The sequence below is a fragment of the Rhodococcus sp. NKCM2511 genome, from assembly GCF_014905595.1.
Lineage (GTDB): Bacteria > Actinomycetota > Actinomycetes > Mycobacteriales > Mycobacteriaceae > Rhodococcoides > Rhodococcoides fascians.
This window is the reverse complement of record NZ_BNHJ02000001.1, coordinates 3,320,260-3,376,709: the sequence shown is the minus strand read 5'-3', so window position 1 is coordinate 3,376,709 and position 56,450 is coordinate 3,320,260. Positions and strand designations below refer to the sequence as shown.

The 56,450-nt window shown below is 64.5% G+C and carries 53 protein-coding genes (2 of these 53 only partly in view); 30 read left to right on the top strand and 23 right to left on the bottom strand.

All coding sequences use genetic code 11. The features are described from left to right. The 6 genes from JLZ96_RS15765 to JLZ96_RS15740 form a co-directional block, all read left to right on the top strand. A protein-coding gene (locus tag JLZ96_RS15765; protein WP_201010538.1) for a dihydrolipoamide acetyltransferase family protein crosses the window boundary here: on the top strand, positions 1-580 show its end. 677 nt of this gene lie to the left of the window's left edge; only the last 580 of its 1,257 coding nucleotides appear in the window; its start codon lies beyond the left edge, outside the window; its stop codon occupies positions 578-580. Beyond that, on the top strand, positions 577-1,944 hold the full coding sequence (gene lpdA, locus JLZ96_RS15760) for a dihydrolipoyl dehydrogenase (protein ID WP_201010537.1): 1,368 nt from the start codon (positions 577-579) through the stop codon (positions 1,942-1,944). Before JLZ96_RS15765 ends, lpdA begins: the two co-directional genes overlap by 4 nt. 103 nt (positions 1,945-2,047) lie before the next feature. Then, a complete protein-coding gene (locus tag JLZ96_RS15755) occupies positions 2,048-2,926 on the top strand; it encodes a LysR family transcriptional regulator (RefSeq protein WP_032385920.1) in 879 nt (292 codons plus the stop codon). Positions 2,927-3,192: 266 nt separating this feature from the next. After that, positions 3,193-3,984 carry a zinc-binding dehydrogenase gene (locus JLZ96_RS15750; protein WP_162247510.1) on the top strand — a complete coding sequence of 264 codons (792 nt, stop codon included), beginning with the start codon at positions 3,193-3,195 and terminating at the stop codon, positions 3,982-3,984. 101 nt (positions 3,985-4,085) lie between these two features. Further along, positions 4,086-4,490 carry a VOC family protein gene (locus JLZ96_RS15745; RefSeq protein ID WP_032384163.1) on the top strand — a complete coding sequence of 135 codons (405 nt, stop codon included), beginning with the start codon at positions 4,086-4,088 and terminating at the stop codon, positions 4,488-4,490. Then, entirely contained in the window at positions 4,487-4,780 is a 294-nt protein-coding gene (locus tag JLZ96_RS15740) for a helix-turn-helix domain-containing protein (protein WP_032384164.1), read from the top strand. Before JLZ96_RS15745 ends, JLZ96_RS15740 begins: the two co-directional genes overlap by 4 nt. Before the next feature lie 63 nt (positions 4,781-4,843). Here the strand turns inward: JLZ96_RS15740 and JLZ96_RS15735 are convergent, their stop codons facing one another. Next, the gene (locus JLZ96_RS15735) at positions 4,844-5,089 is read right to left on the bottom strand and encodes a DUF1059 domain-containing protein (protein ID WP_032384165.1); all 246 of its coding nucleotides are present in this window, start codon (positions 5,087-5,089) and stop codon (positions 4,844-4,846) included. Between the two features lie 84 nt (positions 5,090-5,173). Here JLZ96_RS15735 and JLZ96_RS15730 point away from each other — a divergent pair, with 84 nt between their 5' ends. After that, on the top strand, positions 5,174-6,022 hold the full coding sequence (locus tag JLZ96_RS15730) for a sigma-70 family RNA polymerase sigma factor (RefSeq protein WP_032384253.1): 849 nt from the start codon (positions 5,174-5,176) through the stop codon (positions 6,020-6,022). Between the two features lie 99 nt (positions 6,023-6,121). On the opposite strand, the gene JLZ96_RS15725 is transcribed toward JLZ96_RS15730, so the two are convergent. Next, entirely contained in the window at positions 6,122-7,423 is a 1,302-nt protein-coding gene (locus JLZ96_RS15725; RefSeq protein WP_027494645.1) for an MFS transporter, read from the bottom strand. A 283-nt stretch (positions 7,424-7,706) separates the two neighbouring features. Here JLZ96_RS15725 and JLZ96_RS15720 point away from each other — a divergent pair, with 283 nt between their 5' ends. Further along, positions 7,707-9,113, top strand: a complete 1,407-nt coding sequence (locus JLZ96_RS15720) for an FAD-binding oxidoreductase (protein ID WP_201010536.1) — start codon at positions 7,707-7,709, stop codon at positions 9,111-9,113. Here JLZ96_RS15720 and JLZ96_RS15715 read toward each other — a convergent pair. The 3 genes from JLZ96_RS15715 to JLZ96_RS15705 all read right to left on the bottom strand — a co-directional run bounded on the left by JLZ96_RS15715 (position 9,097) and on the right by JLZ96_RS15705 (position 11,926). Further along, positions 9,097-10,203: a CdaR family transcriptional regulator gene (locus tag JLZ96_RS15715; protein ID WP_201010535.1), complete on the bottom strand. Its 1,107-nt coding sequence runs from the start codon at positions 10,201-10,203 to the stop codon at positions 9,097-9,099. The genes JLZ96_RS15720 and JLZ96_RS15715 overlap by 17 nt on opposite strands. Positions 10,204-10,281: 78 nt before the next feature. Then, on the bottom strand, positions 10,282-10,590 hold the full coding sequence (locus JLZ96_RS15710) for a hypothetical protein (RefSeq protein ID WP_201010534.1): 309 nt from the start codon (positions 10,588-10,590) through the stop codon (positions 10,282-10,284). A gap of 34 nt (positions 10,591-10,624) precedes the next feature. After that, the gene (locus tag JLZ96_RS15705; protein ID WP_201010533.1) at positions 10,625-11,926 is read right to left on the bottom strand and encodes an NAD(P)/FAD-dependent oxidoreductase; all 1,302 of its coding nucleotides are present in this window, start codon (positions 11,924-11,926) and stop codon (positions 10,625-10,627) included. Positions 11,927-12,183: 257 nt separating this feature from the next. Here JLZ96_RS15705 and JLZ96_RS15700 point away from each other — a divergent pair, with 257 nt between their 5' ends. Beyond that, positions 12,184-12,774 (top strand): TetR/AcrR family transcriptional regulator, encoded by a 591-nt coding sequence (locus JLZ96_RS15700; protein WP_201010532.1) that lies wholly within the window; start codon positions 12,184-12,186, stop codon positions 12,772-12,774. A gap of 96 nt (positions 12,775-12,870) precedes the next feature. On the opposite strand, the gene JLZ96_RS15695 is transcribed toward JLZ96_RS15700, so the two are convergent. The 4 genes from JLZ96_RS15695 to JLZ96_RS15680 all read right to left on the bottom strand — a co-directional run bounded on the left by JLZ96_RS15695 (position 12,871) and on the right by JLZ96_RS15680 (position 17,392). Beyond that, complete coding sequence (locus tag JLZ96_RS15695; protein WP_201010531.1) at positions 12,871-14,331, bottom strand: APC family permease; 1,461 nt, start codon at positions 14,329-14,331, stop codon at positions 12,871-12,873. A 191-nt stretch (positions 14,332-14,522) separates the two neighbouring features. Then, entirely contained in the window at positions 14,523-15,254 is a 732-nt protein-coding gene (locus JLZ96_RS15690; protein ID WP_201010530.1) for a histidine phosphatase family protein, read from the bottom strand. Continuing rightward, positions 15,251-16,261 (bottom strand): phosphotransferase enzyme family protein, encoded by a 1,011-nt coding sequence (locus tag JLZ96_RS15685; RefSeq protein WP_201010529.1) that lies wholly within the window; start codon positions 16,259-16,261, stop codon positions 15,251-15,253. The genes JLZ96_RS15690 and JLZ96_RS15685 overlap by 4 nt, the downstream gene beginning before the upstream one ends. A 327-nt stretch (positions 16,262-16,588) precedes the next feature. Continuing rightward, a complete protein-coding gene (locus JLZ96_RS15680; RefSeq protein ID WP_201010528.1) occupies positions 16,589-17,392 on the bottom strand; it encodes an SDR family NAD(P)-dependent oxidoreductase in 804 nt (267 codons plus the stop codon). A gap of 293 nt (positions 17,393-17,685) precedes the next feature. Between JLZ96_RS15680 and JLZ96_RS15675 the strand changes: the two genes are divergently transcribed. From JLZ96_RS15675 to JLZ96_RS15655, 5 genes are all read left to right on the top strand, one after another. Further along, positions 17,686-18,309: a TetR/AcrR family transcriptional regulator gene (locus JLZ96_RS15675; protein ID WP_094695304.1), complete on the top strand. Its 624-nt coding sequence runs from the start codon at positions 17,686-17,688 to the stop codon at positions 18,307-18,309. 242 nt (positions 18,310-18,551) lie between these two features. Next, complete coding sequence (solA, locus tag JLZ96_RS15670) at positions 18,552-19,685, top strand: N-methyl-L-tryptophan oxidase (RefSeq protein WP_201010527.1); 1,134 nt, start codon at positions 18,552-18,554, stop codon at positions 19,683-19,685. A gap of 10 nt (positions 19,686-19,695) precedes the next feature. Next, positions 19,696-20,667 carry a phosphotransferase gene (locus JLZ96_RS15665; protein WP_201010526.1) on the top strand — a complete coding sequence of 324 codons (972 nt, stop codon included), beginning with the start codon at positions 19,696-19,698 and terminating at the stop codon, positions 20,665-20,667. A gap of 65 nt (positions 20,668-20,732) precedes the next feature. Next, positions 20,733-21,818: an S-(hydroxymethyl)mycothiol dehydrogenase gene (locus tag JLZ96_RS15660; RefSeq protein WP_201010525.1), complete on the top strand. Its 1,086-nt coding sequence runs from the start codon at positions 20,733-20,735 to the stop codon at positions 21,816-21,818. A 2-nt stretch (positions 21,819-21,820) separates the two neighbouring features. Continuing rightward, complete coding sequence (locus tag JLZ96_RS15655; RefSeq protein ID WP_201010768.1) at positions 21,821-22,468, top strand: MBL fold metallo-hydrolase; 648 nt, start codon at positions 21,821-21,823, stop codon at positions 22,466-22,468. A 180-nt stretch (positions 22,469-22,648) separates the two neighbouring features. Here the strand turns inward: JLZ96_RS15655 and JLZ96_RS15650 are convergent, their stop codons facing one another. The 7 genes from JLZ96_RS15650 to JLZ96_RS15620 form a co-directional block, all read right to left on the bottom strand. Beyond that, positions 22,649-24,079 (bottom strand): aldehyde dehydrogenase family protein, encoded by a 1,431-nt coding sequence (locus JLZ96_RS15650; RefSeq protein ID WP_201010524.1) that lies wholly within the window; start codon positions 24,077-24,079, stop codon positions 22,649-22,651. Between the two features lie 149 nt (positions 24,080-24,228). Then, positions 24,229-25,536, bottom strand: a complete 1,308-nt coding sequence (locus JLZ96_RS15645; protein WP_201010523.1) for an aspartate aminotransferase family protein — start codon at positions 25,534-25,536, stop codon at positions 24,229-24,231. A gap of 233 nt (positions 25,537-25,769) precedes the next feature. Beyond that, positions 25,770-26,402 (bottom strand): TetR/AcrR family transcriptional regulator, encoded by a 633-nt coding sequence (locus JLZ96_RS15640; RefSeq protein ID WP_201010522.1) that lies wholly within the window; start codon positions 26,400-26,402, stop codon positions 25,770-25,772. A 99-nt stretch (positions 26,403-26,501) separates the two neighbouring features. Then, positions 26,502-26,876: a hydroxyphenylacetyl-CoA thioesterase PaaI gene (gene paaI / locus JLZ96_RS15635; RefSeq protein ID WP_201010767.1), complete on the bottom strand. Its 375-nt coding sequence runs from the start codon at positions 26,874-26,876 to the stop codon at positions 26,502-26,504. A gap of 23 nt (positions 26,877-26,899) precedes the next feature. Further along, the gene (locus JLZ96_RS15630) at positions 26,900-27,217 is read right to left on the bottom strand and encodes an EthD family reductase (protein WP_201010521.1); all 318 of its coding nucleotides are present in this window, start codon (positions 27,215-27,217) and stop codon (positions 26,900-26,902) included. Beyond that, positions 27,214-29,241 carry a phenylacetic acid degradation bifunctional protein PaaZ gene (gene paaZ, locus JLZ96_RS15625; RefSeq protein WP_201010520.1) on the bottom strand — a complete coding sequence of 676 codons (2,028 nt, stop codon included), beginning with the start codon at positions 29,239-29,241 and terminating at the stop codon, positions 27,214-27,216. The genes JLZ96_RS15630 and paaZ overlap by 4 nt, the downstream gene beginning before the upstream one ends. 111 nt (positions 29,242-29,352) lie before the next feature. Further along, positions 29,353-29,964, bottom strand: a complete 612-nt coding sequence (locus JLZ96_RS15620) for a TetR/AcrR family transcriptional regulator (protein ID WP_027494651.1) — start codon at positions 29,962-29,964, stop codon at positions 29,353-29,355. A gap of 110 nt (positions 29,965-30,074) precedes the next feature. Here JLZ96_RS15620 and JLZ96_RS15615 point away from each other — a divergent pair, with 110 nt between their 5' ends. The 11 genes from JLZ96_RS15615 (at position 30,075) to JLZ96_RS15565 (ending at position 39,844) form a co-directional block, all read left to right on the top strand. After that, positions 30,075-31,274 carry a thiolase family protein gene (locus JLZ96_RS15615; RefSeq protein WP_094693832.1) on the top strand — a complete coding sequence of 400 codons (1,200 nt, stop codon included), beginning with the start codon at positions 30,075-30,077 and terminating at the stop codon, positions 31,272-31,274. Beyond that, complete coding sequence (locus tag JLZ96_RS15610; protein ID WP_201010519.1) at positions 31,271-31,993, top strand: enoyl-CoA hydratase/isomerase family protein; 723 nt, start codon at positions 31,271-31,273, stop codon at positions 31,991-31,993. The genes JLZ96_RS15615 and JLZ96_RS15610 overlap by 4 nt, the downstream gene beginning before the upstream one ends. Then, entirely contained in the window at positions 31,990-32,841 is an 852-nt protein-coding gene (locus JLZ96_RS15605; protein WP_201010518.1) for a 3-hydroxyacyl-CoA dehydrogenase family protein, read from the top strand. Before JLZ96_RS15610 ends, JLZ96_RS15605 begins: the two co-directional genes overlap by 4 nt. Beyond that, positions 32,838-33,608 carry an enoyl-CoA hydratase/isomerase family protein gene (locus JLZ96_RS15600; protein WP_094693838.1) on the top strand — a complete coding sequence of 257 codons (771 nt, stop codon included), beginning with the start codon at positions 32,838-32,840 and terminating at the stop codon, positions 33,606-33,608. The genes JLZ96_RS15605 and JLZ96_RS15600 overlap by 4 nt, the downstream gene beginning before the upstream one ends. Before the next feature lie 153 nt (positions 33,609-33,761). Beyond that, positions 33,762-34,709 carry a 1,2-phenylacetyl-CoA epoxidase subunit PaaA gene (paaA, locus tag JLZ96_RS15595; protein ID WP_027494656.1) on the top strand — a complete coding sequence of 316 codons (948 nt, stop codon included), beginning with the start codon at positions 33,762-33,764 and terminating at the stop codon, positions 34,707-34,709. After that, on the top strand, positions 34,706-35,068 hold the full coding sequence (paaB, locus tag JLZ96_RS15590; protein ID WP_027494657.1) for a 1,2-phenylacetyl-CoA epoxidase subunit PaaB: 363 nt from the start codon (positions 34,706-34,708) through the stop codon (positions 35,066-35,068). Before paaA ends, paaB begins: the two co-directional genes overlap by 4 nt. Before the next feature lie 28 nt (positions 35,069-35,096). Next, positions 35,097-36,014 carry a 1,2-phenylacetyl-CoA epoxidase subunit PaaC gene (gene paaC, locus JLZ96_RS15585; protein WP_027494658.1) on the top strand — a complete coding sequence of 306 codons (918 nt, stop codon included), beginning with the start codon at positions 35,097-35,099 and terminating at the stop codon, positions 36,012-36,014. 41 nt (positions 36,015-36,055) lie between these two features. After that, positions 36,056-36,517 carry a 1,2-phenylacetyl-CoA epoxidase subunit PaaD gene (gene paaD, locus JLZ96_RS15580; RefSeq protein WP_052055184.1) on the top strand — a complete coding sequence of 154 codons (462 nt, stop codon included), beginning with the start codon at positions 36,056-36,058 and terminating at the stop codon, positions 36,515-36,517. Next, positions 36,517-37,611 carry a 1,2-phenylacetyl-CoA epoxidase subunit PaaE gene (paaE, locus tag JLZ96_RS15575; RefSeq protein ID WP_094693844.1) on the top strand — a complete coding sequence of 365 codons (1,095 nt, stop codon included), beginning with the start codon at positions 36,517-36,519 and terminating at the stop codon, positions 37,609-37,611. Before paaD ends, paaE begins: the two co-directional genes overlap by 1 nt. Before the next feature lie 18 nt (positions 37,612-37,629). Then, on the top strand, positions 37,630-38,937 hold the full coding sequence (gene paaK, locus JLZ96_RS15570; protein WP_027494661.1) for a phenylacetate--CoA ligase PaaK: 1,308 nt from the start codon (positions 37,630-37,632) through the stop codon (positions 38,935-38,937). 1 nt (position 38,938) lies between these two features. Beyond that, complete coding sequence (locus JLZ96_RS15565; RefSeq protein ID WP_201010517.1) at positions 38,939-39,844, top strand: helix-turn-helix domain-containing protein; 906 nt, start codon at positions 38,939-38,941, stop codon at positions 39,842-39,844. 33 nt (positions 39,845-39,877) lie between these two features. Here the strand turns inward: JLZ96_RS15565 and JLZ96_RS15560 are convergent, their stop codons facing one another. Both JLZ96_RS15560 and styD read right to left on the bottom strand, forming a co-directional pair. Further along, positions 39,878-41,404 (bottom strand): GMC family oxidoreductase, encoded by a 1,527-nt coding sequence (locus JLZ96_RS15560; protein ID WP_201010516.1) that lies wholly within the window; start codon positions 41,402-41,404, stop codon positions 39,878-39,880. Positions 41,405-41,444: 40 nt separating this feature from the next. Further along, complete coding sequence (gene styD / locus JLZ96_RS15555; protein ID WP_201010515.1) at positions 41,445-42,929, bottom strand: phenylacetaldehyde dehydrogenase StyD; 1,485 nt, start codon at positions 42,927-42,929, stop codon at positions 41,445-41,447. A 184-nt stretch (positions 42,930-43,113) separates the two neighbouring features. Here styD and JLZ96_RS15550 point away from each other — a divergent pair, with 184 nt between their 5' ends. Further along, positions 43,114-44,499, top strand: coding sequence for a VOC family protein (locus JLZ96_RS15550; RefSeq protein ID WP_236254012.1), 1,386 nt, complete (start codon positions 43,114-43,116; stop codon positions 44,497-44,499). A 24-nt stretch (positions 44,500-44,523) separates the two neighbouring features. Here the strand turns inward: JLZ96_RS15550 and JLZ96_RS15545 are convergent, their stop codons facing one another. Next, entirely contained in the window at positions 44,524-45,510 is a 987-nt protein-coding gene (locus JLZ96_RS15545) for an alpha/beta hydrolase family protein (protein ID WP_201010513.1), read from the bottom strand. 210 nt (positions 45,511-45,720) lie between these two features. Between JLZ96_RS15545 and JLZ96_RS15540 the strand changes: the two genes are divergently transcribed. Both JLZ96_RS15540 and JLZ96_RS15535 read left to right on the top strand, forming a co-directional pair. Next, positions 45,721-46,173, top strand: coding sequence for a MarR family winged helix-turn-helix transcriptional regulator (locus tag JLZ96_RS15540; protein WP_201010512.1), 453 nt, complete (start codon positions 45,721-45,723; stop codon positions 46,171-46,173). Beyond that, on the top strand, positions 46,170-46,556 hold the full coding sequence (locus tag JLZ96_RS15535; protein WP_032367853.1) for a DUF5313 family protein: 387 nt from the start codon (positions 46,170-46,172) through the stop codon (positions 46,554-46,556). The genes JLZ96_RS15540 and JLZ96_RS15535 overlap by 4 nt, the downstream gene beginning before the upstream one ends. A gap of 8 nt (positions 46,557-46,564) precedes the next feature. On the opposite strand, the gene JLZ96_RS15530 is transcribed toward JLZ96_RS15535, so the two are convergent. Then, on the bottom strand, positions 46,565-48,940 hold the full coding sequence (locus tag JLZ96_RS15530) for an ATP-binding protein (RefSeq protein WP_094623115.1): 2,376 nt from the start codon (positions 48,938-48,940) through the stop codon (positions 46,565-46,567). Positions 48,941-49,062: 122 nt separating this feature from the next. Between JLZ96_RS15530 and glgX the strand changes: the two genes are divergently transcribed. Next, positions 49,063-51,105, top strand: coding sequence for a glycogen debranching protein GlgX (gene glgX / locus JLZ96_RS15525; protein WP_201010511.1), 2,043 nt, complete (start codon positions 49,063-49,065; stop codon positions 51,103-51,105). On the opposite strand, the gene JLZ96_RS15520 is transcribed toward glgX, so the two are convergent. Then, complete coding sequence (locus tag JLZ96_RS15520) at positions 51,036-52,502, bottom strand: FAD-dependent oxidoreductase (protein ID WP_201010510.1); 1,467 nt, start codon at positions 52,500-52,502, stop codon at positions 51,036-51,038. The two genes, glgX and JLZ96_RS15520, sit on opposite strands and share 70 nt — an antisense overlap. Before the next feature lie 103 nt (positions 52,503-52,605). On the opposite strand from JLZ96_RS15520, the gene JLZ96_RS15515 reads away from it, so the two are divergent. Further along, the gene (locus tag JLZ96_RS15515; RefSeq protein WP_201010509.1) at positions 52,606-53,163 is read left to right on the top strand and encodes a TetR family transcriptional regulator; all 558 of its coding nucleotides are present in this window, start codon (positions 52,606-52,608) and stop codon (positions 53,161-53,163) included. A 17-nt stretch (positions 53,164-53,180) separates the two neighbouring features. Here the strand turns inward: JLZ96_RS15515 and JLZ96_RS15510 are convergent, their stop codons facing one another. Both JLZ96_RS15510 and JLZ96_RS15505 read right to left on the bottom strand, forming a co-directional pair. Next, entirely contained in the window at positions 53,181-54,695 is a 1,515-nt protein-coding gene (locus JLZ96_RS15510; RefSeq protein WP_201010508.1) for an alkaline phosphatase, read from the bottom strand. 168 nt (positions 54,696-54,863) lie between these two features. After that, a protein-coding gene (locus JLZ96_RS15505) for a glycerol-3-phosphate dehydrogenase/oxidase (RefSeq protein WP_027494672.1) crosses the window boundary here: on the bottom strand, positions 54,864-56,450 show its 3' portion. Its footprint extends 120 nt past the window's final position; 1,587 of the gene's 1,707 nt are visible here — the last part of the coding sequence; its start codon lies off the right edge, out of view — the gene reads right to left on this strand; the stop codon is at positions 54,864-54,866.

Sequence of the window (56,450 nt, the reverse complement as noted above, 5' to 3'; positions counted from 1 at the left end):
GCTGCAAGCCCGACGTGACCTCGACGCCTCCATCGACGGCGTGAAGGTGACGCTGCTAGCGGTGCTGGCAAAGCTGACGATGATCGCGCTGTCCAAGTTCCCCGAGCTCAACAGCACGGTCGATACTGCGGCGGGCGAGATTCTGCGCTACGAGAACGTCGGACTCGGCATTGCCGCGCAGACCGATCGCGGACTCATGGTTCCTGTTGTGCCGCAGGCCGACAAAGCCGATCTGAAGGAGCTCTCCGAGCGGTTGGCCGAGCTGACCGAGCTCGCGCGAACCGGCTCCCTGCCCGCAGCTCGACTGAGCGGCGGAACGTTCACCCTCAACAACTACGGAGTGTTCGGGGTCGACGGCTCGGCCGCGATCATCAACCATCCCGAAGCCGCGATCCTGGGCATCGGACGCATCATCGACCGCCCGTGGGTGGTCGACGGCCAATTGGCCGTCCGCAAGGTTGCGCAGCTGTCATTGGCGTTCGATCACCGCGTGTGCGACGGCGGAGTGGCCGGCGGTTTCTTGCGCACCGTGGCCGATTTCGTCGAAAACCCCGTCGTGGCATTGGGATCCGTCCGATGAGTGACGTCGATGTTCTCATCCTCGGTGGCGGATCCGGCGGGTACTCCTGCGCCCTGAGGGCTGAGCAACTCGGCCTGACGGTCGCACTGATCGAGGAGGACAAGCTCGGCGGCACTTGCCTCCATCGCGGGTGCATCCCCACCAAGGCTCTGCTGCACACGGCGGAGGTTGCCGATGCGGTCCGCGGTGCGGCGCATGTCGGCGTCACGGCATCGTTGACGGGTGTAGATATGCCTGCGGCACTGGAGTACCAGCGCAGCGTGGTCGCCGGCCTGTACTCCGGACTCAAGGGCTTGTTGAAGCGTCCGAACATCGAGATCGTCTCGGGCCGTGGTCAGGTGGTCGGTCCTCGCACCGTTGAGGTGGAGGGTCGACGCATCACCGGGGCTTCACTGGTTCTCGCCACCGGGTCGTATTCGCGCACCATCCCCGGTATCGAAGTGGGACCTCGCGTGCTCACCAGCGACGGTGCCTTGGCGCTCGACCGAGTACCGGAGTCCGTCGTCGTACTGGGCGGCGGAGTCATCGGTATCGAATTCGCCAGCATCTGGGCCTCTTTCGGTGCCAAGGTCACCGTCGTCGAGGCCCTCGATCGCATCGTTCCGGGTGAGGACGAATGGTCCTCGAAGCATCTCGCCAAGGCTCTGCGCAAGCGCGGCATCGACATTCGTACCGGCACCAAAGTCGAGACAGTCACCGAGTCGTCCGACGACGTCGCGGTGGCGCTGTCCTCCGGCGACACCCTCTCGGCGGATCTCGTGCTCGTCTCCGTCGGACGCGGCCCCCGCACCGATGGCCTCGGGCTGGCCGAGCAAGGCATCGCCACCGAACGCGGCTTCGTCTCTGTCGACGACAATCTGCTCACCACCGCGGACGGCGTCTATGCCGTCGGCGACATCGTGGCGGGCTATCAGTTGGCTCACCGCGGATTCCAGCACGGCATGTTCGTCGCCGAACACATTGCCGGACTCGCGCCGGCACGTATCGACGGCGATCTCGTTCCGCGCGTGACCTATTCGCATCCGGAGGTCGCGTCGGTCGGTCTCACAGAGAAGGCCGCGGAGCAGAAGTACGGCACCGTGACCTCGGTGGTCTACGACCTCGGCGGCAACGGCAAGAGCCGCATCCTCGCCACCGCGGGCGGAGTCAAGGTGATTCGCGCACGCGAGGACGGCCCTGTTGTGGGTGTCCATCTCGTCGGTGACCGCGTGGGCGAATTGATAGGTGAGGCGCAACTCGCGGTGGCATGGGAAGCGTTGCCGTCCGAGGTCGGCAGCTTCGTGCACGCCCACCCCACGCAGAACGAAGCACTCGGTGAGGCAATGATGGCGCTGTCGGGTAGGCCGTTGCATGCGCACAGCTGAGCATTGGTAGTGATGTCTCTCCATCCGGCGGACGAGCGGTTCACACTGGATACTGATCGGTAGGTTCTATGAACGCGGGGTCCGAGCAGGGGGCGCTTTCGACATGGAGATCAAGCAGCTCAGGTACTTTCTAGTGGTCGCCGAAGAACTGCATTTCGCCCGTTCGGCGGAGCGACTGCACGTGGTCCAGGCCGTGGTCAGTCAACAGATACGAAGGCTCGAACACGAGCTGGGTCAGCCGCTGTTCGACAGGTCCAAACGTCAGGTGACACTCACCCCCGCCGGGTGCAGGCTGGTCCCAGAGGCTCATGCAGTGCTCGACGCGGTGGCACACGCCGCGGCGACTGTGCAATCTCGCTCCGATGAGCCGGACGGGCCACCACACCTGCGACTGGGAATAGCTGGAGGCTCGGGCACTCGCGTCGATTTGGTGCTGGACCACCTTGGAACTCAGTTTCCCGATCTGCTCGTCACACTGGAAATCGGGCAGGTGTGGGAGCAACTCGACGCTGTTCGTTCGGGAGCACTCGACGCCGCACTTGTTCGCCTGCCCAGGAACGATCACGATCTGGAGATGATTCCGGCGTGGTTCGACCGGATCGTCGTTGCGATTCCCACCCGCCACCCACTGGCTTCCAAACCCGATCTCACGCTATCTGATCTGGCGGACCTTCCGCTGCGTCTGATTCCGTCCGAGCAGAACCCCGCCTTCGCCGCCACCGTGCTCCGTGCTTGTGCGGACGCCGGGTTCGAGCCGGCCACGGGAATTCCATTCCGAGATCTACAAGCGACAGTGCTCGAACTCGGCTCGGGACCACCATCGTGGACAGCTATGTACGAGGGCTCAGCACAAGCGCTGTCGACCGAACGCGTCACCTTCCGGCCCGTGACCGATCCTGGCATGGCCGTGCAGATGTGGCTGGCGGTACGAGAACGGACCACACTCGTCGACGCCCTGGCCGAAGCGTGCGCCCGCATCTGACCTCCGATTGTTTTTCGTGAACGCTGAGTGCACGAATTGCTTCTGGTTCACACCGACGGATCGGCGTTGACTCGTCGTCGTACAGATTCACACCCTTTCGGTGTGACCACACGACGAGATCGGATACGCCGATGTACACGACGATCAATACCCCTGACTCTGATACCCCCGTCCAACGCGTCGAAGCCGAAGATCCGAAGCCGGCCGCCGATGAGGCTCTGGTGCAGATCCATTCGTTCTCAGTCAACCGCGGGGAACTGTCCCTCATGGCCGCGAGGGACCACGGCTGGCGACCCGGCCAGGACATCAGTGGCGTCGTGATCGAGGCGGCCGCAAACGGGAGCGGACCCCAAGCAGGCACACCGATCGTCGGAATGGTCGACGGAGCCGGATGGTCCGAACTCGCGGCCGTGCGCACCGACCGAATGGCAGTCCTCCCGGATACGTTGGGCACCAACATCGCTGCCGCTCTACCGATGGCGGGGCTGACCGCGCTACGCACTGTGCGTATGGGTGGCGACCTCCTGGGACGCAAGGTCCTGATGACCGGCGCCAACGGCGGCGTGGGTCGATTTCAGATCCAATTGGCAAGTGCCGCAGGTGCGTCGGTCACAGCGACCACGACAGCCGGCGAGAACGAAGCCAGCGAACTGATCGAACTCGGAGCAACCGAGGTCACTACTACCCCGTCGGATGCATCAGGTCCCTTCGATCTGATCATCGAATCCGTTGGCGGCACAGTACTCGAAGCGGCACTGTCCGTGCTGGCACCCCGTGGCACGCTGGTCATGATCGGCAACAGTTCTTGCACCAAGGCCGAGCTCGATGTCTTCTCGTTCATGGGTCACGAGGGCGCGACGATCACCAACTACATGTCGTATGCAGTCGAGTACCCCGAACACGAGGACCTCGAATTGCTCGTGAGATTGGCCGCCGACGGCCGTCTCGATCCGACACCCGGGTACTGCGTCGATTGGTCGGAACTCACTCATGTCATCGAACTGATGACACGACGCGAATTGCCCGGCGGAAAAGCTGTATTGACGATTCGCCACTGACACTGCATCACTGATCACCCAGGGGACAGCTCGGTGAAGTGCTGGAACGGTCGGCGAGTTCAGCCCTTGACGCCGCACTTGCATTTTGCAAGCATGAGGGCATGAGCCTGTTCATCACCTGTCCCGTCGAGAACGTCGAGCGCGCAACCGCCTTTTACACAGCCCTCGGCTGGACGCTCAACCCCGAGATGTCCGACCACAACGTGTCGTGCTTCGCCATCACACCGGGGCAGTACGTCATGCTCGGAAGCCGCGAGATGTATGCGAGCGTGGGCGGCACCGAGGAGCTGATCGGCGGACCCGACACCCCATCGAAGGTCACGGTCTCGTTCGACCTCGGTAGCCGCGAGGCGGTCGACGAGCTCACCGAGCGGGCCGGCGCTGCCGGTGGACGCATCGGAGACATCGATGACTACGCCTTCATGTATCAACGTCAGTTCGACGACCTCGACGGCTACCACTACTCACCGTTCTGGATGAAGGCGGACACCGATACGGCCGAATGAGCGACCTCGCCGCTGCCCTCGACATCGTCGGCGCACGGTGGGCACTTCTCATCGTCGAGCGACTGCTCGAGGAACCGCAACGGTACGGCGATCTGCAGCGCGACCTGGGAGTACCGACGAACATGCTCGCTACCCGACTACGCGAACTCGAAGCTGCCGGAGTGTTGACCCGTCTCCCCCTCCGGCACAACACTCGGGCCTACGCCCTGACCGAGAGAGGCCGCGCCTTGCGCGAAGCAATCGCCGCACTCGAGCAATGGGGAAAAGAAGCTGCGCCACAGGTTCGTTGACCTCCTGGAGAGTGCTCACCGCCATGGAGCTGAGACGGTCGAACGGCGCGCCAGCGCTAGGCCCTACCGAACGTCGTCTGCCTGCCGGTCAGCGAACCCCTTCTTCACGTTGTTGTACCAGTCCAAGGACTTCTTCGGGTGGCGCCAGCGGCCCTTCATGTCGTCGCGGGCCGGCACGTGGGAGGCGTCGCCGGCGTGCACCTGGTCCTTCAGATGTCGGTCCTGCGCCTTGATGATCTCGTCGGCACTCTCAGCGCGGTGTGCGAGGTCGCAAGGACCTCCGAGATCCTGGCAAGTCATGGTCTTCATGAAGTGTTCCTCTTCCTCTGGTCACACCGGCCGGTCCGGATGCGTCACAGTGATGACGCACCCGACGAGGAAAGTGTGACCACCATGGTGAGCGACCATCAACTTCGTGACGGCTTCGAGGCCGAACGCCCGCGACTGCAGCGCATCGCCGCACGAATCCTGGGCGACCCGGACGCGGCCCAGGACGTCGTACAGCAGGCGTGGCTGCGGCTGCACGCCACCGAGGAATCCATCGACAACTTGGCGGGATGGCTCACCACGGTGACTTCACGGCTGTGCCTGGACCGGCTGCGGGCGCACACGCCGGTGCCCGCGGACAGCATCGAGGTCGAGGGGACGGCACCCGATCCGGCCGACGACGTCGTCCTCGCCGATGCCGTCGGCATAGCGCTGCAGGTGGTGCTCGAGCGGTTGACACCTGCGGAGCGGGTGGCCTTTGTGCTGCACGACAGTTTCGGTGTCGAGTTCGACCTCATTGCCTCCATGCTGGACACGACCCCGGTCGCAGCGCGCAAGCTGGCCTCTCGCGCCCGCAACAAGGTGCGCCCCGCCACACCAAGAGACGTGCTCGCAGACTGGGAGATCGTGGATGCGTTCATGGCCGCAGCACGCGAGGGTGACTTCGCACGGTTGCTGGAACTGCTCTCTCCCGACGTGGTGGTCTCCGCCGACGCGGCCGCGACCGCGCTCGGCACGCCCAACCGACTGCAAGGCCGCGATGAAGTGGCCGCCTTCTTCAACGGTGCTGCCGCGGCCGCGTTCCCCGTTTTTATCGAGGATCGCCCGGGCGCTGCATGGATTCACCTCGGCGAGATGAAGGTTGCCTTCGACTTCACCGTCGAGGCCGGGCAGGTACGGAGGTTGCAGTTCCGCGCCGCCGGCGACCTGCTGGCCGGGGTACGACGGCGCCAGGGTGGGAACGAGCGAGCATGACTGATTCGCATGGGTCGATCGAGAGAGTGGTGAGTCGGTCTCGTGTCCATACGAAAGCCCCGAAACCACTATCGTTTCGGGGCTGTCGTCGTCGTTGGGTCAGACGTTCAGATCCTCGTCCCTACGGTTCTTGATGCGCGAGGTCGCGATGAACGAGATCGCCGCCAGGATCATCAGGTAGATCGAGATCGACATCGAGGTACCGGTTCCCTTGAACAGTGCCTCGGAGATCGTGGGGACGAAGGCTCCACCGAGCACGGTGCCGATGGCGTAGCCGATGGATGCTCCACTGAATCGGACTGCAGCCGGAAACATCTCGGCGTACAGCGCCGGCTGTGGTCCGTAGGCGAGGCCGAGTCCGACGGCGAAGAGACCGAGGGCCACGTAGATCCACTGCAGCTCACCGGTATCGACGAGCAGGAAGAACGGGATGGCGCACAACACCATCGATGCGTTGCCCAGGTTCATGATGGCGGTCCGGGAGTAGCGGTCGGACAGATACGCACCGAGCAGGGTGAACACACCCCACACGAGAGCCGCGAACAGACTGGCCACCAACACGTCCACACGGGCGAGCCCGTGCTCCCTCGTCGAGTACGCGACGATGAAGCCACCGACGATGATGTAACCGTTGCCGTTGTTGCCGACGAACGACAGCGCGGCCAGCATGACCTGCTTCTTGTTGGTACGCCACAGTGCACGAACGGGAGTGTGGTTGCGCTCCTTGCGTTCTGCGAGCTCCTTGAACACCGGAGTCTCTTCGACGCGGCGTCGGATGTAGAAGCCGACGAGGATCAGCACGAAGCTGATGAGGAACGGGATACGCCAGCCCCAGGCCTCGAACTGCTCTTCGCTGAGCAAACCGGTGCACAGTGCCAACGTTCCCACCGCAATGAGCATGCCGAGAGGAACGCCCATCTGGGTTGCCGCACCGTAGATTCCACGCTTGCCCTTCGGCGCGTGCTCGACGGCCATCAATGCCGCGCCGCCCCATTCGCCGCCGGTCGAGAATCCCTGCAGGATGCGCAACACGATCAGGATGATCGGAGCCCAGATGCCGATGGTCGCGTAGGTGGGCAGCAGTCCCATTCCGACGGTGGCCGCGCCCATGAGGGTGAGGGTCGCGATGAGGACCTTCTTGCGACCGATCTTGTCGCCGAAGTACCCCGCGACGATGGCCCCGAGAGGACGGAACACGAAGCTGATACCGATGGTCACGTAGGCGACCAGCTGTCCGGACGAGCCCATGGGCGCGAAGAACAGCTGAGCGAAGATCAACGACGCGGCCTGCGCGTAGATGAAGAAGTCGTACCACTCGACGGTGGTTCCGACCATGCTGGCCATCGCAGCGCGGCGATGCTCACGCGACACCCCGGTGGGCGTCTCGACCTGTGTTGTCATCGACGATCTCGTTTCGTTCGGGCTCCGGCGCTCGTGAGAGCGAGCGACAGTTCGGAGTGACGTGGGGTATGAACAGCGGCGGATTCAGGTAACCGACGAACCGGATAAAACTCACCGTCCATTCGGTCGGTAATTACTGTGACCGGCGCCACCGTAGTTTGTCAAGGTGGTCGCGTGCATAACAAGGCCCTGCCCACACTTCGTCGGAAACTACCGATCGAGACCTCGTGCTTCGTCCGAAACGACGCAGACATCGACAGCGCCGCCCGACATACTCGAATCCATGACTGCTCCGACCACCCTCGTTCTCCATTCGCCGGTCATCGACGAACTGATGCGCGCCCTCGGTGCCGACGCGGTGGTGACCGACCCGGACATCCTGCAGAGCTTCCGGCACGACGCCGCCGCTCTGTGCGAATCCGCCCTACCCCTGGCGGCAGTGCTACCGAGCACCGAATCGGACGTACAGGCGATCATGAAAATCGCATCGGCACATCGCATTCCCGTGGTGCCGCAGGGTGCATTGACCGGCCTGGCGGGAGCCGCGAACGCCAGCGTCGGAGCCATTGCCCTCAACACCCGGCGGATGAACAAGATCGTCGAGTTGGACGTCGTCAACCGCACCGCCGTCGTGCAACCCGGTGTCACGAACAAAGAGCTGAAAGATGCTGCCCTGCAGCAGGGATTGACGTACCTCCCCGACCCGTCCAGCTGGGAGGCGTCGACCATCGGCGGCAACATCGCCACCAACGCCGGCGGTCTGTGCTGCGTGAAATACGGCGTCACAGCACGGTTCGTCCGTGGTCTGCGCGTCGTACTCGCCGACGGGCGCGCCACGTTCGTCGGTCGACGCACTGTCAAAGGCGTGGCCGGGCTTTCCCTGGCCGAACTGTTCGTCGGATCCGAAGGCACACTCGGAATCATCACCGAGGCAACCGTAGGTCTCGACTTTCCGGCTGCCACTCCGCTGACCATGGCCGCGACCTTCCCGTCGACTGTCGCGGCCGGTGAAGCGGTGACGCAGATCCGGGCCGCCGGTATCACTCCGAGCCTGTTCGAGTTGCTGGACCGCACCACCATCGCCGCGATCGACGCGTACGCCCGGATGGACTTCGGCACCGACGCCGCGGCCGTGCTGATCGCTCAGTCCGATATCGGCGCGGGCTCTGTGCAGGAGCTCGAAGCCATCGCCGCACTGTGCACCGCAGCCGGGGCAACCGATGTGGCCGTTGCCGAGGATGAGGTCGAATCGGAACAGCTCGTACAGGCCCGTCGTCTGGCGTACCCGGCACTCGAGCGTCTCGGCTCACCGTTGGTCGACGATGTGTCCGTTCCTATTTCGCAGCTCGCCGCAATGATCGACGAGGTTGGACGCATCGCCGAGCGCATCGGCATCGTCATCGGCGTCGTCGGCCATGCAGGGGACGGCAACATCCATCCGACGGTCATCGTCGACCCGATGGACCCGTCATCGTTGGTCAAGGCACACCGCGCGTTCGACGAGACTGCGGCATTCGCCCTCTCGCTGGGCGGGACCATTACCGGTGAGCACGGCGTCGGCCTGCTCAAACGCGATCTTCTCGAGACCGAACTCGATTCTGTTGCAGCGGAACTGCAGCGCGGCATCAAGGAGCTGCTCGACCCGCATTACCTGCTCAACCCAGGGAAGGTCCTCACCGCCCGGTCGTGAGCCGCAGCGACATCCACACCAGTAAACGGGTGTCCACGTCGTCGAGATCGAGACCGAACAACTCCTTGGTACGCCGAAGTCGGTAGCGAAAGGTATTGGGGTGCAGGTACAGCGATGCTGCTGCGGCGGCGACATTGGACTCGTGTGCCAACAACGCCAGCACCGTCGCGGCGTACTCGGTACCTTCCGAGGCATCGCAAGAAAGCATCCGCTCGACGGCAGGCAACGCCAACGGTAGCCCCGACAGAGCTGCCCCTGCCCTACGCAGTGTGGCGTCGACTCTGATGTCATCGAATACGACTGTCGGAGAACTATCTTGGCAGGCGTCAAGCGCCCACTGCGCATGCACTCGGGCAGTCACCGGGCGCTCCTCCGGTCCACCGATCGCGAACGTCACCGGAATACCGAGGGCCGACATGGCCCGACGTCGAACAGGCTCGAATTCGCCCACCGCAAAAAGTTCGGACTGCACTACCAGGAACACAGCGCCGTCGAGCACTACAGCGCCCGAGTCTTGCTGCTGCCCGAACGTCAGCTCGAGCATCCCCCGCAGTCGCGACGCGGCGGCTTCCGGCCGGTCGGACTGCAACCGGGTCGCCAGCACCGTGTAGAGCTGACCCTCTGGTGTGACAGCGACCGGATCGGTCAGTAATTCACGTGCCCTGGGCTTTTCGACGACGTCAGCCTGCGGCCGCCGACTGAGCAACGGCACTGCTTCCGCTGCTGCCCGTTGCAATGCCGCCCGCGTTGCCGACTCTGGCGGCGACACCGCCACGGAGGGAACTATGCACCAGATCGAACCGAGATACTCGTCGCCACTAGTGACCGGCACTGCCAGGCGAGGCAACACCCCCGCTACGGCGACGACCCGCACTGTGGAACTGCGTCGGAAGTCCTCGTCGGTGTGGTGTGCCATGTACTCGGCCGGAACCTGCTTGCCGAGAATCCCGTCACGCCGCACGTCGTCGATCGGTTGTCCGGGCAGCGACGAGTAGGCCACGACATAGCCGGCCGGGTCCATCACCGATACCGCGCCGCCCACAGCAGCAGCCGTGGCGTCGGCCAAGGCAGACAGATCGGCAGTGGTCATCCTGTCACCGTACTTCCGAGCTGACGCACCCCCACCATTGTCGGCAAACTACGAGCAGGTCCAGACAATGAGGTTCGGTCAGGCGAGTGGACTGACAGCATCCTTCGGGAACTCGGTGACCTCGATGCCGACGCCGGACAAGACGGAGAAGAAGTCGGTGAAGGCCGGAAGATTTTCGGCATCGGCGTTCGCGGCGTTCGCAGCGTCGAGGGTTTCGTAGATCCAAACGTCGAGATACGTTCCGTCGGAGCGCTTTCCGACAAGCGGCACAGACATCAGCGCAGCGTGGGCGGCTTTGACCTCGGTGATGGCGGCGGTACGGCGTGCGATGAAATCTGCTTCGTCGGTGGTGATGGTGTAAGTGACCAGTTCGGCGCAGTACGTCATGGTGAGTCTCTTTCTCGAAAAGGGATGGGTGGGGTTATGAAAGTGCGTGCAATACGCGGTTACTGACCTTCATGGCGCTTTCGATGGCACCGTCGATGAAGCCTGCCCAGCCTTCGGCGTAATCGCTGCCGGCCAGGTGAACGTGTCCGAGCGCAGTGGCTGCTGCAGCTTGGACACCGTCGAGCTGGTTGGGCCGCAGCATCGGCCAGGTTTGACCCGACAGTGGGTCTGCAACCCAGTCGTGTCCGTCGACGGCGAGGACCTCGATCTCGGGGATCCACTGTCGCAGTGCATCCTGGACCTCCGCGCGATCGGTGACGTCGATTCGCGTGTTGTCGGCACCGAAGGCCACGATCAGACTGTCACCGTCGACGGTGTACTCGTACTGGAAGAAGTTCAGCGCGCAGCTCGTGGGCCCCAGTGCAGCCACTCGTCCGATGTCGCCTTCGATTCGTGCCCATACCTTCACGCCGGTGGAGGCTTGCCCCTCTGTGGCGATGGAGGCAATGGCGTGTGGCAGTTCCGGCCCGAAATCGATGGTGCCGAGGACATTGAGGGGAAGGGTGACGATGGCTTCTCTGGCGGTGATGGTGGAACCGTCGGTCAGTGTGGCCACCACCCCGTCGCCGGCGTGGTCGATGCGGGTGACGCATGAGTTCAGTTTTACGTCTGCGGTGGATTGGGATGCGATCGCATCGAGCAGCGACTTGGTCCCGTGTTCGAGTTTGTAGGTGGCGCATGCCTCGAAGAGCAGCATCCAGTTGCCGGCGGTCAGGGCGGCCCATCGTAGAGCCTGGGTGTAGGCGCCGTTGGTGGGATAGCCGCTGAAGTTCAGTCCCCACATTCCTTCGACCAACGCCCACTGTTCCTCATCGAGGTCTAGCTCTGCGATTTTGTCTGCGATCGAAATATGGTCGAGGGCTATGAGTTCGTCGCTGACGGGGGTGAACTTGAAAGGGTGCGGTAGGAGCTCGGCTGCTCGGTCGACCGTCTGAGACATGCCTGCGTCGAGGAGCTCGAAGATACGTTCGGCAGGGCCGGTACGGATGTCGTCACCGACCTTCCACAATCCGCGCTCGGGAACGGGACTCGATACCAGCGGGAGGTCGTAGCGAGCGATTTCGGCCCAAATGTGCGGCTGGGTCCAGTGCACCCATGTCCCGCCGATCTCGAGATCTTTCCCCAATTCACTGGGGCGCGTCCATGTTCGGCCTCCGAGCCGATCACGTGCCTCCAGCAGCAAAACCGAGGCACCGCGTTGGGTCAATTCTCGTGCAGCGGTGACTCCGGCGAAACCGCCACCGACAATCACCACGTCATGATCGAACGTTGTCATAGAACTGTGCTCTCTTTCAGGTGGTCAGCAGGACAGTGGATCTCGCCCACACCGCTTCGGTGAGTGGTGAGCCGCGAAGCTGCTCGTTGGTGCTGGGCGGCGATGGACGTCGGTCGGTCTGCGGTTGAATGTCGGCAGACCCAGTCGAAACTGGACAAGTGGACAACTGTGACTGCCGACACACAGCATGCACCTATTGACTGAACTGGTCAAGTGGATAGATTGCGCCTACTGGAAAAAGATGCGCCAATTGAGCCATGACGGATCCCGACGCGCCGCCGCGGCGAACGAGCCCTCGATACGGCGAAGGCCGCGGTGCCCTGCTCTCTGCTGCGGTGCACGTCGTCGCCGAGCGTGGTCTACGGAAGTTGACCTATCGTGAAGTGGCGCGACAAGCCGGTGTCGCTCACGGTTTGGTCGCCCATCATTTCGGGAGCGGTGAGGCCTTGCTGGAAGCGGCGCTGGAGTTCTCGCTGCACAACAGCGTGACTGCCATCAGTAGTCGCCCAGGAAGTGGCGACATAGAAGCGCTGCTGGACGGCCTGTCCTCGATGATCGACGCCAATCCATACGATCAAGCGTTTCAGTACGAGCTCATGCTCGAATCGCGTCGCACGCCGGGATTGACGGTCCACGTGCGGGCCATTTACGACGCCTACATCGAGGCTCTTCAGCGCGAACTGTCTGCCGCTGGAATCGATCCGGACCCCGCGCTGTGCCATCTGGTCTATTGCGCGGCCGATGGTTTGGTGTTTCACCAGATCACCCTGGGCAATCCCGCGCTGATGGATCGGTCACTTCACCATCTGCGCGCGTTGCTCGAGCTCGGCAGACACGGTCTCCGCTGACACCGGAAGAACTGAAGCTCTGTTGGTCGAGTCGCGTGACCACATAGAGCCTCCGGCCCCAATCGGGGGCCGGAGGCTCTATGCAGGTGGGTGAAGTCAGACCAGTTCTGCTTCGTAGTTGACACTGGGACGGATTGTGGCCCAGAGGAATCCGGCGATCGCGAAGATCGGGATGAGCAGAAGTAGCCATTGCGCGATGCCGCCTTGGCCGCCGAGCAGGACGTCGTAGTTGCTCACCGCGAGGTAGGCGACGTAGGCGAAGCCGATGACCGCCAGGACCGGGCTGATCTTGGTGGTCCACGGGTTGGTTTCGAGCTTGGTGCGGGCGAAGAAGGCGAAGATCGAGATCGAGGTCATGATCAGGATGACGATCAGGGCGGTGGTGCCCAGGGCGAGCAGCCAGCTGTAGGTGACGGTGTAGGCGTCTGCGCCTGCGAGCTCGAATCCGATCAAGACGATGCCGACGACGATGCCGACCACCGCGGCGGCGGTGCGGGGGGTGCCGGACGTCGGGGCGGCAGTGCCGAGTCGGTGCGGGAGGACTCCTGCACGGCCGAGAGCGTAGAGGTAGCGGGCGAACATGTTCTGGAAGCCGATGAGCATGGCGATGAAGCTGGTGACGACGAGGATCTCGAGTGTCGTGGCGAGCCAGGTGCCGACTTCTTGCTGGGCTACGGCGAAGACGAAACCTGCAGGGTCTTCGGTTGCTGCTGCCTGGACGGTGTCGTTACCGACCGAATTTCCCAGGGCCCACGTGGTGACCGCGTAGAACAGGCCGATGAAGGCGATGGATCCGTAAATCGCACGGGGGATGGTCCGGCGGGGGTTCTTGGCCTCTTCGGAGAACACCACCGTTGCCTCGAACCCGGTGAAGCAGGCGAACGCGAACAGGAAGGCCACACCCAGTCCTGGACCGGCGAGTGCGGATGGATCGAAGGCGGTCAGAGAATTTCCTGCTGCGCCGCCGCCGGCGATGATGGCGACGTCGAGGATGACGAAGACGACGATTTCGAGTGCGACCAGGACACCGAGCACCTTCAGGCTCAGGTCGATGCCGAGCATGGTCAGTCCTGTCACTGCTACCAGGACGACGAACATGATCAGTGCGCGGGGAATGTCGATGCCGAGTTTGCTGGCAATTGTGTCGTGGGCGAACACGGAGAACAGTGCCCACAGTGATGCTTGCAGGGTGCCGTAGAACAGGATCGCCAGGCCTGCACCGGCGGTGGCGACTCGGGCGCCGAGTCCTCGGGCGATGTAGGCGACGAATCCGCCGGCGTTGGTGATGTGTCGGCTCATGGCCACGTACCCTGCCGCGAACAGAACGAAGAGCAGCGCGGCCAGCAGATAGACCATGGGTGCGCTGGAGCCGCTTGCGGAGAAGACGACCGGTGACGCGCCGACGATCGCGGCCATGGGGGCGACGGCTGCGACGACGAAGAAGATGATCGCGGTGACGCCGAGGCGGCCGGGACGCAATCCCCCGCGTTCGGTGGCGACGGCACCGGCGGCGGGATCGGGAGAGTTGCTGGAGGTGGACGGCTGGGTAGTGGACATTGGGGACTCCGAGGTTGAGTGAAGTCGAGCGTGAGCGTGCGACGGCGGGTACAGGCACCGGCAGGGGTGGGCCGTGCGGGCGGCTACCACCGTCGGACGAGAAGAGTGATTCAGATCACTGAACGCATCGCTATCTTCATGCGTTAGTAGGTCATTGTCAATAGCTGTCGGTCATATCGTGAACGACTCGTTCAGGAATGTGCGGCGCTGGTAGCGCTGCTGTGGGCGTGCGCCGGGTGTGACCGTTGTGCGGTCTCGTCGGCAGGGGTGAGGTGGGTGGTGTCGTTGAATGTGCGCAGGCGATATGCGCCATCGGCGTGGTGGACGATGCGGGTGAAGGAGCCGTTTTCGACGTCGACGAACGCGAAGGGACGGCTGCCGGTGGTGGATCGGCAGATCTCGGCGACGACTCCGCCGTGGACGAAGGCCACGGCGGTCGATCCCGCAGGTGTCGTGTGAACGATCGTGTCGAGGCCGCGGTGTACGCGGGCGCGGAAGGTCTCGGCGTTTTCGGCACCGGGGATCAGGTCCCATCGCTCGTCGGCGAAGACTCGCTCGAGCAGTGGGTCTGCGGCGCGGCGGCGGTGTTCGTACTCGCTTCCCTCGTAGTCGCCGAGGCAGACTTCGCGCAGGTCCGCGATCACCGTGGGGGCGATTCCGAGGGCGGCGGCGGTGGGTTCGGCGGTCTGCGCCGTGCGGCGCAGCGTGGTGACGAACAGGGCCGTGCGGGCGGGGTCGAGGGTGCGTAGTCGGTGTGCCACGGCGGTGGCCTGGGTGACGCCGCGGGACGAGAGGGGAGGATCTGCGTGCCCGTCGAGGAAGACGCCATCGGTTGTGGCACTGGAGGATCCGTGCCGAACGAGGATGATCTCGATCGCTCCTGCGGGCACGGTGAACGGGGCCTGGAGGTCGCGGTCGATCACAGGCTCGCCGCGTGTCGGGTCAGTATGGCGTCGGACCAGTCGCAGGTGCGCTGGGCCAGGCCTGGGAGCATCTCGCGGCTGACCGCGATGTCGGGGTTGTTGCCCAGGAATGCGATGGTGAGCATGCGCCGCATCAGTAGGAAGGTGTCTATTTCGCGTTCGTGCTCGAGGGGTAGTTCGCGCACGGAGCGGTAGCCCTGCAGCCAGGCGTCGATGAATTCCGGTGCTTGGGGGTGGTCTTCGGCGAAGGTCAGTGCCGTTGCCAGGTCGTACATGAACCAGCCGGGTCCGCAGTCGTCGAAGTCGATCAAGCGACAGCGATCGCCGTCGACCAGCAGGTTCGCTGCACGCAGGTCCGCGTGGATGAGGCCGTATCGGTCGGATCCGGACCCGTAGGAGTGCAGCCGGTCGCGAACGAACGATTCCACTCGGGTGAGCTGTTCGATCTGGTCTGTCTCGACGACCCCTGCGCGCCAGTCTCCCCAGCGGGCCGCGGGACCGAACGCGGCGTCGAAATCCCAGTCCGGGCGGCTGAACCACTGCGGACGCGTCCATTGCGTCGAGTGCTCGTGCAGGTGTGCGGTGATGGTCCCGAGTTTGGGCATCACCGCGGCGAGGTCGTCCTCGTCGGGGTGCTCACCGCTCACGCACTCGAAGAGACTGACGTGGTAGTCGAGGTCCGATCCGGGCGGGCGGACGGAGATGACCGTCTTGCTGTCCGTGGACAGATGCACTGCAGGAACCAACGATTCGGAGGATTGCCCCAGGCTGGCGAGCCAGGCGAGTTCGGATTCGCGGACACGCAGATCGTGCCCACCGGGGCGACTGATGCGGGCCACCACGGGAGGCGCTCCGTCGGGCCGAATCCGGTACGACACGTTCTCCGATACCGGGAGCTGTTCGGGGATCAGGTCCGTCGGAAGCCTGAAGCGTGGAAGCGCCAGTGCGAGAACGGCTTCTGCATGCTTGAGAGTGTCGGATGCGCTGACGGGTGAGGCTTCGGGCATGGCCGGGATTCCTGTTCGGTGTGTTCGGAACGAGCGCTGACTGCTCGCGTCGAGATATCGGTGCCGAGCTGGAGAGCAGGTCGGGCATCCGGACCGGGTCGACGTCGCGCTGGACCGTGACGGGTTGTTCGACGAGCTTGATCGAACGGGCCGGAGTGGAGGACTTCACCGAACATATGTCGCACATCTCACAGAAGCAAGACGGTGTGGAATATTTTTGCATGGGTCGTTCAATTTTTACATCGCCGAAACAACACGGACTGTCCCAGCCGACGCGTATTCGTGCACCGACCTGTACTCGAGCAGGTCGGCGGCTGGTCATCGGCTCTATTGGTCGCGAAACGCCAGTGTCGACACATCGAGCAGAGTGGATCCGCCGTCCGCGGCCAGGACGTCTCCGGAGACGAACGATGCGTCGTCGGACGCCAGGAAGGAGACGATGCCGGCTATTTCCGAGGGATCGGCGACGCGCTGGAGTGGGGTGTCGCGACTGACGCGAGCCAGGGCACTGTCGAGGGTGCCGCCGTGAATGTCGATGACGGTGGCCATTTCGCTCTCGCTCATCGGTGTCCTGACCCATCCGGGACAGACGGCGTTGAACCGGATGCCGTCGGGACCGTAGTCCACGGCCGCTTGCTGGGTGAGCATGATCAGGCCTGCCTTGGACACGCTGTAGGCGGCCAGCCCCGGGAAGGGCCTGCGTCCTGCAACGGAGGAAATGTTGATCACCGACCCCCCACCGCTGCGGCGCAGGTGCGGGATCGCGGCGCGACTGACCAGCATCGGACCGGTCAGGTTGACGGCCAGGGCGTCGTTCCATTCACCCAGATCGCAGTCCTCGATCGATCCTAAGGGGCCGATGCCCGCGTTGTTGACCACGATGTCGAGCCGCCCGCCGCCGAGTTCGACTGCGGCTGCGACCGCGCGGTCCACGTCCGCCGGTATCGACACATCGGCTACACAGACTCCGACGCGTTCGTGCGGCATCGATGCGCGGACCTCTTCGAGTGGGCCGTCGCGGCGTCCCACCAGGCATACTGCGGCACCATCGCCGGCCAATCGCTGGGCTATCGCGGCACCGATGCCGGTTCCGCCGCCGGTGATCAGGGCCGTCTTTCCGTCGAGCTTCATTGCTGCTCCTCTGTGTCGGTTTGCCATGGAGATCGCATGACGTGGACGATCGTGCTGCATACCCCGGCTGGAGCCGGCGTCGATGAATCGCTGCGGCACGCAGTCGACCCACTATGCGGCAGGGGTGTGACCTGCGCCATGGACATCCGCGCACAGAACTCGTATTTCTGCGCATACAGTTCTCTTTACGAACGGATACTGTGAAACCTGTAACACCCGGACGCAAACTGAACGGGTGATACGTTTTCGGTCATTCGATCGGCGCGACCAGCGACACGGACCCAGGAGTGCGGATGGCGAAAGGTTCAGCGGCAGGCACACTCTCGCTCCGCGAGCGAAACAAGATCCGCACGCGGCAAGAGCTGCTGCAGTCAGCACTGGAGGTCTTTGCCGAGGTCGGGTATGGCGGCGCCACTGTCGAAGCCATCGCAGCCTTGGCGGGAGCGTCGAAGGTGACGGTCTACACCTACTTCCCCCAGGGGCGAGAAGAACTCTTCCGCGAGCTCTACGAGCAGATCAACACCGAGCTCCTCGAACGTGCCGCCGTCGTCTACAGCGAGCCCGGCGACTTCGCAGACCACATCCAGGCCCTGGCCCGAGCCCTGTTCGACGTCGCCGAGCGCCCACTGCAGGGCAGGTTCTATTCGATCGACGACCCGGCACTCGATCAGGCTGTGAACCCGGTCCGTGGGCATGCCTCGAGCGTGTGGATCGGCCTGATCTCCGAGGATCTCGCACATGCGGCCGCTCGCGGAGAGATCGGTACCGACAACCCGGATGCCCTGGCCACCCTCATCGTCGGTGCCATGCGGTGGGCTCTGACCGATATCGCGCGTAGGCGTGCAACCGCTCACGATCTGCTGGCCGGGCTCGACGCACTGGTCCGCGGACTGTCGCATCGACACACCGTCGCCTGAACGGCACCTCCGCGAGCAATAATTTGTACGGTTAGTTCAAAAATAGATCTCTCCGTCTTGACAATTGTCGACGTGGACCTAAACTGAGCGCTACGGAGTGAGCGAGCTCACTCGATGTCCTCGGTGGTCCTGCTTTCGCATCGCGCGCATCCCAACGCACGCAGAGCAGACCGCGAACACTGCTCGTCGGCTCGTCCGAGCCAACTCCACAGCAACACCTCGACAGAAGGAGAGTGGCGGCGATGTCGCGCTTTGACGTAATCATCATCGGAGCAGGAACGTGGGGCAGCTCCACCGCCTGGCAGCTCGCCGAGCGCGGACACAAGGTCCTCGCGATCGATGCCTTCACTCCCCCGCACGCACACGGATCTCACGCGGGCGCAACCAGACTCGCGCGCCAGTCCAACAGCACCGGACCCGAATACGTCGAGCTGACCCAGAAGGCGTTCGCTGCCTGGAAGACGATCGCCGACCGTACGGGCATCGAAGTGATGAAGACGACCGGCAACGTCTTCGTGGGCACCCCCGGTTCGAAGTGGTTCGACAACACACTGAGAAACCTCGAGGCCTCCCCCTTCGAACACGAGATCTTCACCGGTGACGATGCTCGTGCCCGCTTCCCGCGCGTTCGGATCGCCGACGGCGAGTTGGCGGTGTGGGAGCCCAACGCAGCAGTCTCGCAGGTACAGCCCTCGATCCACGCGATGCAGCAACTCGGCCGCGAGGCCGGCGTACAGGTCAAGTACGGCGAGAAGGTGCTGGACTGGACCGCCGACGATCACGGTGTCGTCGTGACGACCGCAGCGGGCCGATACGAGGCGGACCGCCTCGTCGTCACCGTCGGTGCCTTCTCCAATTCCGTACTGGGACTGGACTTCCCCACCCGTGTCGAGCGCCAGGTTCTGGCGAATTTCGCGATCGATCCCGCCGCACCCCGATTGCCGTCGCTGTACGTGGCTGCACCGGCCGGCGACGATTCGGCACCGTCGTACGGGTGCCCCGAACCCGACGGCACATTCAAGGTCAGCGTCCCCGGCAAGGGCAACGTCATCGACCCCGACTCCCTCTCGCAGGATGTCACCCAGGCCGACCTCGACACAGTGCTGTCCTTCGTGCGCTCCCGTCTCCCCGAGATCACCGGTGACCCGGTGGCAACGACGGTGTGCATGTGGACCGAATCCGAAGACGGCCACTGGCTGATCGGTCGCCACCCCGCCCACGAGCGTGTCGTTCTCGGTGCCGGCTGCAACGGCCGAGGATTCCGTTACGCCCCGGTCATCGGCAGCATCCTCGCCGACATGACCGAAGGCACCGACCACGCTGAACTCGCCCGATTCGATCTCGGACGGTACGAGATCGCGTCGACTCGGGCCTAGGGGCTCAGCGATGTCGAGCACCAGCGGTTCCACCGACGAGACAGGTTCCACCGACGAGCTCGGCCACCACGAGGATCAGGTGCGCCGGGTGTTGGCGCAGATTCCCGGCCTCGATGCCGGCGGGGCCTCTATCGCCTGGTTGACCGGCGGCGGTGCACACAAGAACTTCCTCGTCACCGTCGGCGAGCGCAGATTGGTGGTCAAACTGTGGAACACGATGTGGGAAGGCGTCGGAGTCATCCCACCGTCCGCAGTGGTCATGCAGAACACCGTCCTTGCCGGGCAACTCGGAATCGGAGCGCCGGTGGTGTCGGTGGTGACCGATCCGCTCGCGCTCGCCATCGACTACTTGCCCGGGTGCACCCCGCTCGATCCCACCGGAGACCTGTGGGTGCCGCGCCTGGCGGCTTCGGCGAAAGCGTTGCACGACTCACCGATTCGGTTCAACAACGACTACAACGCGTTCGCCGAAGCCCGCAAGATGTTCGCTTCCGCGCGGCAACGCGGAGCAGAGCTTCCCGATGATGTCGACGACCTGTGCGACCAGGTGCATCGTGTGGAGACCGCACTCGATCTGCGTGTCAACGAGTTCGTGCCCTGTCACAACGACCTGTACGGCCCCAACGTGCTCGAGACCGAATCCGGCGAGCTTCGGCTGATCGACTACGACCTCTCGGGCAACGGCGACCGTTGCTACGACCTCGGTTTCGCAGCGGCGTACTTCGAGATGGATCACGACACCATCGGAATGTTCTGCGAATACTACTTCGGCGAGAACAACTCTCATCTCCTCGCGCGTACCCGCCTGTTCGCTGTGGCGTGCAACTGGGCCACTCTCGCTCTGTGGAGCGTCGCGATGACGATGGGCGACACCAACGACGATTACGACTATCGCGGTGAGCTCGACGACAGCCTGCGTCGACTGCACCAGACGTTGAATGCTCCGGACTTCGGTGCGTTGATGCGCGCCGCAACACGGTGACGGCCTCACACCTCCGCACCGGAATTCCGCCCGAGAATGCTCGGCTCTACTGCAGAAAGAAGCCCATGCCTGAAACCGTCCGCGGCGTCATTGCCCGATCCAAAGACGCCGAAGTCGAGCTCGTCGACATCGTCATCCCCGACCCCGGTCCCCACGACGTCATCGTGAAAATTCAGGCCTGCGGGGTCTGCCACACCGACCTGACCTACCGTGACGGCGGCATCAACGACGAATTTCCATTCCTGCTCGGCCACGAAGCCGCCGGGATCGTCGAGACCATCGGCGACGCCGTCACTCACGTGTCCGTCGGCGACTTCGTCGTCCTGAACTGGCGCGCGGTCTGCGGAGAGTGCCGCGCCTGCAAGCGCGGCCGACCCTGGTACTGCTTCGACACCCACAACGCCTCACAGAAGATGACCCTCACCGACGGCACCGAACTCACCCCCGCATTGGGGATCGGCTCGTTCGCCGACAAAACCCTCGTCCACGAAGGACAGTGCACCAAGGTCGACCCGACCGCTGACCCCGCCGTCGTCGGACTCCTCGGCTGCGGTGTGATGGCCGGGCTGGGAGCAGCGGTCAACACCGGCAACATCACCCGTGGGGACTCCGTGGCGGTGATCGGTTGCGGCGGAGTGGGCGACGCCGCCATCGCCGGAGCGGCCTTGGCCGGTGCGTCGATCATCATCGCTATCGACCGCGACGACACCAAACTCGATTGGGCGAAGGACCTCGGTGCCACCCACACCGTCAACGCCTCGTCCGTCGACCCCATCGCTGCGGTCAGAGATCTCACCGGTGGTCATGGTGCCGATGTCGTCATCGACGCCGTCGGGCGTCCGGAGACCTGGAAGCAGGCGTTCTACAGTCGCGATCTCGCGGGCACCGTCGTCCTCGTCGGTGTCCCCACCCCGAACATGCGGGTCGAGATGCCGCTGCTCGATTTCTTCTCCCATGGCGGAACGCTCAAGTCCTCGTGGTACGGCGACTGCCTGCCCGAACGCGACTTCCCGACCCTGGTGGACCTGCACATGCAGGGCCGGCTGCCGCTGGAGAAGTTCGTCACCGAACGCATCGACCTCGGCGATGTCGAAAAAGCTTTCGACCGCATGCACGCCGGCGAGGTCCTTCGATCGGTCGTGGTCCTGTGAGCGTGGAAACACTCGTCAACGCAGGCGGTGTGCGGATCGAGCGAGTCGTCACCTCGGGGGTGTTCGCTCTCGACGGCGGCACCTGGGAGGTGGAGAACAACATCTACCTCATCGGTGACGATACCGATGTCGTGGTCATCGACGCCGCCCACACGGCCGCGCCGATCATCGAGGCCGTCGCCGGACGCCACGTCAACGCTGTCCTGTGCACCCACGGTCACAACGACCACGTGACCGTCGCTCCTGACCTGGGACACGAGCTTCACGCGCCGATTCTGCTGCACCCCGGTGACGATGTCCTGTGGAAGCAGACGCACCCCGATACCGCCCATTGGACCCTCGACGACCGTCAGCGGATCGCTGTGGCCGGCACCGACATCGAGGTCATCCACACCCCCGGCCACTCCCCCGGCTCGGTCTGCCTCTACCTGCCCGAGGTCGGTGTCCTGTTCTCCGGAGACACCCTCTTCTCCGGCGGGCCCGGTGCCACCGGGCGGTCGTACTCCGACTTCCCCACCATCATCGGATCGATCCGCGACCGGCTTTTCGCCCTCCCCGAAGAGACCACCGTTCTGACCGGACACGGCGATGGCACCACCATCGCCGCCGAATCACCCCACCTCGCGGAGTGGATTGCTCGCGGTAACTGACTCGAATCCGTACGCATTCGACACACGACTATGGCGGGCCGCCCCAAGGGGAGGCCCGCCATAGTCGTGTCCATACATTCGACAAGTGTTGTCATGCAGCCCTGTTCGGTGCTCACTACACAGCGATGCCCGGCACGTTCGGTAAAGAAAACGTGCCGGGCATCGCTGGTTCGGGGCCGATCAGTAACTGATGATCTGCGGTGCGCCCAACTGCTTGAGTCCTTCGACACCGAACTCGAGGCCGTAGCCGGACTGCTTCGCGCCTCCGAACGGCACTCGGGGATCGACGGCACCGTGCTTGTTGATCCACACGGTCCCGGCCTCGATCCGTGCCGCCACCTCGCGGGCCTGATCGATGTTCGACGACCATACCGATGCGCCGAGACCGACATCGAGGGCATTGGCCATCTCGACGGCCTCGTCGACCGTGGAGTAGCGGATGATCGGCAGAGCGGGCCCGAACTGCTCCTGGGTGACCAGGTCGTTGTCGTTGTCGATATCGGCGACGAGCGTGGTGGGGTAGAAGTAACCGGCCTGGCCTGCTTCCGGATTGCCGCCGGTGAGAACGCGGGCTCCGGATGCTTTCGCGGCGTCGACCAGAGTGGCCACGATGTCGAACTGTGCCTTGTTCTGCAGCGGTCCGAGGACGTTGTTCTCGTCCAGTCCGACGCCCATCGGCATCGCCGCCGCTACCTCGACCAGGGCATCGCATACTTCGGTGTAGACGTCGTCGTGGACGTACAAGCGCTTGAGCGCGGCGCAGGTCTGTCCAGTGTTGATGAATGCTCCCCAGAATAGATCCTGCGCAACAGCTTTGGCGTCGACGTCGGGAAGAACGATGCCGGCATCGTTGCCGCCGAGCTCGAGGGTCAGACGCTTGACGGTGTCGGCGGACGATCGGATGATCGCCTTGCCGGTCGCCGTGGAACCGGTGAACATGAGCTTGTCGATGTCGGTGTGAGAGGACAGCGCCTCGCCGATATCGCGTCCGCCCGCCACTACGTGTAACACCTCTGCGGGCAGCTGACTGTTGATGACATGGACCAGAGCGAGCACCGACAGTGGGGTGTATTCCGATGGCTTCATCACCACGGTGTTGCCCATGCGCAGTGCCGGGGCCAACTGCCAGACACTGATCATCATCGGCCAGTTCCACGGGCCTATCGCACCGACGACGCCGAGTGGGCGGTAGTGCAGCTCTGCGTGTCCCTCGCCGTCGTCGACGACCTTCTCGGGCTGCAGATCGAAGCTCGCTGTGGCCCGCAGCCACGAGGCGCAGGCGCCGACCTCGAACCGCGCGTTCGGCCCGTTGAGGGGCTTGCCCTGCTCGCGTGAGAGCAGTTCGGCGAGGGCCTCGGTGTTGGCTTCGACGGCGTCGGCGGCACGCATCAGGTAGGCGCTGCGGTCACTGTGACTCGTTGCAGCCCAGGCGGTCTGGGCGGCGCGCGCCCGTGCGATGGCGTCTTCGAGGTCGGCGGTCGACTGTTCGGGAGCTCGGCCCACGACGGCACCGGTGGCGGGGTCGAGAATCTCCCGTCCTCCACTGGAGGGCTGGATGGCGTCGAGCAGCTGCTGCACCGAGAGTGTGTCGATGTCTGTGGTGATCGTCATGGTGGTTCCCTTTCGAATGTGACTCACGTCATCAAAACACACGGATAGGTCAATATCTAGACGTATCGTTCAAAATTCGTGAGAAATATTCTGCGGTAAGGGATTCGCCTCTGTGCGGAGCGCCCTAGCAGACATGTCGGGCGACAGGGTCAGCGGCGAATCTGCTGGAGCGAGGCGGCGAATGCGTCGAGGGCGATCGGTACGTCGTCGACGCCGAACGCCAGCGGCGGACGAATTTTCAGGACCTCGTCGTGTCGACCGATGCGTCCGATGAGCACGCCGTTGACGCGCATGGCATCGACGACGGCTTTCGCAGTGGGCCCGTCGGGTTCACCGGTCGCCGCGTCGACGAACTGCATACCCATGAACATGCCGGTCCCGCGTACCCCCGTGAGTCGGTCGTCGCCGTCGACCAGCTCGTGAAAGCCCTTCTCGAACAGCACCGATGCGGCCTGTGCCCGCTCGAGCAGGCCTTCGCGGTCCATCACGGTCAGCACCGCATGTCCGGCGGCTGCAGCGGCCGGAGTGGTGGCGAAGGTGTTGAAGTAGGTGTTTCCGGCGGAGAAGGGCTCGACGATGTCGGCGGGGGTGATGACTCCACCGAGTGGGAAGCCGTTACCCATCGGCTTGCCGAGGACGACCATGTCGGGGAGGAAGCCGGCGCACTGGAAACCCCACATGTGATCGGCGGTGCGCCCGAAACCGCTTTGCACCTCGTCGCAGATGACCACTCCGCCGGCCTTGTGGACGCGTGCGCACAGCCCGTCGATGTATCCCTCGGGAAGGTCGGGCAGGCCTTCGGTGGAGAAGAGCGGATCGAACAGCACGGCCGACAGGCCGTGCCCGGACTGTTCGAGATCGGTTATGGCAGCGTCGATCTGGGCCAGAGCTTCGGCGAGCGAGAGCGTCGATCCGCGGGTGTCGGGTGCGGTGAACGTGCGTACGTGATCGCCGAGCGGGCCCGACATGGGAAGGCCGGTGGTGACGGCAGCCATGGCCTGGGTGTTGCCGTGATAGCTGTGATCGCTGATCAGGATCCCGGTGTGGCCGGTGTGAAAGTGCGCCATTCTCAGAGCGAGGTCGTTGGCTTCGGACCCGCTGTTGGTGAAGAACATTCGGTCCAGCGAGTGAGGGAATCGGGAGAGCAATGCCTCGGCGTACGCGATGGGGGTGTCGGTGAGATACCGGCTGTGGACGTTGACCGTCGAGAGCGCGCGGGTGATGGCCTCCACAACAGCGGGGTGGCAGTGCCCGACGTGGGGGACGTTGTTGTAGGCGTCGAGGTAGACCCGCCCGTCCGACCCGGTGACCCGCACTCCGGTGGCCGAGACGATCTGCAGCGGGTCGTCGACGTAGAACATCGGGGTATGCGGGCCCAGCACGGCGGAGCGCCGCCGTAGCAAGTCGGACGAGCCTGATGCCGGGAGGGAGGTGGTGTCGGAACGCAGTGCAGTCATCGGAAACCTCAGAGTAGGCAGGACAGGGTTGGGTGACCGAACGATCGGCTACCGCGTCTCCTCTGCCCGGAGTTTCAACCCCACACAGCGCGGGTGGCTCACCGGGGAGCGCCACGGTGAACGCTGGTGACGGCGTTCACTTGGGTGAACGCACTACCAGCATCGCTGCCTGCAACGACTTAGTCAAGACGATGAGTATAAAAAATGAACGAACAGATCAGACCTTCGGCCGATCACGAGGACTTGGACACCACGCCCTCGGCCAGGGTGCGCATCGCATGAGCGACGTCGTCACCGGTGCGGCTGCCTCGCGCGACACTGGTCAGCGCCGAGCGCATAGCACCGGTCAACAGTTCTGCTACTACGTGAAAGTGATCTGCCGGAGCGGTCTTCCGTTGTTTGGACGGCACGCTCGCGGCATAGTCCTCGGCAATGTGCTCGGCAATGACGTTCGAAGCGTGACCACGGACGAGCGTGAGTGCTTGATCCAGCGACGGATCTTCGATCGCATAGAAACGGCCGAGACGCGGACGCGACGCGATATCTGCAATTGCCAGAGTCATGGCGACTATCCGGCCCGCGAAGTCGTTCTCGGATGAGTAGATCTCGGCGGCCTTGTCGATCAACTCGTCGTTGACTTCCTCGTAGAGCTCGCAGAAGAGCTGTTCTCGACCTTGCGGAAAGTAGGTATACAACGTTCCCTTGGCGGCACCGGCCCGCTCGGCGATGTTCTCGACCGACGCAGATCCATAGCCGGATTCGGCAAACACCTCCAATGCAGCGTCGAGGAGTTCGCGTCGTGTACGAATGCGGTTTCGCTCACGAAGAGTCAGCCTCGGAGCCTGTTCCCCGGCGCTCACTCCCATGGTTCCGCTCCTCCTATGGCATCGACTGCGCTCCGACCCATGCCGGATTTCACCCTACGGCCAGATGGTATACGCGGCGCGGTCGATCTGTTGCAATGGCTAAGCCTTGGCAGCGATCGTACGACTGTCCCCTCGAAATTCGGCGACCAGCTCGCCTCGACACGTCACCGAGACGTCGTACAGCCCGTTTCGACCGAACCTCGCGCGCTCGACCGCGTCCGCAACCAGCACATCACCGACCTTCGTCGGACGGAGGTACCGGATGTCGCATCGGGCAGCTACGGCCGAGTCCTCGTGCGAGTTGCAGGCCATAGCGAACGTCGTATCCGCAAGCAGGAAGACGTATCCGCCGTGTGTGATGGCGTAACCGTTGACCATGTCCTCGGTCACGACCATCGACATTCTCGCGTGACCGGGTGACAGCTCGATCAGTTCGATACCGAGCTTGCGGGACGCGGCATCGACCTCGAACATCTCCCGCGCAATAGGCGAATCGCTCACGGCTGCAGCACCGAACGCTCGTTCTGGGTGAACATCGTGACGCCACCGGTCGCGAAGTTCCGCAGATCCTTGCCTGCCGCTGTCATCTCGGGCGATGCCAATGCTGCCTTCAGCGATGCCTCGTCCGCGAAGTACAGACTTGCGATTGCGTAGTAGGGCGGCGGGGACTCGTCGAGCGAGTCGAGCGTGCCCCAGGTGAAGTCGACCAGGCCGGGAACTGCGCGAGCGAGGGGCACGTGCACCTCGGTGTAGTGCCGATCGAAGGCGGCAGGGTCCTCGGGTATTCCGTAACAGACGGCTACTCGCACGCTCATGACGCGGCCTCGGGCTTCGCGACCAGAGTGAGTACGTCGTAGGTGGCGACGGGGTCACCGTCCTGGTTGACGACCACTGCGTCCCACCGCACCTCGCCGTAATCGGCACTTTGGCGCGGTGTGATGAGCTTGGCCGTCAACGTGACCGTCAGCGAATCCTCGGCCTTGACCGGCGTCAGGAAGCGCAGGCTGTCGACGCCGAAGTTCGCCAGGACGGGGCCCGGTGCCGGGTCGACGAACAGCCCTGCGGCCAGCGAGACCACCAGGTAGCCGTGCGCCACGATGCCGCCGAACAACGGATTTGCCGCTGCCGCTTCGGGATCGGTGTGCGCGTAGAACGTGTCGCCGGTGAATTCGGCGAAGTGATCGATGTCGGCGCGGGTGACCTGTCGTGGGCCACCGACGATGGTATCGCCCAGTCGCAGTTCGCCGAGGTTCTTGCGGAACGGGTGAACGTCGCCGGTCGTCCGCTTCGCTCCGGTGACCCACTTGTTGCCGATGGCCGTCAGCACGTCCGGGGTTCCCTGGATTGCGGTGCGCTGCATGTGGTGCAGGACGCCGCGGATACCGCCGAGTTCTTCACCACCGCCTGCGCGGCCGGGTCCGCCGTGCACCAGTACCGGTAGCGGCGAACCGTGACCGGTCGATTCCTTGGCGTCCTCGGAATTCAGGACCAGGATGCGCCCGTGATACGGAGCGGTGCCCAGGACGATCTCGCGCGCGATGGCCGAATCTTTGGTCACCAGAGATGCGACCAGAGAGCCCTTTCCGCGGGCGACGAGGTCGAGCAGGTCCGCGGTGCTGTCGTAACCGATGACGGTGGAGACGGGCCCGAATGCCTCGATCTCGTGCGGTTCGGGTGCGCTCTTGTCGCCGGCCCGCAACAGGACCGGCGCCATGAAGGCACCAGGCCGTGAATCCACGGTCTCGGGATCACCGAAGACGACGGACGCCGACTTGATCAGTCCACGAATGGATTTGAGGACCTCGTCGCGCTGGTCGATGCTGGCGAGTGCACCCATGGTGACGCCGTCGTCCTGCGGGTCACCGACGACGACCTTGTCGAGCCTGGCCTTCAGCGCCTCGATGACGGGTTCGACCGAGTCCTGCGGCACCAGCACGCGGCGGATGGCCGTGCACTTCTGGCCGGCTTTGGATGTCATCTCGGTGAAGACACCTTTGACGAACAGATCGAACTCCGGATCAGTGTGTGCCACATCGGAACCCAGGATGGACGCGTTGAGAGAATCGGCTTCCGCCGTGAAATGGAGTCCCTCGCCGACGACGTTGGGGTGTGAGCGCAGGGTCGCAGCGGTATCGGCCGATCCGGTGAAGGCCACCGAGTCCTGGCCGCCGAGGTGGTCGAGGACACCGCGGGCACTGCCACACAGCAACTGAACCGACCCCTCGGGCAGCAACCCCGACTCGATGATCCGACGAAAGACAAGCTCGGTCAGGTACGCAGTTTGGCTGGCGGGCTTGACGATCGAGGGCACGCCCGCGATGAACGCGGGTGCCAGCTTTTCGAGGAAGCCCCAGACGGGGAAGTTGTACGCGTTGATCTGCACGGCGACGCCGCGCCGGGAGGTGTAGATGTGCTGACCGAGGAAGGTGCCCTTCTTACCGAGCTGCTCGATGGCACCGTCGAGATAGACCGTCTCGTTCGGGAGTTCGCGTCGAGCCTTGCTCGCGTAGCTCAGCACGGTGCCGAAACCGCCGTCGATGTCGACGCCGGAATCGCGGGTGGTGGCTCCGGTGTGCCGGGAGAGTTGGTAGAACTCCTCTTTGCCGGCCAGCAGCGTGAGACCCAGTTGTTTGAGCAGGGCTGCACGCTCGTGGAACGTCAGGGCTGCGAGCGCGGGCCCTCCGACGGTCCGGGCGTAGTCGACCATGCCTGCGACGTCGAGACCACTGGATGACACCCGGGCGATCTCACTGCCGTCGACGGCGCTCGGCAGCGGCGTTCCCTCGTCGGTCGCGGAATACCACGTGCCCTGGGCATAGCTTTCCAGAAGTCTGCTCACAACGCCTCCATCTCACCGTACGTTCGGTCGGTAATTACCATCGCCGTCGAACGCCGAGAAGTCAAGACCAGGAGTGGAGCCTGCGGAACGACCCGGCTGAGCATGCCCTCGCTACGTGCGGCGCAGGCCGTCGAAGGTCAGAGCCACGACGGCGTCGGCCAATTCCTCGACGGATCCGCCGGTGCGCGGGCGATACCACTCGATGAGCGAGTTGACCGTGCCGAAGACGAGCTTGGACGCCAGAGCCGGGTCGACACCGGGACGCAGGTCGCCCTCCTCGGCGGCGGCGACGACGAGCCCGGTGACGAACGTGTCGAATTCGCGCCTGCGGGCGAGAGCGCGCCGCTCGACGTCGGTGTTGCCCCGCACCCGCAGCAGCAGCGTCACGTAGGGCAGTTCCGCGCACAAGATGTCGACGCTGCGACGCACCAGGTATTCGAGGCGATCGATGTACCGCCCGGTGGTCGCCCGATCCTCGGTCGTCACGGCGAACAGTGCGTTGAGAGCCCGCGACAGCGCGAGTTCGAGCAACTCGGACTTGCCCGATACGTGGTGGTAGATCGACGACTTGGTGATACCGAGCCGCTTCGCCAGAATCTCCATGCTGGTGCCGTCGTACCCACGGTCGTTGAAGACCTTGACCGCCACGGCCAAGAGGGAATCCAGGTCGTATCCCGGCCGCCCTGGCTGTCCGGTCTTGCGCGGCGCGCGTGCGGTTGTCATTGCCACATCTTCGCAGTCGGCGGACGATTCCACAGCACCACGGGCAGCAGTCCTTGCCAAACGACCGAATGTTCGGTTATTAATGACGCAACCGACGAAGGAGTTTCGAAGTGGGCGAAGTATTTCTCGTGGCCGGCGCACGTACCCCGCACGGGCGCTACGGCGGTGCCCTGGCCTCGGTGCGCCCCGACGATCTCGCCGGGCTGGTCGTGGCCGAGGCGGTCCGCAGAGCGGGCGTACCCGTCGATCGAATCGACGAGGTGATTCTGGGTGCGGCCAACCAGGCAGGCGAGGACAATCGCGATGTGGCCAGAATGGCGGTTCTGCTCGCAGGTCTGCCCCAGTCGGTGCCGGGATATACCGTCAATCGCCTGTGCGCGAGCGGACTGACCGCAGTGGCCAACGCCGCGAGCACCATTCGCAGCGGTGAGGCCGACATCATCGTCGCCGGTGGCGTCGAGTCCATGACGCGCGCGCCATGGGTCATGGCCAAGCCCGGGACGGCGTGGGCCAAGCCCGGCGAGATCTTCGATACCTCCCTCGGCTGGCGATTCACCAACCCGACTTTCGCAGCGCACGACGCGGGTACCGACCCCAAGATCACCCTGTCGATGGGCGAGACCGCCGAAGAGGTCGCGCTCAGCGAGGGCATCACCCGTGAAGAGTCCGACGCCTTCGCCTTCCGCAGTCAGCAGCGTGCCGTCGCCGCCCAGGATGCCGGGCGCTTCGCCGACGAGATCGTGCCCGTCAGCACCAAGAACGGCGAGGTCACCGAGGACGAGACGCCGCGGCGCGGGACCACGTTGGACAAGCTCGGCACCCTGAAGACCGTGTTCCGAAAGGGCGGAATCGTCACCGCCGGCACGTCGTCACCGTTCACCGATGGGGCATCGGCATTGGTGGTGGCCTCGGAAGAAGCCGTGCGCACGTACGGCCTCGAGGTTCGCGGCCGCATCGTCACCAGCGCGAGCGCCGGCATCGCGCCCCACATCATGGGACTCGGGCCGGTCCCGTCCACGCAGAAGGCGCTCACTCGCGCGGGATGGTCGATCGACGACCTCGGTGCCGTCGAACTCAACGAGGCCTTCGCGGCACAGTCCCTCGGCGTCATCCGCCAGCTGAAGCTCGACGAGAACATCGTCAACGCCGACGGCGGGGCCATCGCCCTCGGCCACCCCCTCGGCTCGTCGGGAGCTCGAATTCTGTTGACGCTGTTGGGCCGGATGGAACGCGAGAAGGCCTCCCGTGGCCTTGCGACACTGTGCGTCGGCGTCGGGCAAGGCGTGTCGATGTTGATCGAGGCACCGTGAACACGCTCATCGTCGAGGAGTCGACGGACCGCGTTGTCGTCACCCTGAGTCGCGAGACGCAGCGCAATGCGATCGATTCCGACATGATCGGCGAGCTGCACGAGGTGTGCGCGCTCGTGGAGCAGGATCCCAGGATCGTGATCCTGACCGGAGCAGGCGAGCATTTTGCCGGCGGTGCCGACATCAACCAGTTGCGGGCCCGCACTCGCGACGACGCACTGCGCGGCATCAACCGAAACCTGTTCGATCGCATCGCCGCACTCCCCCTGCCGACGATCGCAGCCGTCTGCGGATACGCACTCGGCGGCGGAGCCGAACTGTCCTACGCCTGCGACATCCGCATCGCGTCGCCGACTGCCGTGTTCGGTAATCCCGAACCGGGACTGGGCATCATGGCTGCCGCCGGAGCCAGCTACCGGCTGCCGACGCTGGTGGGCGTGTCCGTCGCGAAGCAGGTGCTTCTCGGTGGCCGGACACTCGACGCAGAGGTGGCACTTCGGTGCGGCCTGGTGCTCGAGGTAGTCGACGAGCCGTTGGCTGCAGCGCATTCACTCGCGGATCGCATTGCCAAGCAAGCACCACTGGCACTGAAACTCACCAAGAAGATCCTCGATGCGCCCGGTTCGCACCCGTGGGCCGACGACATCGCGCAGGCTGTTCTGTTCGAGACCGAAGACAAACAACGCCGCATGACGGCATTTCTGGAGAAGAAGAAATGACAGCTCCCCGCTCAGTTGGTGTCGTCGGTGGCGGACGGATGGGCGCGGGTATCGCGCAGGTCTTCGCGGCCCTCGGCTCCATCGTCGTCATCGCCGAAGCAGCCGACCAACAGGCCGCGCTGGGCCGCGTCGAGACGGGCTTAACTCGAGCACACGAACGCGGGAAACTCAGCGAGAACCCCGCTGCGATTCTCGCTCGGGTGACCACCGTCGCCGGGCCCGATGCTCTGCCCGCTGACCTGGATTTGGTTGTCGAAGCGGTTCCCGAGATTCCGTCGCTCAAGGTCGAGGTACTGGCTCTCGTCGACAAGATCGCCGGGCCCGACACAGTCATCGCGTCGAACACGAGCTCGATCTCCATCGCGGAACTCGGCGCAGCACTGAGCGATCCGAGCCGCTTCATCGGGATGCACTTCTTCAACCCGGTTCCGGCGTCGACTCTCGTCGAGATCGTGCGCGCTCCGGCGACCTCTACGGACGTCGTGCAGCGAGTGCAACAGTGGGTGTCGCTGCTCGGCAAAACCGAGGTGCTCGTCAACGACTCCCCCGGGTTCGCTACCTCCCGGCTCGGCGTGTGCCTCGGACTCGAGGCCATCCGGATGCTGGAGGAAGGCGTCGCCGACGCCGAATCGATCGACCGCGCCATGGAACTCGGCTACAAGCATCCGATGGGTCCGTTGCGGTCCACCGACCTCGTCGGGTTGGACGTTCGGCTCGCCATCGCAGAACACCTGGCGTCGACCCTCGGCGACAGGTTCACTCCCCCGCAGTTGTTGCGAGACATGGTTGCTCGCGGCGACATCGGACGCAAGTCCGGTCGCGGCTTTCACGATTGGACGAACGCATGACGGTACGGTTCGATGTCACCGACGGCCTGGCGACCATCACCCTCGCGCGCTCCGAGGCACACAACGCCCTCGACGTCATGACGAAAGTCGGCCTGATGTCTGCAGTGCAGAACGCCGCCGCACCCAGCGTGCGCGCGGTGCTCATCACCGCGGAGGGCAAGAACTTCTGCGTCGGCCAGGACCTCGGCGAGCACGTCACCGCGCTCGAGGCCGACCCGGCCACGGCGATGGATACCGTCGGCGAGCATTACAACCCGGTCATCCGAGGGCTCGCAGCGCTCGAGGTGCCGATCGTCGTGGCCATCCCCGGCGCGTGTGTCGGTGCGGGTCTCGGGATCGCACTCGCCGGAGACATCCGCGTCGCCGGCACCAAGTCGTCGTTCGCCACGGCGTTCACCGGCATCGGATTGGCCAGCGACTCGGGGTTGAGCTACACGCTGGTCGACGCACTGGGCGCGAGCCGGGCCGCGGGACTGATGCTGCTCGGAGACAAGGTCACCGCCCCGCAGGCCCTCGACTGGGGTCTGGTGCATCGCGTCGTCGACGATGCCGACGTTCTCGAGACCGCGCGCACGCTGGCCACAACGCTCGCTGCGGGACCCACCCTGGCGTACAAGCAGGTCAAGTCGCTGATCGCGCGGTCCGGACTGTCCGACGCCCTGGACCGCGAGGCGCAGGCACAGACCGCTCTGGGACAGACCGCCGACCACAAGGCCGCCGTCGATGCCTTCCTGGCGAAGAAGAGAGCCTCCTTCGTCGGCATGTGAGCGGGAGTGGAGCCTGCGGAACGACCCATGTGAACAGAAACTCGACCCCTGCTACGAACTTTCACGCACGTGCGGCGCAGCCGCTCTTGTGCCCGGGGTCACTTCGATGCATACTGGTTACCAACCGATCATTCGGTAATGAAAGTAGGACTTATGACCACGTCAAACACCCTGTCCACCGAGACGCTGCAGGACGGGTTCGACGAGACCATTGCCCACGAGCAGCGCGTCGAGCCCCGCGACTGGATGCCCGACGGCTACCGCAAGTCGCTCATCCGCCAGATCGCCCAGCACGCGCACTCCGAAATCATCGGCATGCAGCCGGAGGGCAACTGGCTCACCCGCGCACCGTCGTTGCGCCGCAAGGCGATCCTGATGGCCAAGGTGCAGGACGAGGCCGGTCACGGCCTCTACCTCTATTCCGCTGCCGAAACCCTCGGGGCGGACCGCGCCGACCTGACGGTCAAGCTCATCGAGGGCAAGCAGAAGTACTCCTCGATCTTCAACTACCCCACCCTGACGTACGCCGACGTGGGCACCATCGGCTGGCTCGTCGACGGCGCAGCGATCTGCAACCAGGTTCCGCTGTGTCGCAGCAGTTTCGGGCCGTACGCGCGCGCGATGATCCGCGTCTGCAAAGAGGAATCCTTCCACCAGCGCCAGGGCTACGAATTGCTGGCAACCATGATGCGCGGCACCGACGAACAGCGCGCCATGGTCCAGGAATCCGTCAACCGATGGTGGTGGCCGGCACTGATGATGTTCGGCCCGCCGGACGACGAGTCCCCCAACACCGAGCAGTCCATGAAGTGGGGCATCAAGCGCCACACCAACGACGAACTGCGCCAACGCTTCGTCGACATGTCGATCCCGCAGGCGAAGGCACTCGGAGTCACGTTCCCCGACCCGGACCTGAAGTGGAACGAGGAGCGCAAGTCACACGATTTCGGTGAGCCCGACTGGTCCGAGTTCATGCAGGTGATCAAGGGCAACGGTGCCTCCAACGTCGAGCGCATCGCGAACCGTCGAGCAGCTCACGACGGCGGAGCCTGGGTCCGTGAGGCCGCAACCGCATTCGCCGAAAGGAACGCAGCATCATGACAGAATTCACGGCCGAGGGCGGCCACGGCGCGGTTCCCACCGACAACGTGCCGGTGGAGCCGAAAAGAGAAGCAGTAAAGGCTGATTGGCCGTTGTACGAGGTGTTCCTACGCGGCAAGCGCGGCCTGAACCACGTACACGTCGGATCGCTCCACGCTGCCGACGACCACATGGCCCTGCGGCATGCTCGCGACGTCTACACCCGCCGCAACGAAGGCGTCAGCATCTGGGTGGTTCCGTCCAACTCGATCGTCGCGTCCTCACCGTCGGAGAAGGATCCGTTCTTTGCGCCGAGTGGCGACAAGGTCTACCGCCACCCGACGTTCTACGAGATCCCCGACAACGTTCCCCACATGTGAGACCCACACTCCCAGAGGACAAGCACTCATGACCGATCACGACAGCGCCTACGAGGGCCTCGTCGACGAGGACTCGCACGGGCAGTGGGCATTCGGGACGAGTTTCGACGACCCACTCGCCGGCGTCGATACCACCGTTCCCGACGACGTCGACCTGAAAGCCCTTGCCGCGTACTGCCTCATGCTCGGTGACGATGCGCTGATCAGCTCCCAGCGCCTCGCCGAATGGAGCACTCGCGCACCGGAACTGGAAGAAGAGGTGGCGCTGGCGAACGTCGGCCTCGATCTCCTCGGCCAGGCCCGGCTGCTACTGGCCCGCGCCGCGAAAGCCGATCCGACGGTGGTGCCGTTCATCTCGGACACTTCACCCGCACCCGCCGAGGATGCGCTGGCGTTCTTTCGCGACGAGGCCGACTTCCGCAACGTTCGGCTCACCGAGCTCGACAACGGCGACTTCGCGAAGTCGCTGGTTCGGCTGCTGGTGTTCTCGACGTGGCGGCTCGCCGTCTTCACCCGCCTGCAGGAATCCCGTGATCCCGTCCTTGCCGCAGTTGCGAACAAGGGCGTCAAAGAGCTGACGTACCATCGCGATTACGCGGCACGCTGGGTCGTCACCCTGGGCTGCGGCACGGACGAATCGAAGCGACGCGTCCGCGACGCCGTGACTCGGATCTGGCCGTACGTCTCGGAATTGTTCATCCCGACGGACGAGGAGATCGCACTCGCGAAGGTCGGTGTCGCCGTCGACCCTCGCGATGTTCGCGACGAGTTCGATTCGGTTCTCGCACAGGTGCTGCACGCCGCGGAGCTGGAGGCACCCGAGGGCAAGTCCGTGGGCACCATCGGCGGCCGCGGTGGTCGTCGCGGCATTCACACCGAAGCATTCGGTCCACTGATCGCCGAGATGCAGGTCGTGGCGAGGGCCCATCCGGAGGGAGTCTGGTGACCACACTTCAACGAACCGCACGCGAAATCGCAGCTACCGTCATGGATCCGGAGATGCCGCTGCTCACCCTCGACGACCTCGGCGTCCTGCGCGACGTCGAGGTACGCGAGAACGGCAGCGTGCTCGTCACGATCACTCCGACGTACTCCGGCTGCCCCGCCATGGCGACGATGCGGGACGACATCGCTCACAAGCTTCAGGACCACGGCTACGCGGATGTCGAGATCGTCACCAGCCTGACGCCGGCATGGAGTACCGACTGGATCTCCGAGGAGGGCCTGCGCAAGCTGCGCGAGACCGGCTACTCCACTCCGGGTCCGGCCCCGGAACGTACATCCGGCCCGGTGCCGCTGACCTTGACCGTCAAACCCCGTCAGCTCACCTGCCCGCAGTGCAGCTCGCGCAACACCCGGCTCACGTCCGAGTTCGGCGCCACCCTCTGCAAAGCCCAGTACCGGTGCGACGACTGCCTGGAGCCCTTTGACCACGTGAAGGAAATCTGATGACCGTCACCGCCGAGCCCGTTCAGAAGAATGTACGCAACAAACCTTTTCATTCACTGACCGTTGCCGACGTGGAATCGCTCTGCGACGACGCCGTTGCCGTCACGTTCGACGTCCCGGAAGAATTGCGCGAAGAGTTCGACTTTCGACCGGGCCAGTCACTGATGCTCAGCCGCACCGTCGACGGCGTCGAGCACCGCCGCTCCTACTCCATCTGCGCCCCGGCGGGTGCGCGTCCCCGCGTCGGTGTCCGTGAGGTGTCCGACGGTCTGTTCTCCTCCTGGCTCGTTCACGACGTCAAAGCAGGCGACCGCATCGACGTGCAGGGCCCGAGCGGCACCTTTCACGCCGATCCGGCCCAGGCCGGCAGGCACGTGCTCATCGCCGCCGGTTCCGGTATCACCCCGATGTTGTCGATTGCGGCGTCCGTTCTGGCGAATCCCGACTCCGAAGTGGTTCTGCTGTACGGCAATCGACGGACGCGAACGGTGATGTTCGCCGAGGAGATCGCCGACCTGAAGGATCAGTACGGCAGTCGATTCGACGTCATTCACGTGCTGTCTCGCGAGCCACGGGAAGTCGAATTGTTCAGCGGCAGGCTCGATGCCGGCCGGCTACGCGAGATACTCGACACCGTCGTCGCAACCCCGGACATCGACCACTTCTGGTTGTGCGGTCCGTTCGGGATGGTGAACGATGCCCAGGACGTTCTGAAGGAACTCGGCGTCGCGAAGAGCAGCATTCACCACGAACTGTTCTACGTCGACGACGTACCGCCGCCGCAGGAGCAGCACCGCGAGCCCGGTATCACCGGCCCCAGCAGTGAGGTCACGATCATCCTCGATGGCCGCGAGGTGAAAGGCGCTTTGCCGCAGGACGAGTCGATTCTCGATTCGGCCGAGCAGCTGCGATCGGACCTCCCCTTCGCATGCAAGGGCGGAGTGTGCGGCACCTGCCGCGCGAAGGTGACCTTCGGAGAGGTCGACATGCGTCGTAACTATGCATTGGAAGACAACGAGGTCGATGCCGGCTTCGTGCTCACCTGCCAAACCTTCCCACTCAGCGACACCGTCACCGTCGACTTCGACGCCTGAGACCACGAGAGACCGATCATGACCAGTGTGCTGTCCGCCCCCACCGATACCCCCGACATCGAGTTCGCCTCTCGGGACCGCATTTCCACGCTGCAGTTGGAGCGCCTGCGATGGTCGCTGCAGCACGCGTACGACAACGTTCCGCACTACACGAAGGCATTCGACGACGCCGGGGTGCATCCGACCGATCTGAAAGATCTGTCGGATCTGGCGAAGTTCCCGTTCACCGCCAAGAAGGACCTGCGGGAGAACTACCCGTTCGGCATGTTCGCGGTGCCGCAGGACAAGGTCTCGCGCATCCACGCGTCCTCGGGCACCACCGGCCGTCCCACCGTCGTCGGATACACCGCGAACGACATCAGCAACTGGGCCGACCTCATCGCGCGCAGCCTTCGGGCCGGTGGTGTCAAGCCCTCGGACAAGGTGCACGTGGCCTACGGCTACGGTCTCTTCACGGGCGGACTCGGCGCGCACTACGGCGCAGAACGACTGGGCTGCACCGTGATTCCGATGTCCGGTGGCATGACCGATCGTCAGATCCAGCTCATCGAGGACTTCGAGCCCGACGCCATCATGGTCACGCCGTCGTACATGCTCACGATTGTCGACGCGATGGTCAAGAAGGGCATCGATCCGGCGAAGACCTCGCTGAAAACCGGCGTCTTCGGCGCGGAGCCCTGGACCGAGGAGATGCGCAAGGAGATCGAGAAGACTCTCGACATGGACGCCGTCGACATCTACGGCCTGTCCGAGGTCATGGGACCGGGCGTCGCGATGGAATGCGTCGAAACCAAGGACGGACTCCACATCTGGGAGGATCATTTCTACCCGGAGGTCATCGACCCGGTGACCGGCGAGGTTCTGCCCGACGGCGAGGAGGGTGAATTGGTGTTCACGTCCCTGTCCAAGGAAGCGATGCCGATCATCCGCTACCGCACGCGCGATCTGACGCGACTGCTACCGGGCACGGCTCGCACGATGCGTCGGATGCAGAAGGTCACCGGCCGCACCGACGACATGATCATTCTGCGCGGAGTCAATCTCTTCCCGACGCAGATCGAGGAGCTGATCCTGACGGTTCCCGTTCTGGCACCGCAGTTCCAGTGCGTGCTCGAGCGTGCCGGACGCATGGACTCACTGACCGTCCTCGTCGAAGCCCGACCCGATGCCGCGCTCGACACGCATCCGATTGCCGCAGCAACGCTGAAGAAGCTGGTCAAGGACCGGATCGGCGTCAGCGTCGCGGTCGACGTCGTTGCACCGGCGGCCCTCGAGCGTTCCATCGGTAAGGCCCGTCGTCTGATCGACAACCGTCCGACCGTATGACATGAGCCCGGTGGCACAGGATTTCGAGCAATGGCGCGAGAACGTCTCGACGGCGTTCGTGCCGCTCGACGCTGTGTCCACCGGGCCGTCGTCGTTCGAGGGCACGCTGGTGTCGTCGACTTTGGGATCGTTGCAACTGAGCGAGGTGACCGGCCGGGAGGTCGATGTCAGGCGCACACGCGCGACCATCCGGCGGTCCGACCCCGGGTTGATCAAGGTCGGCCTGCAGCTGAGCGGACGCGGCACGATCGTGCAGAACGAGCGCGAGGCCGTGCTCCATCCTGGCGACTTCGCGGTCTACGACACCAGTGCCCCATACGATCTGCACTTCGCCGGGGACTTCGAGATGTTCGTGGTGATGTTTCCACGCGACGCGCTCCGCATCGATTCCCGTGACTTGACGACCGTTGCCGCGCGTCGCATCGAGGGCGATCACGGCGTCGGTGCGCTGGTGTCGCCGTTCCTGTTCAATTTGCGTCGCAACGCCGCCGACGGCACATTGCCGACGACACCGATGCTCGAGAACGCCGTCCTCGATTTGCTCTGCGCCGCTCTCGACGACGCGGCTCCCCACGATGCGCCGGGATCCACACTCCTGATCGAGGCCAAGAGTCTCGTCGAAGCTCAGCTGTCCGATCCAACACTGTCCACGGCGTCTCTCGCTGCGCACCTGCATATTTCGACGCGCTACTTGCAGAAGCTCTTCGCGCAGGACGGTCGCACGGTGGCCGGCTGGATCAGATCCAGGCGTCTGGAGAGGTGCCACCGCGACCTGCGTGACCCTCGTTTCGCCGCAGACAGTATCGGAACCGTCTGTGCACGTCACGGTTTGATCGATTCCTCGAACTTCTCGAAGCTGTTCAAGGAGACGTACGGCATGTCTCCGCGGGAGTATCGCGCCGGGTGAGAGCGCACGCCGCCCTCACCCGACCACGAACTACTACCCGAGGATCAGATCCGAGGCCCGCTCACCGACCATGATGGACGGCGCATTGGTGTTGCCCGACGGCACCGTGGGCATGATCGACGCGTCCGCCACCCGCAATCCATCGACCCCGCGGACCCGAAGGTCCGCTCCGACAACGGCATCGGAGTCCGACTCGGCTCCCATCTTGCAGGTGCCGACCTGGTGGTGGTACGTACCGGCAGTCTGTCGGACGTACGCCCGCAGGTCGTCGCGGGTGCGGGCGCTCGGTCCCGGAACCACCTCCGCCTTGCGCCACGGCGCGAAGGCATCGGAGGCACCGATCTCCCGGCAGATCTCCACCGCGTCGACCATCGCCTCGAGGTCGTACGGATCGGCCAGGATGTTCGGATCCGCCAGAGGCAGTTCATTCGGATCCGAGGACGCCAATCGCAGCGTGCCGCGTGAACGCGGAGCCACGATTCCCGGAGCGATCGTGTAGCCGTTCTCGGGCACCGGGTATCCGTCGGCGGGGTAGGGGATGTGCATGAACAGGGGCTGCAGATCGGGTGCAGCGCCGGCCCATCCGGTACTGCGGGCGTACAGCTGCGCTTCGAGCAGGTTGTTGGTACCGGCTGCGAGCGGCTCGAGGGACTCGTAGATGTTGCTGAGCAGCAAATGATCGTGCAGATTCTCGCCGACGCCCGGCAGGTCGATGACGGTGTCGATTCCCAGTTCAGCCAAATGTCTGGACGGCCCGATTCCACTGAGCAGCAGGGTCTTCGGAGAGCCGAGGGCTCCGCCGCACAGGATGACCTCGTGATCGGCGAACGCTCGCTCCAGCTCGCCATCTCCGCGGCTGTATTCGATGCCCACCGCTCGGCCGTTCTCGAGCACCACTCGGTGCACGAGAGCACCGGTGGTCACCGTCAAGTCGGGATTGTCGAGCACCGGGCCGACGAAGCTCTTCCAGGCGCTCATCCGCTCACCGTCGCGCGTGGTGGTGTGGTTGTAGCCGGCACCGACCATCTCGTCGGCGTTGAAGTCGTCGATCAGTTTGTGACCATGTTCGACGGCCGCGTCGACGAACGCCGCCGCCAGCGGATGCGGGGTACCCATGATCGACACCGGCAGTGGCCCGTCGCCGCCGTGGAACTCGTTGGCACCGAGTTCGTGTGACTCCGAACGCTTGAACAGCGGCAGCACGTTCTCCCAGGCCCATCCCGCATCACCGGTCGCAGAGGCCCATCCGTCGTAATCGCTGGAATGCCCTCGCACGTAAATCATTCCGTTGAGGGACGAGCTGCCACCGAGGACGCGTCCGCGTGGCCAGAAGATTCGCCGATCGTTGGCGTGCTTCTGCGGGGTGGTGAACAGTCCCCAGTCCTGCGGTCCGCCCAACAGCGTCGGCCAGCCCTGCGGTGAGTGGATCGCCGGATCGGTGTCCACGGGACCGGCCTCGATCACGTGGACGGTGTGGCCTGCGTCGAGGAGCCTTCTGGCGATGACGCTTCCTGCTGATCCTGCTCCGACGACGACGTAGTCGGTCGATTTCTTCGGCATGTCAGTCCTTGCTGTTTCGTTGCTGCACGAGGGAGTCGGGCTACAGAACTACGGTGACGACCTTCTCTTCGGTGTTGGCCTCGATACCGGCCCACCCGAGTTCCCGGCCCGTGCCACTGGACTTCATGCCGCCCCAGGGGAGAGCGGGATCGATTGCAGCCCAGCCGTTCACCCACACCGCGCCGGAACGGACCTGCCCGGCCAGTATGTGCGCCCTCGACACGTCGCGGGTCCAGATCGAAGCGGCCAAGCCGTACACGGTGTCGTTGGCAATGGAGATCGCCTCGTCGGCCGTATCGAACGGAATCACCGTTCCGACGGGTCCGAAAATCTCCTCCTGGGCGATCTTCATGTCGTTGTCGGCGTCGACGAAGATCGTCGGCTCGACGAAATAGCCGGCGCTGTCGGGACGTCCACCGCCGGCCGCCACTCGCGCTCCGCCGTCGCGTCCGGCCTGGATGTACCCGAGGACGCTGTCGCGCTGCTTCGCGTTGACGAGTGCGCCCATCGTCGTCGACGGATCGAAGGGATCTCCCAGGACCTGAGCCGATGCGGCGGCGGCCAAACCGTCGACCACCTGCGAGTACAGCGAGCGGTGCACCAGCACTCGCGTCCCCGCGGCACACACCTGGCCCTGATTGAAGAACAGTCCCATCGCGGTTCCGTTGATCGCCGCCTCCAGGTCCGCATCCTCGAGGATGATCTGCGGGGACTTGCCGCCGAGCTCGAGCGTCGTCCGCTTGAATGTGTCGGCTGCCTTCTTGGCGATGATTCTGCCGACCCGAGGGCTGCCGGTGAAGCTGATCTTGTCGACGTCCGGATGGCCGACCAAGGCATCGCCCGTCACTTCGCCCAGTCCTGGAACAACATTGACCACTCCGGCAGGTACGCCTGCCTCGTCGATCAGTCGAGCCAGATGCAGGATGGACAGTGGCGCGTCCTCCGGCGGCTTGACGACGACGGTGTTCCCCGCGGCCAGAGCGGGAGCAAGCTTCCATGCCGCAATCATCAGCGGGGTGTTCCAGGGAACGATCATGCCGATGACGCCCACCGGCTCACGGACGGTGTACGAGTGCGTCGGCTGCCCGAAGTAGCCCGCAGTGGGGATGGAGCTCCCGGTGATCTTGTCGGCCCAGCCCGCGAAGTGCCGGAAAGTGGCTGCAGCATTGGGGATGTCGAGCATTGCCGGTTGACCGACCGGCTTGCCGACGTCGAGGGCTTCGAGTCGAGAGAGAAGGTCACCGTCCCGCTCGATCAGATCGGCCACCCGATTGAGCAGCTGGCCCCGGACCGCTCCGGGGGTAGCACCCCACTCACCACCGAGCTGGGCACGGGCCGCACGCACCGCTGCATCGACGTCCGACGCGGTGGCCGCAGCAATCTCGGCCAGGGGCTGTTCGGTGGTCGGGTTGATGTCGGTGAAGGTGCCTCCGTCGGATGCACCGTGCCACTGCCCCGCGATGTAGAGCTCGGTGGCGGTTCCGGTCGGCAGCGACGGTGCGGCCGATTCCTGTACTGCGGTCATATGTTTTCGCTCCTTCTCGGTGCCGTGTGCAGGCACCTCTCGCATGTCTGCTCCAGACTGCGCCCGGGCGAACGTGCCGGTCTTGTGTGATCGCGCACACATTGTGCGGTAGATGCGCACAGTCGCGAGAGTGCAGCAGACAGCCGAACGGGTTCCGTGCCGGCACCGAAAGGCGCAGTATGAGGTGGTGAACGTGACACCGACGCAATTGCGAGCGCAGTTCGCCCTTCGTCTGTCGGCTCTGTACGGGCGGGAGGTTCCCGCGTACACGACGCTGTTGGATGTCACCGCGTCGATCAATGCCGACACGATGCGCACCAGCGGTGCCGATGCGGAACGTTTCGGCTCCATCGATCGCGTCACCGCCGAGCGACACGGGGCGATTCGTGTCGGCAATGCACGTGAGATGTCGCAGGTGGCACTGATATTCGGTGCCATGGGCATGTATCCGGTGGGTTTCTACGATCTGCGTGACACTGCGTCGAGTTCGATTCCGGTGGTGTCGACTGCGTTCCGGCCGATCGATCCGGCCGAGCTGGCGATCAACCCGTTCCGGATCTTCACCTCGATGCTGGTGGCGTCGGATCGACGGTTCTTCGACCCGGATCTCGGCCGTCGCCTGACGGAATTCCTCGACCGCAGAACACTGTTCCCTCCGCTACTGCTCGAGCTGGCAGCCACGTGCGAGAGGGACAACGGCCTCGCAGCGGAGGAGTCCGCTACCTTTCTGGACCTCGCGACGGCGGCGTTCGCGTTGTCGACCGACCCTGTCGACAGAGCGTGGTATCGCGAACTCGAGGCAGTCTCGGCGGTAGCCGCCGACATCGGTGGTGTCTCCTCCACCCACATCAACCATCTGACACCGAGGGTTCTGGACATCGATCTTCTGCATCGCCGTATGGGAGAGCGCGGGGTGGCGATGATCGACACCATCCAGGGGCCTCCTCGTACGTCCGGTCCCGGATTGTTGTTGCGCCAGACGTCGTTCCGAGCGCTGGACGAGCAGCGGATGTTTCTCGACGAGAACGGCAACATCGAACCCGGCCATCTACGGGTACGGTTCGGCGAGGTCGAAGCCAGGGGCGCGGCAGCTACCGCACTCGGACGACGTCGCTACGACGAGTATCTGGATCGACTCGATACCGAGAAACCCGAGGACGCGTCCGCACTGTGGTCGTCGCTGGTGCCGGACGACGAGACACAGTGGATGGCAGAAGACCTCGCCTACTTCACCTTTCGAGTCACGGGGTCGAACCCGTCCGCTGCAGTCCGGGACGGTGGCCTCGTCGATCTGGTCAGGTCGGGTGTTGTCGCGGCCGACCCGATCGTGTACGAGGACTTCCTGCCCAAGTCGGCGGCGGGCATCTTCAGGTCCAATCTCGAATCCGACGGCACCCGAAATTCCGACAACACCGCGGCAGCCTTCGATGCAGAGGCGATGGAAAGCGTTCTGGGACGGACCCTGCACGACCCGTACCGGATCTACGGCCGCCTCCGAGACGAGTCGGTGACGCGAGCCGAGAAGCACCTCGGCCTGACGAAGCCTCTCGACTGCCCATGGACCCACTGAGCAACTGGCCCGAGATACCGAGCGTCAGCCCGAGATACCGAGAGATCCGGCGAGGGTCGGCCAACTCTTCGGTAGCTGCTCCACCCAGTACGGCCACGAGTGCGTTCCGGTCTCGGTGAAGTCGAACGTTGCAGGAATGTTCAACTGGCCGAGCCGATCCGCAAGTCGGTGTGTGCAGTAGTTCGACCCGACCTCGATGAGGCCACCGACCACCACCCTGTCCCATCCCGCTGCAGTGTCGAAGCTTTCGTGACGTCCGGGAGCGCCGGTTCCCACCGACACGTAGACATCGGTACCGCGCAGACTTTCGGCATTGGCCACCGAATCATGTTCGGCCCACGCAGGATCGAAGGGTCCGCCCCACATGTTGTCGGCATTGCCGCCGAATGCTCCGACGATGGCTCGAATACTGGCCTGGCCCAACGGTTCGGCGGACGCGAAGCAGCCGCTGTACGACGCCACGCCGGAGTACACGTCCGGATTACGTGCGGCGAGCATCATCGCCGATTGTGCGCCCATCGACAGGCCGGCGATCGCGTTGCGGCCGTTGCCATCCACGGCGGCGTCGATCAGCGGAGGCAGTTCCTCGGTGAGAAACGTTTCCCACTGGTAGCGGCCGAGTTTCGGGTCGTCGCGCTGCCAGTCGGTGTAGAAGCTTCCTGGCCCGGCCAACGGCAGGACGACGTTGACGTTCTTGTCGGCGAAGAACTCCGCTGCCTGCCCCTTCCGCAACCACATGCTGTTGTGCGGATCCTCTTCGCCGATGCCGCTGAGCATGTACAGCGTCGGACGCGGTCCGGTCTTCACCGCGGGTGTGAGCACCTGCACTTCGACGACGGCTCCCATGGCGGGTGAGTCGACCTTCAGCGTGCGCAGCGTGTCGGATGCCAGGACGGTGTCGACGATGCGGGCGGAGGGGGCAGCCGGCTCGGCGGATGCGATACCTCCCGAGGCGATCGACAGGGACAACGCTGCGACGAAGACAGTGGTGGAGATGCGTCGGCGACGCATGGCGATCCTCTCGGGATTATCACGGTAAGGGTGAATCGAGGTGCAGCATTGCACAATTGCGCGCCCGGTAACACGTTGTGGGCAAACTTTCACCACTGCCGCAGACTCGGTACCCGATCGAGGTGGCGAACCTGTACCTCCGCCCTTTTTCGTCCCTTGAGTCGCACACGAACAATTCGTGCACTAATCAATTCTGCTACTCTGACCACCGTGACCACCACCGAGGATCCACTCGCGCTCGATCGCCAGGTCTGCTTCGCCCTGGCCGTCACCAACCGGGCTGTGCTGTCGGTGTATCGGCCGTTGCTCGAACCGATGGGCCTGACCCATCCGCAGTATCTGGTGATGTTGGCCTTGTGGGGCGAGTCGCCGATGTCGGTCAAAGCGATCGGCTCAGCGCTGCAACTCGACTCGCCCACCCTGTCCCCACTGCTGAAGCGTCTGGAATCGATGGGGATGCTCACCCGCACACGCAGCACGGAAGACGAGCGCATTCTGCTCGTATCCCTCACCCCCGCCGGAGCCGCTCTCCGCGCCGAGGCCGAAAAGATTCCATCCGCGGTCGTGGCGAGACTCGGTGCGTCACTCGACGAACTGGAGCAGTTGCGCCGCGTCCTCACTCGCGTCAACGACGCGGCGATCGCAGCAGGAGCAATGACATGAGCGCACGACCCCAGCGCACCCGTCCGAACGCCGGCCAATGGTTGGGCTACGCCGTCCTGGGCCGCAAACTCCCCGACTCCATGCAGGATTGGGTTCGACGCGACCTCGTCGGCCCCGGCGCGACACCGCGTCACATCCTGCGCTCGATGATCCCGTTCCTGCCCATCTTCATCGGGTTCTTCGTGCTCTTTCCCGGCGCGATCTGGTTACGTGCCTCGATGGTCCTGTTGGCCCTGCTGCTCGCGCTGTTCTACACCGCCGCGTACATGGACCAGAACCGCGCCCGTCGTCTCGAGATTCACGGACTGCCCGCCGATCTGAAGAGCGAGAAGAAGACGGCGGAACTCGAACGCGAACGCGAGAACTACCGCCGCAACCACTGACCGGCCGGTCAGTGCTCGCGGGCGAGGCCGGCGGTGAAGTCGTCGGCGATCATGACGGCCAGATCCCGCGTCTTGCGGTTGGTGTTCTGTGAGAGTTCGGTCAATTGCGTGAACGCGGCGTCCGCGTCGATGCGGTACACCGACATGAGGATGCCGACGGCTCGGCCGATCGTGCCGCGGGTCTCGAGCGCCGTACGCAGTGTTGCGGCCTGATTGCCGCTCTCCGCGATCAGCTGCTCGCGCATCCGTGACAGTTCGAGGTGCACGCGAACGCGTGCGACGAGTTCTCGGTCGTGGAACGGCTTGACGATGTAATCGTCGGCACCGCGTCCGAGTCCGTCGAGCACAAAATCAGTTCCCGCACGAGCGGTCAGCAAGATGACCGGTACTCGCCTCAAATCGGCGTCGCCGCGGATGTCGTCCACCAGATCGAGACCACTGCGCCCCGGCAGCATGACATCGGAGAGCACGAGCCCCGGCAGCATCGCTCGGGCACGATCAAGAGCGGTCTCGATGTCCCCCGCTGTCGAGACGGACCACCCTTCGTCGGTCAGCAGGCGCGCGAGGTAGTTGCGCATGTCGACGTTGTCCTCGACGAGCAGGACGTCGGCGCGATCGGTCGTCTCGGGAACGGGCTCGATCGAGGGGAAGATCGCCGAGATCGGATCGGCCGGAGCGCCGGGTCGATCGACAGCGGCAGCTTCTGCGGGCAACCGCGGCACCTGCACGGTGAAGGTAGTCCCCCGGCCCACGTCGCTGTCGACGTCGATGCGCCCGTTCAAGGCGGTCAGCAAGTCCGTGACCAGGGCAAGCCCGATTCCGGACCCTTCGATGCTGTGCGCGCCTTCTCTCTCGACGCGGTGGAACCGGTCGAAGATTCGAGGCAGGTCCTCGGCCGGAATTCCCAGTCCGGTGTCTGCGACCACGAGCCGAACGGTGGTCTCGTCCGCGACCAGACGAACCGACACCCGTCCGGCCGGGGTGTACTTGACGGCGTTGGCGACGAGGTTGAATACCACCTTCGACCACATTTCGGCGTCGGTCAGGACCACGACGTCCTCGGCCGCATCCACGACGAGCTCGAGCCCCTGCGCCGACGCGACGGCCGAGAACATCGTCGCGCAATCGCGTGTCACCGAGCCGAGGTTCACCGGCTCGGGTCGAGAGACGAGTCGGCCGGCCTCGGCATTGACGATGTCGAGCAGGTCGTCCACCAACCTGCGCAGCCGCATCGACGCGCGATGAACGACGTCGAGTGATTCGCGGTCGTTCGCATCCAGCACCGAAGCAGCGTTCTCGCGTACCGAATCGAGCGGGCCCGTCAGCAGCGTCAGCGGGGTGCGGAATTCATGCCCGACGTTCTCGAGCAGCCGAGTCTTCGCAGCATCGGCGTCGGCCAAGGCCGCCACCCGGCTGCGCTCCATCTCGAACGCGTGCGAGGCCGTCAATGCGGTGGACAGGCGTTCGGCGACGACGACGCAGAACGAGGTGAAGGCATCGTCGATCACCCGATGGCTGCTCACTCCGATCAACAGCGCCCCGACCGGCTGTACCCGACCGGCCATCGTCAACGGCACGACGACGGCCTGCGGAACGTTGCCGTCCACCTGCACGGTCGCGCAGGCGACCGTGCCGTCGGCAACGCGAGAGATGTCGGCGCACTCCCACGTCGCAGCGTCGTACCCGGCGTCGCCGCCGGTCACGACACACTCCACCGGGCCGTCCGCATTCAGATCTTCGCGGAGGTAACCGGCGACGAGGGGGAACTCCGACGCTTCGGCCGCGAGCACGCCCACTGCCGCACGGCAGATGTCCACGGCACCGTCGGTGTCGTTGCCCGTCAGCGTGCCCAGACTCAGCAACGCCTGCATGCGGCGTTCGCCGAGCAGCTGTTGGGTGACCTCCGACGTCGCGACGAACACGCCGAGGACCGCGCGCTCGGGACCGTGAATCGGACTGTACGAGAAGGTCCAGTACGTCTCTTCGAGGAACCCGTACCGATTCATCATGAACCGTTGGCGAGCACCGTGCACCGCAGTGCCGCCGTCGACGACCTGATGAGCCAATGCGCCGATCTCGTCCCAGATCTCTGCCCAGCAGTCCCTGGCCGGCTGCGCTGCGGCGGCGGGAAACTTGTCACCGAGAAAATCGGTGTACGAGTGGTTGAAGATCTGGACCAGGTGCGGCCCCCACCAGATCAACATCGGAATGGTCGACGGCATGACCGTGCGGATGGCCGCGATCAATTCGTACGGCCATTGCTCCACCGGTCCCAGCTCCGTGGAGCTCCAATCCAGCTCGCGAAACCGAGCCTCGGTGGCATTGTCACCGGGAAACAGCTCGTCGAGCCGAGCCGAACCGGGATCGGGTACTGCGGGATTCATGGCCTCGTCCTTAGTCACATGCGGCCGTAGGTCAAGGACGGGCGCAAACTCCTCGTCGATTCTATCCGAGCGCCAGGTGGGCAAGCGTTTCGCTCACCTGCGCCGGGGGTAATCGGCCGCTCATGCCCACCTCATCCAGTCTCCCGTATCCCCTGGGCGTCTCGCGTCTGTCCGACGACGGAGCCAACCTCGCCGTCTACTCCGAAACAGCCGACTCGGTGTCCGTCGTCGTGATGAACGAAGATGGAACAGAGCGCAGTACAACGCCGTTGGCACTGCGCACCGGTCACGTCTTCCACGATCTGGTGCCCGACGTCACCCCGGGAACGCGATACGGTCTCCGCGTCGACGGCCCGTGGGATCCCGCCTCGGGACTGCGCCACAACCCGGCGAAGCTACTGCTCGACCCGTACGCCACGGCCATCACCGGCCAGGTCGACTGGAACGAGTCGATGTTCTCGCATCTGCATGCAGAGCCGGAGACCCGCAACGACGAGGACTCCGCACCGCACATGCCGTATTCCGTTGCAGTGCAATCAAACTTCGATTGGACCGGCGACGAGGCACCGCGCACTCCACTGGACCGGACCGTCGTCTACGAGGTCCACGTGAAGGGCTTCACTGCCACCAATCCCGATGTTCCCGAGGACATTCGAGGAACATACGCCGGGCTGGCCCACCCCGCCGCGATCGCGCACTTGAAGCGTATCGGCGTCACTGCAGTGGAGCTGTTGCCCATTCATCAGTTCGTCCAGGACTCACACCTGCTCGAAGAGGGCCGCCGAAACTACTGGGGCTACAACTCCATCGGCTTCTTCGCCCCGCACAACGAGTACGCCAGCACCGGCGACACCGGCGGTCAGGTGGACGAATTTAAGGCACTGGTCAAGGCGATGCACGAGGCCGGTATCGAGGTCATCCTCGACGTCGTCTACAACCACACAGCCGAGGGCAACCACCTGGGACCGACGTTGTCGCTCAAAGGAATCGACAACGGCTCGCACTACCGACTCGTCGACGACGACCGCAGCGCCTACTACGACACCACGGGCACCGGCAACAGCCTCAACGTCGGACATCCCGCGGCGCTGGGCCTGATCATGGACTCGCTGCGGTACTGGGTCACGGAGATGCACGTCGACGGATTCCGTTTCGATCTCGCGAGCACCCTGACCCGTCAGGACTCCGGCCTCGACGTCCACAGCGCGTTCCTCGATCTCGTACACCAGGATCCGACGCTCGCGCCGGTCAAACTCATCGCCGAGCCCTGGGACACCCAGGGCTACCAGGTGGGCGGGTTCCCGGCCCGGTGGTCGGAGTGGAACGGTAAGTTCCGCGACGATGTTCGTGACTTCTGGCGCGGTGAGGACGGCGCATTGTCCGCTCTGGCGCAACGTGTCACCGGCAGCCCCGACGTCTACGAGAGCACCCGGCGCCCGACGCTGGCGAGCGTCAACTTCATCACCGCCCACGACGGCTTCACTCTGGCCGACCTCAATTCGTACGACGAGAAGCACAACGAGGAGAACGGCGAGGACAGCCAGGACGGCGAATCCGACAACCGTTCGTGGGGATGTGGTGCCGAGGGCCCGACCGACGACGAGGGCGTCAACGCACTCCGCGCCCGCCAGCAGCGTAATCACCTTGCCACACTGCTCCTTTCGGCCGGCGTCCCGATGATCCTCGGCGGCGACGAACTGGGCCGAACGCAGAACGGCAACAACAACGCGTACTGCCAGGACAACGAGGTCTCCTGGTTCGACTGGAGCACGGTCGATCAGGATCTCGTGGACTTCACCACCCACCTGATCTCGCTGCGTGACGAGCATCCGGCGTTGCGTCCCACCTGGTTCCGGCACGACAGCGATTCCGAGGAGGACGGGGCAGGACCCGATACGGTCGACTTCTACCGCGCCGACGGTCAGAAACTGGTCGACGAGGATTGGTCGGACGGCAACGCACACAGCATTCTGATTCTGATGCGTGCGGGCGAGGGAGACGCGGCGTTCGCCTGGATGGTCAACGCCTCACCTGCGACAGTCGAATTCACGCTGCCGGAGGGCAAGTGGAGTCAGTCGACGTCGAGTGATCCGGATCAGGCGTACGAGGCGGGCGGACCGTCCATTCTGATTCGCGAGCATTCGTTCACGTTGCTGCAGGGCTGATCGGTCCATTGTTCGAGAATCTGTAGCCACTCCTCCGATTCGGAGCGTCCGGCCCACGCGATGTATCCGTCGGGCCGGACGAGGACGGCGGGGCCGCTGTCGGTACGGCGGACGATGTCCGTTCGCTTGCAGTCGTTTTCGCCGATCATCAAAAACGACGCCTCGCGCAGTGCACTGGTGACCGTGCCCTCGGCCAGCGGAATCTGCACGGCTCGGGTGCCTACCAAAGGGTGCTCGCCGCGCCGGTGACCGTACGAGATCCCGATGCCGGAGAACATACCGGCAATCTTGCCTACGGCCCGTGGTCGCCGAAGCACCCGGGCCGAGACCGTGTTACGTACCGAGCGTGCAATCGCCCTACGCAGCAACAACATTCGGATTGTCGCGCCGCTGCTGCGCACGACCATCCGCCCCACCGGATGACGTTCGTCGTGGTAGGTGTCGAGGAGCGACTCGTCGGCACCGTTCAGAACGGCCGCCAGTTTCCAGCCGAGGTTCATCGCGTCCTGGATACCGGTGTTCATTCCCTGCCCGCCGGCAGGTGAATGCACATGCGCCGCATCGCCGACCAGAAAGACCCGGCCCTCTCGATATCGCGATACCTGCCGTTCGTCGCAGGAGAATCGCGAGCTCCAGCGAATCTCGCTCCAGCCGTAGTCGGTGCCGAATGCACGGTGCAGGACTCCGCGCAGCGTCGATTCGTCGACCGGATCGCTTTCCGCGGCATCGTCCGTGCGATCCCAGGCTATGACGCGGAACCACCCGTCTCCGAACGGCGCCACGAATGCAAAACAATCCCTACCTGCGTCGACGTTGATCAGACCGTTGGGCGGGTCCGTCAGCCGCACGTCCGCCAGCATGATGGAGCGAAGCAATTTCCTGCCGGGAAAGTCCATACCGATTGCGGTGCGTACGGTGCTGTGCACTCCGTCGGCAGCCACCACGTACCGGGCCGTCCACTGCTGTTCGCGGCCGTCGGCGTCCTGGCCGTGCACGGTCACACCGTTGCTGCCCTGCACCAGGCCGCTCACCGTCACCCCGCGCAGGATGCGGGCACCGTGATCACGTGCATGCGATTCGAGCACACCGTCGACGTTGCTCTGAGGTGTGACCAGGAGGAAGGGGAACGACGACGGGAGCACACCGAGATCGAGCTCCAGTCCATTCCACAGTTTCAGGCCCGAGGCACGAATGCCCGTCGTCAGCACCGCATCCGCCAACCCTCGGCTGTCGAGAATCTCGAGGGTGCGTGCGTGCACGCCGAAGGCTCGGGACAACGGCGAGAGCGCGGCATGCTTCTCCAGCACCGTCACCGACCGACCGGACCGGGCCAGTTCGCCGGCCAGCATGCAACCGGCAGGCCCGGCTCCGACGACGAGGACATCCGACTGATTCATGGCGCGCTCCCGAGACTTTCGATTGGACGGTCAACAGTTGTTGACTTTCGACGATAGACCCGTCGGGCGCAGCGGTCAACGGTCGTTGACTTAGGGTACGTACATGGCCGACAGACCCCTCCGATCCGCATCCGCCACGCGCACCCGCATTCTCGACGCGGCCCGCGCGCAGTTCGCTGCCGACGGCTACGACCGCACGACGATGCGATCAATAGCTGCCGTCGCCGGCGTCGACGCGGCGATGGTCGTCCGATACTTCCGAACCAAGGAAGCGTTGTTCGCCGAGGCCGCGACGTTCGAGCTCGATCTTCCAGATCTCACCGCAATTGCGCTCGACGACATTGCAGAAGTGTTGATGCCCAGGTTCTTCCAGGTCTGGGAGGAGGACGGAACCTTCCTCGCCCTGATGCGCGCTGCGGCCACGAACGCGGCGGCAGCGTCGACGATGCAACAGGTTTTCGCCACACAGGTAGCGCCTGCTCTGGCCGCCATCGCGGTGGACCGGCACGACGAGCGCGCGGCGCTCGTCGGATCTCAGATACTCGGTCTGGTCTTTGCTCGCTACGTGCTGACCATTCCACCACTGGTCGACATGAGCCACGATCAGCTGGTTCGGTGGGTGGGGCCGACGCTGCGGCGCTATCTCACCGAACCTCTGTGACCGACGGACCCGAGCGATCAGGCGGCAGGCAGTACCTTCGTGAACAGCACGGCCCCGGTCGCGTCGCAGAGGTTGACGGTCAGATCGCGCGAGTCCCCGTCGATGAGCACCTCCCCGAAATGCTGAAACGCGTCGAGTGGCGACGCGTTCGGCTCCGGTGGCGCGTGCACGAACACTGCTTCCGGGCCGAAGGTGCCGTCCAAGTCGTTGGGGCCGAACGCGCCGGCGTTGAGCGGTCCGCTGACGAATTCCCAGAACTCGCGAAATTCCTGGTAGGCCGCGCGCTCCGGCGAATAGTGATGCGCTGCTGTGTAATGCACGTCGGCGGTGAGCCAGACGGTGCCGGTGACGTCGTTCCGGTCGATCGCGGTGAGCACCTGCGCGATGTCGGTCTCACGACCCAGCGGCGCACCGGGGTCTCCGTTGCCGACGCCTTCCTGCGCGACCTTCCCATCAGGAACGACGAGTCCGAGGGGCAGGTCGTTCGCGATGATCTTCCACGTCGCGGTGGAGCGGGACAGCTCGTCGATCAACCACTGACGCTGCGTCGAGCCGAGGATCTCCCCGGACGCAGCGGTGTTCGCACCGTTCGCATCCTTGTACGTGCGCATGTCGAGGACGAAGACGTCGAGCAGCGGCCCGTAGGCGATCTTGCGGTACACCCGGCCGTCGACGGCTTCTGTGGGCGCGATGGGCAACCACTCGTGAAACGCCTGCAACGCCCTCTGCGACAGCAGGTCCACATCCTTCACCGTGTATTGCTCCAGGTCGAGGATCTCACCGGGGTACCAGTTGTTGACGGTTTCGTGATCGTCCCACTGGACCATCTGGGCGACAGACGAATTGAAGCGGCGGTAGTTGTCGTCGGTGAGATTGTAGGCGTACTGGCCGCGGTACTCGTCAAGCGTCTCGGCGACCTTGGACTTGGCCTCGCTCATGGTGTTTCGCCAGATTCGACCGTCGGGAAGTGTCACGCGCTCCTCGAGCGGGCCGTCCGCATAGATCACATCGCCGCTGTGCAGGAACAGATCCGGTTGCCTGTCGGCCATCGCCGAGAAGATGGTCATACCACCGATGTCGGGGTTGATACCGTAGCCCTGGCCTGCGGTGTCGCCACCCCACAACAGGCGGATGTCGGATGGGCCGTCAGGAGCTGTGGAGAACACTCCGGTGATGGGTTCCGACGTCGCGCCGTCCTCGCCCTCGAGCGTGACGCGATAGTGAACCTTCTGTCCCGCAGGCAATCCGGTCAGGCGCAGCACCCCCGTGCCGTCCGACTGCGGAGTCAGCAGTGGCCCCCGCATCGTAGTCACAGAGGAGAACGAGTCCGTCGCGGACGTGTCGACGATCATCGTCGCCGGAGTATCCGAACGTGCCCACACCAGCGCTCCGTCGGCACGCACATCACCGCTGGCGACACCGTGTGTCAGCACCGGCCGGGTGCGAACCAACGCCGGGCTGCATGCCAGCACAGGCGTGGCAGCGGCACCGAGAGCGGCATATCGGAGGAGGGATCGACGGGTGAGCTGCATGCCCTTCACCGTCCAGCATCGACATGAACGGCTCGTAGCGCCCAGGAAGACAGACGATTTCCGCCACAAGCGCGTCGTACCGTGCGACGAGGAACGCGGCCGCAGGATCGGAAAACACAACCACCGATCCCGACCCTGCGGCGCTACCTCACCGAACCGCTGTGAGGGTCAGCTCACCCCGGCGCGCACGTCCGGTGCCCCGAGCCTGGCCGCGTCGGCGGTCTCGTCATCGGGCTGTTGCTGTGAATCCCGTTCTGCCAGAACACGAAGACGGTAGTGCTCGATCTCTTCCGTCCGGTGCTGATCGTCCCATCCGAGAATAGGAGCCACCAGCCGAGCTACTTCCTCGGCTGCTGCTTCACCACGATCCGGAACCTCGATGGAGATGCGGGTGCGCCGGGTGAGGATGTCCTCGAGATGCTGCGCGCCTTCGTGACTCGCGGCATAGACGACCTCTGCCTTGAGGTACTCCGGTGCGCTGTCGAGAGGCTTCCCGAGTTCGGGATCGGCGTCGATCAGATCCAGCACCTCACCCATCAGGGTGCCGTACCGACCCAACAGATGCTCGACGCGTGAGACCCGCATGCCGGTACGTTCGGCCGTCAGATTGCGGGAGTTGTACGCCCCGAGGTAGCCGTCGGCCCCGACGAGTGGGATGTTCTCGGTGACGCACTTGGGCACGGTCCGTTCGAGCCCGTGCACCGCGGCATCCACTGCATCCTTGGCCATCACGCGGTAGGTGGTGTACTTGCCACCGGCAATGACGGTCAGTCCTCGCACCGGGCTGGACACCGCATGCTCGCGGGAGAGCGTGCTGGTGGAGTCGGATTCTCCGAACAGCAACGGCCGCAGACCCGCGTAGACCCCGACGACATCGGCGCGGTCCAGTGGATCGGCCAGCAGCTTGTTCACGTGCCCCAGGATGTAGTCGATGTCGCTCTGGCTCGCGGCCGGGTGGGCGAGATCGAGCTTCCAGTCGGTATCGGTGGTGCCGATGATCCAGTGGCTTCCCCACGGGATGACGAAGAGCAGGCTCTTCTCGGTGCGCGTGATGATGCCCGTGGCGCTGTTGATGCGGTTGCGGGGCACCACCAGGTGCACGCCCTTGGATGCGCGAACCTGGAACTGTCCACGCCCGCCGACCATCTGCTGGACCTCGTCGGTCCACACACCCGCGGCGTTGATGACCTGCTTGGCACGCACCTCGAACGAACGACCCGTTTCCAGATCGCTCGCCACGACACCGACGACCTTGTCGTCCTCCCGAAGAAAGCCCGTGACGCGAGTGCTGTTGGCGCACAACGCACCATAGGCCGCTGCGGTCCGCGCAATCATCATCGTGTGCCGAGCGTCGTCGACCTGGCCCTCGTAGAACTTCACCGCACCGCGAATCGCCGACCGCTTACCGGAAGGGAAGGATTCGAGCGTCTTCTTCTTACCGAGATGCTTGTGATGACTCGGGACGCCGCGTCCGGCACCCATGACGTCGTACACGCCGATGCCGAGCCCCACGTACGGACGGTCGATCACCTTTTCGAGCGGATAGATGAACGGGACCGGCCGAGCGAGGTGCGGGCACAACGTGTTCAGCACGAGCGAGCGCTCCTTGAGGGCCTCGAACACCAGCGAGAAGTTGAACTGTTCGAGGTACCGCAGACCGCCGTGGAACAGCTTGCTCGAGCGACTGGACGTGCCGGCCGCATAGTCGCGTGCTTCGAGCAGTCCGACCTTCAGACCACGCGTCACCGCGTCGAG

Excerpts from the sequence above, each read along its gene's own strand:
- paaI (WP_201010767.1), bottom strand. The coding sequence starts at position 26,876 with ATGTTCGAGGTCGATGCCGCGTCCCGCAAGCTCGGTATCGAACTGATC.
- paaA (WP_027494656.1), top strand. The coding sequence starts at position 33,762 with ATGACCACGTCAAACACCCTGTCCACCGAGACGCTGCAGGACGGGTTC.
- paaE (WP_094693844.1), top strand. The coding sequence starts at position 36,517 with ATGACCGTCACCGCCGAGCCCGTTCAGAAGAATGTACGCAACAAACCT.
- JLZ96_RS15695 (WP_201010531.1), bottom strand. The coding sequence starts at position 14,331 with ATGTCCACTACCCAGCCGTCCACCTCCAGCAACTCTCCCGATCCCGCC.
- styD (WP_201010515.1), bottom strand. The coding sequence starts at position 42,929 with ATGACCGCAGTACAGGAATCGGCCGCACCGTCGCTGCCGACCGGAACC.
- JLZ96_RS15640 (WP_201010522.1), bottom strand. The coding sequence starts at position 26,402 with ATGGGAGTGAGCGCCGGGGAACAGGCTCCGAGGCTGACTCTTCGTGAG.
- paaB (WP_027494657.1), top strand. The coding sequence starts at position 34,706 with ATGACAGAATTCACGGCCGAGGGCGGCCACGGCGCGGTTCCCACCGAC.
- JLZ96_RS15535 (WP_032367853.1), top strand. The coding sequence starts at position 46,170 with ATGAGCGCACGACCCCAGCGCACCCGTCCGAACGCCGGCCAATGGTTG.
- solA (WP_201010527.1), top strand. The coding sequence starts at position 18,552 with ATGTCGCGCTTTGACGTAATCATCATCGGAGCAGGAACGTGGGGCAGC.
- paaK (WP_027494661.1), top strand. The coding sequence starts at position 37,630 with ATGACCAGTGTGCTGTCCGCCCCCACCGATACCCCCGACATCGAGTTC.
- JLZ96_RS15660 (WP_201010525.1), top strand. The coding sequence starts at position 20,733 with ATGCCTGAAACCGTCCGCGGCGTCATTGCCCGATCCAAAGACGCCGAA.
- JLZ96_RS15560 (WP_201010516.1), bottom strand. The coding sequence starts at position 41,404 with ATGCCGAAGAAATCGACCGACTACGTCGTCGTCGGAGCAGGATCAGCA.
- JLZ96_RS15725 (WP_027494645.1), bottom strand. The coding sequence starts at position 7,423 with ATGACAACACAGGTCGAGACGCCCACCGGGGTGTCGCGTGAGCATCGC.
- JLZ96_RS15605 (WP_201010518.1), top strand. The coding sequence starts at position 31,990 with ATGACAGCTCCCCGCTCAGTTGGTGTCGTCGGTGGCGGACGGATGGGC.
- paaD (WP_052055184.1), top strand. The coding sequence starts at position 36,056 with ATGGATCCGGAGATGCCGCTGCTCACCCTCGACGACCTCGGCGTCCTG.
- JLZ96_RS15665 (WP_201010526.1), top strand. The coding sequence starts at position 19,696 with ATGTCGAGCACCAGCGGTTCCACCGACGAGACAGGTTCCACCGACGAG.
- JLZ96_RS15600 (WP_094693838.1), top strand. The coding sequence starts at position 32,838 with ATGACGGTACGGTTCGATGTCACCGACGGCCTGGCGACCATCACCCTC.
- JLZ96_RS15715 (WP_201010535.1), bottom strand. The coding sequence starts at position 10,203 with ATGACCACTGCCGATCTGTCTGCCTTGGCCGACGCCACGGCTGCTGCT.
- JLZ96_RS15750 (WP_162247510.1), top strand. The coding sequence starts at position 3,193 with ATGGCCGCGAGGGACCACGGCTGGCGACCCGGCCAGGACATCAGTGGC.
- JLZ96_RS15520 (WP_201010510.1), bottom strand. The coding sequence starts at position 52,502 with ATGAATCAGTCGGATGTCCTCGTCGTCGGAGCCGGGCCTGCCGGTTGC.
- JLZ96_RS15650 (WP_201010524.1), bottom strand. The coding sequence starts at position 24,079 with ATGACGATCACCACAGACATCGACACACTCTCGGTGCAGCAGCTGCTC.
- lpdA (WP_201010537.1), top strand. The coding sequence starts at position 577 with ATGAGTGACGTCGATGTTCTCATCCTCGGTGGCGGATCCGGCGGGTAC.
- JLZ96_RS15645 (WP_201010523.1), bottom strand. The coding sequence starts at position 25,536 with ATGACTGCACTGCGTTCCGACACCACCTCCCTCCCGGCATCAGGCTCG.
- JLZ96_RS15630 (WP_201010521.1), bottom strand. The coding sequence starts at position 27,217 with ATGAGCGTGCGAGTAGCCGTCTGTTACGGAATACCCGAGGACCCTGCC.
- JLZ96_RS15545 (WP_201010513.1), bottom strand. The coding sequence starts at position 45,510 with ATGCGTCGCCGACGCATCTCCACCACTGTCTTCGTCGCAGCGTTGTCC.
- JLZ96_RS15740 (WP_032384164.1), top strand. The coding sequence starts at position 4,487 with ATGAGCGACCTCGCCGCTGCCCTCGACATCGTCGGCGCACGGTGGGCA.
- JLZ96_RS15675 (WP_094695304.1), top strand. The coding sequence starts at position 17,686 with ATGGCGAAAGGTTCAGCGGCAGGCACACTCTCGCTCCGCGAGCGAAAC.
- JLZ96_RS15745 (WP_032384163.1), top strand. The coding sequence starts at position 4,086 with ATGAGCCTGTTCATCACCTGTCCCGTCGAGAACGTCGAGCGCGCAACC.
- JLZ96_RS15735 (WP_032384165.1), bottom strand. The coding sequence starts at position 5,089 with ATGAAGACCATGACTTGCCAGGATCTCGGAGGTCCTTGCGACCTCGCA.
- JLZ96_RS15755 (WP_032385920.1), top strand. The coding sequence starts at position 2,048 with ATGGAGATCAAGCAGCTCAGGTACTTTCTAGTGGTCGCCGAAGAACTG.
- JLZ96_RS15720 (WP_201010536.1), top strand. The coding sequence starts at position 7,707 with ATGACTGCTCCGACCACCCTCGTTCTCCATTCGCCGGTCATCGACGAA.
- JLZ96_RS15730 (WP_032384253.1), top strand. The coding sequence starts at position 5,174 with ATGGTGAGCGACCATCAACTTCGTGACGGCTTCGAGGCCGAACGCCCG.
- JLZ96_RS15705 (WP_201010533.1), bottom strand. The coding sequence starts at position 11,926 with ATGACAACGTTCGATCATGACGTGGTGATTGTCGGTGGCGGTTTCGCC.
- glgX (WP_201010511.1), top strand. The coding sequence starts at position 49,063 with ATGCCCACCTCATCCAGTCTCCCGTATCCCCTGGGCGTCTCGCGTCTG.
- JLZ96_RS15620 (WP_027494651.1), bottom strand. The coding sequence starts at position 29,964 with ATGACAACCGCACGCGCGCCGCGCAAGACCGGACAGCCAGGGCGGCCG.
- JLZ96_RS15565 (WP_201010517.1), top strand. The coding sequence starts at position 38,939 with ATGAGCCCGGTGGCACAGGATTTCGAGCAATGGCGCGAGAACGTCTCG.
- JLZ96_RS15530 (WP_094623115.1), bottom strand. The coding sequence starts at position 48,940 with ATGAATCCCGCAGTACCCGATCCCGGTTCGGCTCGGCTCGACGAGCTG.
- JLZ96_RS15685 (WP_201010529.1), bottom strand. The coding sequence starts at position 16,261 with ATGCCCGAAGCCTCACCCGTCAGCGCATCCGACACTCTCAAGCATGCA.
- JLZ96_RS15510 (WP_201010508.1), bottom strand. The coding sequence starts at position 54,695 with ATGCAGCTCACCCGTCGATCCCTCCTCCGATATGCCGCTCTCGGTGCC.
- JLZ96_RS15700 (WP_201010532.1), top strand. The coding sequence starts at position 12,184 with ATGACGGATCCCGACGCGCCGCCGCGGCGAACGAGCCCTCGATACGGC.
- JLZ96_RS15515 (WP_201010509.1), top strand. The coding sequence starts at position 52,606 with ATGGCCGACAGACCCCTCCGATCCGCATCCGCCACGCGCACCCGCATT.
- JLZ96_RS15710 (WP_201010534.1), bottom strand. The coding sequence starts at position 10,590 with ATGACGTACTGCGCCGAACTGGTCACTTACACCATCACCACCGACGAA.
- JLZ96_RS15680 (WP_201010528.1), bottom strand. The coding sequence starts at position 17,392 with ATGAAGCTCGACGGAAAGACGGCCCTGATCACCGGCGGCGGAACCGGC.
- paaC (WP_027494658.1), top strand. The coding sequence starts at position 35,097 with ATGACCGATCACGACAGCGCCTACGAGGGCCTCGTCGACGAGGACTCG.